The 46902-nt window shown below is 43.1% G+C and carries 41 protein-coding genes; 28 read left to right on the forward strand and 13 right to left on the reverse strand.

The features are described from left to right. Positions 1-107: 107 nt before the first annotated feature. The 8 genes from C7Y69_RS08330 to C7Y69_RS21550 all read left to right on the forward strand — a co-directional run bounded on the left by C7Y69_RS08330 (position 108) and on the right by C7Y69_RS21550 (position 5106). Positions 108-2351 carry a heavy metal translocating P-type ATPase gene (locus tag C7Y69_RS08330; RefSeq protein WP_012516907.1) on the forward strand — a complete coding sequence of 748 codons (2244 nt, stop codon included), beginning with the start codon at positions 108-110 and terminating at the stop codon, positions 2349-2351. Between the two features lie 11 nt (positions 2352-2362). After that, the gene (locus C7Y69_RS08335) at positions 2363-2716 is read left to right on the forward strand and encodes a cupredoxin domain-containing protein (protein ID WP_012516908.1); all 354 of its coding nucleotides are present in this window, start codon (positions 2363-2365) and stop codon (positions 2714-2716) included. Between the two features lie 8 nt (positions 2717-2724). Continuing rightward, a complete protein-coding gene (locus C7Y69_RS08340; protein WP_012516909.1) occupies positions 2725-3063 on the forward strand; it encodes a DUF2933 domain-containing protein in 339 nt (112 codons plus the stop codon). Next, positions 3056-3721: a methyltransferase family protein gene (locus C7Y69_RS08345; RefSeq protein WP_024015555.1), complete on the forward strand. Its 666-nt coding sequence runs from the start codon at positions 3056-3058 to the stop codon at positions 3719-3721. The genes C7Y69_RS08340 and C7Y69_RS08345 overlap by 8 nt, the downstream gene beginning before the upstream one ends. Beyond that, the gene (locus C7Y69_RS08350) at positions 3705-4115 is read left to right on the forward strand and encodes a hypothetical protein (RefSeq protein WP_012516911.1); all 411 of its coding nucleotides are present in this window, start codon (positions 3705-3707) and stop codon (positions 4113-4115) included. The genes C7Y69_RS08345 and C7Y69_RS08350 overlap by 17 nt, the downstream gene beginning before the upstream one ends. A gap of 17 nt (positions 4116-4132) precedes the next feature. Continuing rightward, positions 4133-4504 carry a hypothetical protein gene (locus C7Y69_RS08355; RefSeq protein ID WP_012516912.1) on the forward strand — a complete coding sequence of 124 codons (372 nt, stop codon included), beginning with the start codon at positions 4133-4135 and terminating at the stop codon, positions 4502-4504. Between the two features lie 99 nt (positions 4505-4603). Beyond that, positions 4604-4849, forward strand: a complete 246-nt coding sequence (locus C7Y69_RS08360; protein WP_012516913.1) for a DUF5676 family membrane protein — start codon at positions 4604-4606, stop codon at positions 4847-4849. Between the two features lie 101 nt (positions 4850-4950). Beyond that, the gene (locus C7Y69_RS21550) at positions 4951-5106 is read left to right on the forward strand and encodes a hypothetical protein (RefSeq protein WP_012516914.1); all 156 of its coding nucleotides are present in this window, start codon (positions 4951-4953) and stop codon (positions 5104-5106) included. A gap of 155 nt (positions 5107-5261) precedes the next feature. Here the strand turns inward: C7Y69_RS21550 and C7Y69_RS08365 are convergent, their stop codons facing one another. The 5 genes from C7Y69_RS08365 to C7Y69_RS08385 all read right to left on the reverse strand — a co-directional run bounded on the left by C7Y69_RS08365 (position 5262) and on the right by C7Y69_RS08385 (position 11235). Further along, positions 5262-6587: an APC family permease gene (locus C7Y69_RS08365; protein ID WP_012516915.1), complete on the reverse strand. Its 1326-nt coding sequence runs from the start codon at positions 6585-6587 to the stop codon at positions 5262-5264. A 157-nt stretch (positions 6588-6744) separates the two neighbouring features. Next, positions 6745-7491, reverse strand: coding sequence for a copper resistance protein B (locus tag C7Y69_RS08370; RefSeq protein WP_014978041.1), 747 nt, complete (start codon positions 7489-7491; stop codon positions 6745-6747). A 9-nt stretch (positions 7492-7500) separates the two neighbouring features. After that, complete coding sequence (locus tag C7Y69_RS08375; protein WP_014978042.1) at positions 7501-9315, reverse strand: copper resistance system multicopper oxidase; 1815 nt, start codon at positions 9313-9315, stop codon at positions 7501-7503. Positions 9316-9980: 665 nt separating this feature from the next. Further along, on the reverse strand, positions 9981-10712 hold the full coding sequence (locus C7Y69_RS08380; RefSeq protein ID WP_126872392.1) for a MauE/DoxX family redox-associated membrane protein: 732 nt from the start codon (positions 10710-10712) through the stop codon (positions 9981-9983). Beyond that, on the reverse strand, positions 10705-11235 hold the full coding sequence (locus tag C7Y69_RS08385) for a DUF305 domain-containing protein (RefSeq protein ID WP_012516919.1): 531 nt from the start codon (positions 11233-11235) through the stop codon (positions 10705-10707). Before C7Y69_RS08385 ends, C7Y69_RS08380 begins: the two co-directional genes overlap by 8 nt. Positions 11236-11356: 121 nt before the next feature. Between C7Y69_RS08385 and C7Y69_RS08390 the strand changes: the two genes are divergently transcribed. Then, complete coding sequence (locus tag C7Y69_RS08390; protein ID WP_014978045.1) at positions 11357-11752, forward strand: ion channel; 396 nt, start codon at positions 11357-11359, stop codon at positions 11750-11752. A 623-nt stretch (positions 11753-12375) separates the two neighbouring features. Here C7Y69_RS08390 and C7Y69_RS08395 read toward each other — a convergent pair. Then, entirely contained in the window at positions 12376-13665 is a 1290-nt protein-coding gene (locus tag C7Y69_RS08395; protein ID WP_014978046.1) for a tyrosine-type recombinase/integrase, read from the reverse strand. Positions 13666-14380: 715 nt separating this feature from the next. Between C7Y69_RS08395 and C7Y69_RS08400 the strand changes: the two genes are divergently transcribed. The 3 genes from C7Y69_RS08400 to C7Y69_RS08410 all read left to right on the forward strand — a co-directional run bounded on the left by C7Y69_RS08400 (position 14381) and on the right by C7Y69_RS08410 (position 17996). Then, entirely contained in the window at positions 14381-14554 is a 174-nt protein-coding gene (locus C7Y69_RS08400) for a DUF2986 domain-containing protein (RefSeq protein WP_013785783.1), read from the forward strand. Positions 14555-14684: 130 nt separating this feature from the next. Beyond that, positions 14685-16727, forward strand: a complete 2043-nt coding sequence (locus C7Y69_RS08405; protein ID WP_260563466.1) for a TonB-dependent receptor — start codon at positions 14685-14687, stop codon at positions 16725-16727. Between the two features lie 18 nt (positions 16728-16745). Beyond that, a complete protein-coding gene (locus C7Y69_RS08410; RefSeq protein WP_126872394.1) occupies positions 16746-17996 on the forward strand; it encodes a PepSY-associated TM helix domain-containing protein in 1251 nt (416 codons plus the stop codon). 45 nt (positions 17997-18041) lie between these two features. Here the strand turns inward: C7Y69_RS08410 and C7Y69_RS08415 are convergent, their stop codons facing one another. Both C7Y69_RS08415 and C7Y69_RS08420 read right to left on the reverse strand, forming a co-directional pair. Then, complete coding sequence (locus C7Y69_RS08415) at positions 18042-19436, reverse strand: sensor histidine kinase (RefSeq protein ID WP_126872395.1); 1395 nt, start codon at positions 19434-19436, stop codon at positions 18042-18044. Further along, the gene (locus C7Y69_RS08420; RefSeq protein ID WP_126872396.1) at positions 19433-20122 is read right to left on the reverse strand and encodes a response regulator transcription factor; all 690 of its coding nucleotides are present in this window, start codon (positions 20120-20122) and stop codon (positions 19433-19435) included. The genes C7Y69_RS08415 and C7Y69_RS08420 overlap by 4 nt, the downstream gene beginning before the upstream one ends. 174 nt (positions 20123-20296) lie before the next feature. On the opposite strand from C7Y69_RS08420, the gene C7Y69_RS08425 reads away from it, so the two are divergent. The 10 genes from C7Y69_RS08425 to C7Y69_RS08470 all read left to right on the forward strand — a co-directional run bounded on the left by C7Y69_RS08425 (position 20297) and on the right by C7Y69_RS08470 (position 31386). Beyond that, positions 20297-21034 (forward strand): META domain-containing protein, encoded by a 738-nt coding sequence (locus tag C7Y69_RS08425; RefSeq protein WP_126872397.1) that lies wholly within the window; start codon positions 20297-20299, stop codon positions 21032-21034. 289 nt (positions 21035-21323) lie between these two features. Beyond that, the gene (locus tag C7Y69_RS08430) at positions 21324-22499 is read left to right on the forward strand and encodes a methyl-accepting chemotaxis protein (RefSeq protein ID WP_126872410.1); all 1176 of its coding nucleotides are present in this window, start codon (positions 21324-21326) and stop codon (positions 22497-22499) included. 59 nt (positions 22500-22558) lie between these two features. Then, on the forward strand, positions 22559-22924 hold the full coding sequence (locus C7Y69_RS08435) for a response regulator (protein WP_126872398.1): 366 nt from the start codon (positions 22559-22561) through the stop codon (positions 22922-22924). Positions 22925-22960: 36 nt separating this feature from the next. Further along, the gene (locus C7Y69_RS08440) at positions 22961-25120 is read left to right on the forward strand and encodes a chemotaxis protein CheW (RefSeq protein WP_126872399.1); all 2160 of its coding nucleotides are present in this window, start codon (positions 22961-22963) and stop codon (positions 25118-25120) included. Then, positions 25117-25620, forward strand: coding sequence for a chemotaxis protein CheW (locus C7Y69_RS08445; protein WP_126872400.1), 504 nt, complete (start codon positions 25117-25119; stop codon positions 25618-25620). Before C7Y69_RS08440 ends, C7Y69_RS08445 begins: the two co-directional genes overlap by 4 nt. Positions 25621-25671: 51 nt before the next feature. Next, on the forward strand, positions 25672-28212 hold the full coding sequence (locus C7Y69_RS08450; RefSeq protein WP_126872401.1) for a methyl-accepting chemotaxis protein: 2541 nt from the start codon (positions 25672-25674) through the stop codon (positions 28210-28212). Between the two features lie 3 nt (positions 28213-28215). Beyond that, complete coding sequence (locus tag C7Y69_RS08455; RefSeq protein ID WP_126872402.1) at positions 28216-29046, forward strand: CheR family methyltransferase; 831 nt, start codon at positions 28216-28218, stop codon at positions 29044-29046. Positions 29047-29060: 14 nt separating this feature from the next. Next, positions 29061-29693, forward strand: coding sequence for a chemoreceptor glutamine deamidase CheD (cheD, locus tag C7Y69_RS08460; protein ID WP_126872403.1), 633 nt, complete (start codon positions 29061-29063; stop codon positions 29691-29693). Next, positions 29665-30711 (forward strand): chemotaxis response regulator protein-glutamate methylesterase, encoded by a 1047-nt coding sequence (locus C7Y69_RS08465; RefSeq protein ID WP_126872404.1) that lies wholly within the window; start codon positions 29665-29667, stop codon positions 30709-30711. Before cheD ends, C7Y69_RS08465 begins: the two co-directional genes overlap by 29 nt. Before the next feature lie 411 nt (positions 30712-31122). Beyond that, the gene (locus C7Y69_RS08470) at positions 31123-31386 is read left to right on the forward strand and encodes a hypothetical protein (RefSeq protein WP_013785769.1); all 264 of its coding nucleotides are present in this window, start codon (positions 31123-31125) and stop codon (positions 31384-31386) included. Between the two features lie 31 nt (positions 31387-31417). On the opposite strand, the gene C7Y69_RS08475 is transcribed toward C7Y69_RS08470, so the two are convergent. From C7Y69_RS08475 to C7Y69_RS08485, 3 genes are all read right to left on the reverse strand, one after another. Next, on the reverse strand, positions 31418-32098 hold the full coding sequence (locus tag C7Y69_RS08475) for a haloacid dehalogenase type II (protein WP_013785768.1): 681 nt from the start codon (positions 32096-32098) through the stop codon (positions 31418-31420). Between the two features lie 17 nt (positions 32099-32115). Further along, positions 32116-33000 carry a protease HtpX gene (htpX, locus tag C7Y69_RS08480; RefSeq protein ID WP_013785767.1) on the reverse strand — a complete coding sequence of 295 codons (885 nt, stop codon included), beginning with the start codon at positions 32998-33000 and terminating at the stop codon, positions 32116-32118. A gap of 197 nt (positions 33001-33197) precedes the next feature. Continuing rightward, positions 33198-35459 carry a TonB-dependent receptor gene (locus C7Y69_RS08485; RefSeq protein WP_013785765.1) on the reverse strand — a complete coding sequence of 754 codons (2262 nt, stop codon included), beginning with the start codon at positions 35457-35459 and terminating at the stop codon, positions 33198-33200. A gap of 311 nt (positions 35460-35770) precedes the next feature. Here C7Y69_RS08485 and C7Y69_RS08490 point away from each other — a divergent pair, with 311 nt between their 5' ends. From C7Y69_RS08490 to treF, 3 genes are all read left to right on the forward strand, one after another. Continuing rightward, entirely contained in the window at positions 35771-36793 is a 1023-nt protein-coding gene (locus C7Y69_RS08490; protein ID WP_126872405.1) for a LacI family DNA-binding transcriptional regulator, read from the forward strand. Positions 36794-36904: 111 nt separating this feature from the next. Next, the gene (locus tag C7Y69_RS08495) at positions 36905-38143 is read left to right on the forward strand and encodes an MFS transporter (RefSeq protein ID WP_185864152.1); all 1239 of its coding nucleotides are present in this window, start codon (positions 36905-36907) and stop codon (positions 38141-38143) included. 1 nt (position 38144) lies between these two features. Beyond that, the gene (treF, locus tag C7Y69_RS08500; RefSeq protein WP_126872406.1) at positions 38145-39644 is read left to right on the forward strand and encodes an alpha,alpha-trehalase TreF; all 1500 of its coding nucleotides are present in this window, start codon (positions 38145-38147) and stop codon (positions 39642-39644) included. A 162-nt stretch (positions 39645-39806) separates the two neighbouring features. On the opposite strand, the gene C7Y69_RS08505 is transcribed toward treF, so the two are convergent. Further along, positions 39807-40685: a DMT family transporter gene (locus C7Y69_RS08505; protein ID WP_013785761.1), complete on the reverse strand. Its 879-nt coding sequence runs from the start codon at positions 40683-40685 to the stop codon at positions 39807-39809. Positions 40686-40894: 209 nt separating this feature from the next. Here C7Y69_RS08505 and C7Y69_RS08510 point away from each other — a divergent pair, with 209 nt between their 5' ends. Beyond that, positions 40895-41398 carry an HAD family hydrolase gene (locus C7Y69_RS08510; RefSeq protein WP_126872407.1) on the forward strand — a complete coding sequence of 168 codons (504 nt, stop codon included), beginning with the start codon at positions 40895-40897 and terminating at the stop codon, positions 41396-41398. On the opposite strand, the gene C7Y69_RS08515 is transcribed toward C7Y69_RS08510, so the two are convergent. Beyond that, the gene (locus C7Y69_RS08515) at positions 41357-41551 is read right to left on the reverse strand and encodes a hypothetical protein (protein ID WP_126872408.1); all 195 of its coding nucleotides are present in this window, start codon (positions 41549-41551) and stop codon (positions 41357-41359) included. The two genes, C7Y69_RS08510 and C7Y69_RS08515, sit on opposite strands and share 42 nt — an antisense overlap. 104 nt (positions 41552-41655) lie before the next feature. On the opposite strand from C7Y69_RS08515, the gene C7Y69_RS08520 reads away from it, so the two are divergent. Both C7Y69_RS08520 and C7Y69_RS22065 read left to right on the forward strand, forming a co-directional pair. Then, on the forward strand, positions 41656-45537 hold the full coding sequence (locus tag C7Y69_RS08520) for an ATP-binding protein (protein ID WP_126872409.1): 3882 nt from the start codon (positions 41656-41658) through the stop codon (positions 45535-45537). 817 nt (positions 45538-46354) lie between these two features. Next, positions 46355-46522 carry a helix-turn-helix domain-containing protein gene (locus tag C7Y69_RS22065; RefSeq protein WP_126872412.1) on the forward strand — a complete coding sequence of 56 codons (168 nt, stop codon included), beginning with the start codon at positions 46355-46357 and terminating at the stop codon, positions 46520-46522. Positions 46523-46902 lie beyond the last annotated feature (380 nt).

Here is a 46902-nt window from a genome sequence, read left to right on the forward strand (position 1 = left end):
CTATTGGAGCACGTCAATATGACAGAACTTAATGCAGGTGTTTCTTCAGAAAAATTGTTGTCCGTCAAAAAACAAGTCTTCTAAAAATAGGAAAAAAGGAGAGCACTATGAGTGCAGAAGTAACACAGCGACAATTAGTGATAGAAGGCGCCGGATGTGCCAGTTGCGTTGGAAAAATAGAAGCTGCCTTGAAGCAGACGCCGGGAGTGCAGAATGCCGAAATGAACTTTGCAGACAGAACAGTACTTGTATCGGGTACAGCGGATTCTCAATTATTGGTTCAAGCAGTAGAGTCCGTTGGTTACAACGCAAAGCCTTTCGAAGATAAGCCTGACACTGATGTAGTCGATGAAAAAGAAGCAGCGGATAGGACCTATTACAAAAAGCTGATGCGAGATACTTTCATTGCGCTTTCGCTAGGTATCCCTCTAATGACTTATAGCATTGTTGTCGACGAAATGACGGTCGAGACTAATGTCGAGAGGTTGTTGTGGCTAGCAGTTGGCCTACTGACGCTGGGTGTAATGTTCTTTTCCGGCCGGCATTTTTACATCGGTGCGTGGAAGAGCTTTAAAAATCATTCTGCCAATATGGATACACTCATTGCACTTGGTACAGGCACAGCATGGTTCTATTCGATGTTGGTAGTGTTGGTACCTGAAGCAGTGCCGTTAATGGCAAGGCACGTTTATTTTGAAGCTACAGCTATGATCATTGGTCTAATTGATCTGGGGCTTGCCTTAGAACTAAAAGCCCGCGGAAAAACCTCAGAAGCAATCAAACGTTTAATTGGATTACAAGCGAAAACAGCCACGGTTATTCGCGACAATAAAGAGGTCCAGGTCGCTATCGAGCAAGTGCTTTTTAACGATGTCATCAAAGTCAGGCCTGGAGAAAAAGTGCCTGTTGATGGTGTGGTTGTTGAAGGCCATACGTCAATCGACGAGTCCATGCTAACCGGGGAACCGATGCCAGTTGAAAAATCACATGACGATGAAGTCGTTGCTGGAACTCTCAACAAGTCAGGAATGTTTCTATTTAAAGCAACTCGAGTAGGTAAAGACACGGCACTGGCGCAAATCATTGCAATGGTTAAACGCGCACAAAATTCAAAGCCGCCTATTGGGCGCTTGGCCGACGTGATATCCGCTTACTTTGTTCCTGTGGTCATGATTATATCTGTGCTCAGTGCGCTAGCATGGCTGAACTTTGGGCCTGAGCCCGCACTGGCATTTGCCATAGTTTCGGCCACCACTGTATTGATCATTGCTTGTCCATGTGCATTGGGCCTAGCCACGCCGATGTCAGTTATGGTGGGGGTTGGAAAGGCTGCTGAAGCCGGCGTGCTAATTCGCAACGGCGAAGCGCTACAAACGGCATCAAAAATCAGTGTGATGATACTGGATAAAACCGGAACGATTACGGAAGGTACACCCAAGGTCACTGACATAATTTTAGCCAATTTCAGTGATGAAAAGACAGTGCTGCAATTGGCAGCTAGTCTGGAAAATGGTTCAGAGCACCCATTAGCAATGGCGATAGTAGAAAGTGCCCACGACCAGGGCATTGAGCTGCTGAAAACCGAAGAGTTTAATGCGATTACCGGTATGGGGGTTGAAGGCCGTTGTGAAGGAAAGGCCTTATTGTTTGGTAACAGCAAGCTTATGGCTTCAAAAGGGGTGGGCATAGGTAATTATTCAGAGAAAGCACAAACACTGGCCAAAGACGCCAAAACTCCCATGTATTTCGCTGTAGATGGACAACTTGCTGCCATCATAGCGGTTGCCGACCCGATAAAACCTGACTCTGTTTCTGCCATCAAGCGTCTTCAGGCTAATGATATCCGGGTCATCATGTTAACGGGGGACAACAAAGAAACTGCTGCTGCAGTGGCAAAGAAAGCGGCAATAAGCGAGTTTTTTGCTGAAGTATTGCCCGAAGATAAGGCCAACAAAGTACATGAATTACAGCAGCAGAGAGAAGTAGTGGGTATGACTGGTGATGGAATTAACGATGCTCCGGCTCTTGCCTTGGCTGATGTTGGCTTTGCCATTGGTACAGGAACGGACGTTGCCATTGAAAGCGCCGATATCACCCTGATGCGCGGCTCGTTGCATGGTCTGGCCGATGCTATAGCGGTTAGTAAAGCCACCTTGCGCAACATTAAGCAAAACTTGTTTGGAGCCTTTATCTACAACGTAGCAGGTATACCTTTTGCGGCGGGCGTGCTCTATCCATTTTTCGGAGTATTGCTAAGCCCAGTTATCGCCGGAGCCGCCATGGCATTTTCTTCGTTAACAGTGGTATCAAATGCGAACCGGCTTCGCCTATTCAAGGCAAAGGACCACTAAGGAGTTTTCTTATGATGATAATTAATATTGTAGGACTTACGGGTATTGCACTGATTATTTGGTGGTTTTGGTTATACAAGCCTGATCAGACAGTTACTGAAAGTAACGAAATACTCATAGAAGTAAAAAATGGCGTGTACTCACCAGCGTCTATTCAGGTAAACGCAAACCAATCTGTTACGTTGAAGTTTTTGCGCAAAGATGAGTCTCCCTGTTCCGAAGTACTGCTAATTCCTTCATTAGATATCAGTGAGCAGCTAACGCTTAATGAGGTAACACCAATTCACCTCGAAAACGTCCCACAGGGCGAACATACTTTTCACTGCCAGATGCAGATGTATCGCGGTGTTCTTACGGTGGTATAGGAGGAGTCATGAAAAACAGTCACCCCAGATTTTGGTCAACACCTACAGGGTGGGCAGCATTAGCGATGATCGCTGCCGTTACTTATTTTTTAATTTTCGAACATGGTCATCATGTCCTTCAGTTTCTTCCCTATTTGATTTTATTGCTGTGCCCATTCATGCATATATTCATGCACAGTAGCCACGGTAAACACGGACACGCCCACGAACATTCTCGCGACAGTGACAATAAGCAGAAAAGTTTTCAGGAATTGAGTGATAACAACGCGGCTTATCGTGATGGATACATTCAGGGGTTGGAGGAAGGCCGAAAGGAGTCACTTAAAAAGGACAACCAAGATGAATGATACATATGATTATGGCTTATGGTCAATGGTGATACTGAACTCAGCTATTTTTATCTTTTTTGCATTCAGTTTTGTAAAGCCAAAATCTTCCACCGACTGGCGAAGTTTGGGGGTATTTTCTGCGTTTATTGTAGCCCTGTTTACCGAAATGTATGGCTTCCCACTGACTATTTATTTCTTGTCAGGATGGCTTGCTGAAACCTATCCGGAAGTAAACTTTTTTGCGCACGAAAACGGACATCTGTTGCATACTTTCTTTGGTTTTAAAGGCGACGCCCACTGGGACCCATTTCATATCGCCAGTATGGTATTTATTGTTGCAGGATTCTTTATCTTGTCCTCAGCATGGAATGTGCTGCACCACGCTCAGAAGAACCATCACTTAGCTAAGACTGGATGGTATGCGCGGTGTCGCCACCCTCAATATTTAGCCTTCATACTGATCATGTTCGGTTTTTTGTTGCAATGGCCGACCATTCCCACACTGGTCATGTTTCCAGTTTTAGTTGTTGTGTATGTGAAACTGGCAAAGCGTGAAGAAGCTCTGGCTATTGCTGAATTTGGCGATGAGTATGTGAGCTATATCAACACGACACCTGGCTGGATCCCAAACCTCAACTTTAAATTAAAAGGTGAAAACCATGAAAAAATTCACTAAATCAATCATTTTTTCAACCACATTAGTAATGGCTGCAACATCGCAAGCTCAACAAATGGAAGAGCATGAGCATAAGGGCTCAGACAAGCCAGAGATTCAAACGGGAATGCCTATGCGTGGCCAAGATATGCATATGATGAATGCAAAAATAAAGTCGATGAAGGAAGAAGTTAACGCTATCAAAGAAGAAAAGAATCCCAGCAAGCAGCGTGAAATGATGAAAAAACACATGCAATCCATGATGGGAATGATGCATATAATGCACGAAAAAATGGAAGGGCAACCCATGCAAAACCAAGTTGATATGGCAGAAAGGCATCTTAAGATGATGGAAGTAATGATGTCGAAAATGGATGGAAGCCATTCACCCGAATCTCAGAAACATTCAAATTAACACCCGAGGAGAAAGATATGAGTGATTTAGACCACAGAGTCGGTGTCAGAGAAGCAAATTTAGTCGTTCGGAATTTACGGCTCAGCAATGTCTATGAGGCAAATTGCGAGCCCCTAATTGAAGAGATTGACAAGCTCTTTGGCATTGATGAGGTGAGCTACAACATCAAAGAAGGGGCTATTCACCTGGCATATGATGCGACACATATCGATTTAGACGGTATTGAAGCGATCATTCGAAAACACGGCGCAGATCTTCACAATGACTGGTGGACACACACAAAAGAAGGTTATTACCAGTTTGTAGATCAAAATATAAAAGACAATGCGACGCACAAACCGTGGAGTTGCCACCACTTGCCGCAGGGCGCTCACAGGAAGCGTACATAACCTTATTGTGCTCTACGTTCTCACTCAACAACAATGCTGAGCGATGTCGTTACATTATGATGCTGGCTTTAAGGAGGCGTAAGATGAAAATTCGAGAAAATGTATTTGCGTTCGCGTGCGCCGCATCGTTCAGCTTCGAGAGTGTTGTTAGTTGTTAGTTCTTTGTTCATTATTACAATGCCCGACATGATGTCACCCATGGCTGGTAATATAATGTTTTCAGACTGGCAAGGGATGATATGGAACGTGCCTTTATTGGGTGTAGTGATAGGCGGAGCTTTATGGGCTTTGTTCGCAGGTGTACTGGGTTGGCTTATTGCCAGTATTTACAATAGGCAGCTGTAGTAGTGAGGGCTAAATAAATAGTCAGTATTTGTCCTTTTAGCACAGGTACGATATTTGCTGATATCTACTGCCACATAAATTTAAACTAACGGTGAGATATTATGATAACCAATAATTCAGAATTAGCCTTACAGCAAGCCATGCAACTACCCAGTCAAACCAATACAGAGAAGCAGGGTTGTAGCCAGCCACCTGAGTCAAAAGGACAGGAGTTTGCTGAAATAATGAATACACTGAAGCAGCAAAAAAGCGGTTAAAGTGTGCCACGAGTAAAAATAACCGGCACGCTAATGCCGGTTAATTCCTTTCCTATTCATAACAACTGCGCTTACCTTTTAGGCTGCTACTCTGCCTACGCTGAATATTGTCTTACTCCGTCGATGTAGTTCATGAACAGCTTCAATGATTTGCATCAGTTATAATTTTTATCATCATCATCATACGCATGGAGCTTTAGAAACCATTTCTCAGCCGCGAATACGATAAGAAGTCCAGCCACAGAAATCCCAACAATGAAGATATCTGATTTTGCTTTCACCCACATAAAAGATAGAAGAACAATGATATCGAGAATAATTGCACTGACTAGTACCCAAGCTTTAGCTTGCACATCATCTCGTAAATGCTTGAACACTCCCCAGTGGATGAAGATATCCATTACGATATAAAAAACTACACCGATGGAGGCTATGCGGCTCAAATCGAAGAATATGGTAAGAAATATTGCGATGACTAACGTATAAATTAAGGAATGTCTTCTTATATCTCCCGGTAATGAAAAATGACGGTGAGGCACAAGTTGCATTGATGTAAGCATCGATAGCATTCTTGAAACAGCGAAGATGCTGGCAACGACACCGGAAGACGTGGCAATAATCGCGAAAGCTATAGTAAACCAAGCACCATACTGGCCGAATGCGGGTCGAGATGCTTCAGCAAGCGAATAATCTTTTGCCTGTATTATTTCGCCAATTGATAAATTTGCTCCTACTGCAACTGCGACAAAAACATAAAGTACCACACAAATGGATATAGAAATGACTATGGCCCTTCCTACATTTTTTTCTGGTTGTTTGAGCTCGCCTCCGCTGTTTGTGATTGTAGTGAATCCTTTGTATCCCAAAATACCAAGTGCCACGGCTCCGAGAAAACCGGTTGCGCTGGTATCTTGCGGTTGAGCTGAAACGCTCTCAAACGACAAACCGGTTGCCCACAGCCCACCAATTGCCAAAACTGCAAGTCCTGCTATTTTGATAAAAGCCATAATAAATGAGAGGGTCTGTATGAATTGATTACTCAAAATATTAACAATGAATGCCACAATAAGAAGACTCACGCCAAGCGCTGGTATAAGCCACTCAGCGCCCTGAGAGTCAAACAATTGTAGGACATAAGTGCCAAAAGTGCGGGCTACCAAACTTTCATTGATAACCATGGAAAAAAACATTAGCAATGCACAGGCACCAGTCAGCAGACCTCTACCATAGGCTTTTTTCAGAAACATGGCGATACCACCTGCAGAGGGGTATTTCTGTGCCATTTTGATGTAACTGTATGAGCTAAACCCTGCAATTATCGCTGCAACTAAAAACGCAAAAGGAAACCATGTGCCTGCCAGCTCTGCTATTTGCCCGGTTAAAGCAAATATACCAGCACCTATCATTACACCAGTTCCCATCGATACCGCGCCCCAGAGGCTTAACGAATCTTTCCTGTTTGAATGCTCGTGTTCATTCATATTGGTTACTCCTTTATGTCATGTGAGCCTGAGTAACAACAAAAGCAACCTGCAGCAAATATAAGGACACAGGCCCATTACAAAACAAATTCGAAGACGTGTAGAAAGAAATAACTGGCAATGGCATACCAGTTATTTCATTTTTAGCGTAGGGCGTTTAAAACCAAATCCTTGCACCTAACACTACACCAGTTTCACTGGTTGACTTGCCTTCAGCCTTTAATGCATCAGCTGTATTTCCCAAAGCTTTGCTGTAATAAACACCGACATAAGGTGCTACCTCCCTCACTATTTCATGCCGATATCGCAAACCAATACGAATATTACTCAACCCGCTTTGACGGTCATACTTTTCAGAATCGGTGAGGTTGGCAACAACTTCTAGTCGCGGTTGCAGATAGGAAACTTGACTTAGTTGCCAGTCATATTCGGTTTCATTGATGAACTGCATGTCACCGTCTTCGTTAATACGCAGTGAATTTTCCATTTCAAACCAGTAAGGCGCTAGACCTTGATAACTGACCACCGCATAGTTTTCCATATCCGCATCGGATGACAGCTCTCCCTTTGTGCCCACACCAAATTGTATAGACCAAAAAGAAGAAACGAGATAACCGTACAACAGTTCTGCTCGTTCCAGATCAGTAGGCATTCCATCGTTTTGTGTATTTTCGCCTTCGCTTTTAAAAACAAGACGATGGTAATCTCCGCCATACCACGCCTGCATGTCCCAGACCGCTATATTTTGCTGCTCATCAGTGCGAGTATATTCAAGCCGGTCAAATAGAACTTGGCCAAAATATTCATTAGGAATAGGAGATGGCCAGTCATCTCTTGATTGAGCCAAAGCATTGTCAACGCTCAAAGTTAATGTTATTAGGCCTGCTATTAATATCTGTTTCATTTTAATCTCCTATGCGACCTGTACAACACGAAACATACCTGCTTCCATGTGGTATAGCAGGTGACAATGAAACGCCCACTCACCGGGGGCATCTGCGCTGATTTGTAACGAGACCTTCTCTCCAGGCTTGAGGCTGATCGTGTGTTTACGAGGTCTTGGATATTGGCCGTTTTCAAGTTCCATCCACATACCATGTAAATGAATAGGGTGATCCATCATAGTGTCATTAACCAAGATCAGACGTAGTCTCTCGCCATAATTGAAACGTACATATCCGTCTACTTCACTAAACTTTTTGCCATCGAACGACCACATGTACCTTTCCATATTGCCCGTTAAGTGAAGCTCAATTTGACGTTCCGGCTCTCTTTCGTCAGGCCAAGGACTTTCACCGACTAAATCTGTATAAACAAGGACACGATGTGGGCTGTCTTCCAAACCGATCCCAGGTTCATCCAACCTAGAGCTTGGATTTTTAGCAATCATCGCTGCACCAGCGCCGTGCCCGTCTTCGCTGTGGACAATGTCTATGCTTTCTACTGGGAGCTTTTTGGAGGGGGTCATTTCTCCTTCCATTTGGGTGCCATGCATTGTATGGGCGCTATGCTGCCCCATTCCTTTCATTTCACCTTTTGGAGCAGCCATGCCCGAGCTGTCGACCTTGGACTTATCCATATTCATGCCTTTCATACCAGACATGTCCATCCCCATCGCCGCCATGCCACGCTCTGTGATAACTCGCTGTGGGGGAACCTCTGCAGTAAGGCCAATTGACGGGGTTAGGGTGCCACGCGCATATCCACTTCTATCAAAACTTTCCGCAAAAAAGGTATAAGCTTTTCGCTCTTTTGGCTGAACGATTACGTCATAAGTTTCCGCTACTGCAATTCGAAATTCATCCACATTTACTGGTTTAACAGGCTGACCATCTGCAGCTACAACCGTCATTTCAAGCCCTGGGATGCGAAAGTCGAAATAAGTCATCGCAGAACCATTTATAATCCTCAACCGGATTTTTTCGCCTACTTTAAACAGGGCCTGCCAGTTGTCCTGTGGTGTCCGGCCATTCATTAAGTATGTATATGTACTGCCTGTAACGTCAGCTATATCGCGAGGGCTCATACGCATTGCACCCCACATAGCACGCTCTTCCCATGTATCGGCAAACCCTTTTTTCTTTACGTCTTCTAACGTGTCGAAAATAGTTCGCTTTTGATAATTGTAATAACCTTCCGCTACCTTCAGTTTTCGCATAACTTCATGGGGGTCTGAAAACGTCCAATCGCTTAAAATAATTGTATGTTCCCTATCAGCCCCAATGTCTCCATTTGCAGGGTCGATCACAAGAGGTCCTAAATGGCCCAACTGTTCTTGGAGGCCTGAATGACTGTGGTACCAGTAGGTGCCGTTTTGCTCGACATCGAATGCATATTTAAATGTTTCGCCAGGTTTTATTCCGGCAAAGGAAACTCCCGGAACGCCATCCATATCTGGTGGTAAAATAATCCCGTGCCAGTGTATTGAAGTATCTTGGTTAAGGTGGTTAGTTACATTGAGGTGCGCTCGCTGTCCTTCTTTCAATCTAATCAACGGGCCCGGCATTTGACCGTTGATCGTTATAGGTGAGCCCATATTTGAGCCTATTGGCAATTGCGCTTTTGACACATTGAGATTTTTAATATCACCTGTCAAAACTTGATCTTTAAAATGGCGACCAACAGGTGCTGCCCATAGAGGACTAACGTTGGTTAACGCAGCCGCAGCGCTCGAGGTTAGGGCACCGAGCACAAATCTTCTGCGACCGTTGTCGATAGAATTTTTCATAGTTTTTAGCCTTTGAATTGATACTAACTGGACGAAGGAAGTTCATCCATTTAAAAAGTATTACTAACTAAGTCAGTGCCTTAGGCTATCGGTGGACGAAAAGGTGGAGTGAAAATTTTGAAGGGAACAGCTAGAGCGATAATGTCATACTGCTCAGCAAACGTTGTTTCAAATTGACGAATGGGAACGTAAAAAAGACTTGTAAAGTGGTAGCAATTGGTAGCTATACACATACATCCATCATTGCAGCAACCTGATTTACCCGAATGCGAGGGGTGTCCATCAGTGTGAGCGCTTTGATGCTTAGAACTAGGTGAACTGCTACGTTTCTCCTCATGAGCGTCTGCGAATTTGTGAGAAACCTTAGTTAATGAGCTATGTTCATCCATTTTCATTTCACACGCATCAACTGGCACGGTAAACAGTACCAATAAATATCCAATGCATAGTGTGAAAATAATAGATCTCATAACTTTGTATTTGCTCTCAACCTTTACGCGACGTTATTCCCTTAGACAAGATAAGTCTTAAGGACACTTTAATCAATGACATTTGCTTGTAACTAAGATAAACAACTTCCTATGTAGTTAAACAAGCAGTCTTTTCAATCTTAAAAGCTGATAGAGTTACTTTTATTAAGTTTAGTCGATAAGCAACTCTTGTAACTAAAAAGATAACATGAGAAATGCGCCTGCTATCATAAAAATGTTTTCTGATAGTGAAACAAAACCTAACGGCACGTTACTGTCCCCACCGACACAAGCACATTTGAGCTCCCGTTTATCCACATATACTGCTTTAAAGACAGAAATTGCCCCAACGGTTCCTATAAATAGTGAAAATGGCGCAACAGCTATGGCAGGCAGTTGAGCTACCATTCCTATCCCCGCGTAGGCTTCAAGAAATGGGTAGATGTAACCATATCGAAGCCACCTCATTGCCAACAAATCGTAGGTTATGAACGAATTTGTAAAACTATACAAATCCTTCAATTTTTGAACTGCAAGTAGTGTCATTGAGAAAGCAATAAAGAGAACCAGTGTTCTTATAGAGATGAAGTCTTCAGAAACAAAGAACTGGAATGCTAACGATAGCAGAGCTGCCACAGAAAAAATCGCAATAACAGGTGCATAAGTAGTTCCGTTCTGCCCCGCTTCTCCTTTCCCGAAGTATTTACGAAGCTCATCATATCCACCAATTCGCTTTTCTTCGATGAAGGTTTGAGGCGTCGTTTCTACACCATGCTTTTGCTTGAAATCATCGGTGTCATTACGTGAAGTAAGATGATTGTCTTCTACTAAATAGCCTTCTCGCTCTAGTAAGTCTTTTGACCTTAAACCGTAAGGGCAAATGTGCTCTTTAGTAACCATTCTATATAGGATAGCTTTCTTACTCATTTTCCTTTCCTTTATTCAATTTACCTTCAAATTGAGGAATTGGACGCTGTTCGGCCTGTTCCTGAGTTGTTACCTTGCCATTCTTATTTATATCCTCTATCAACCACTCCATCTCCTTTATTTCCTTTCGCTGAGCTTTAATAATGCCGTTTGCTAATTCTCGTACGCGAACGTCTTCAAGGTTAGAACGCTCACTAGTCAAAATAGCTATAGAGTGATGAGGAATCATTGCTTTCGTGTAAGCGGTATCTGAAATGGTACTTTGTGAACGAACAAGATAGATACACAAGGCGAAAGTAAGTGCCGCTATTATAAAAATGGCTGTATTGAGTTTCTTGTTGCTATACATACCTAACATGAAAGCTAACATTATAATCGCCATGCCTGCCCCCATATAGAGTGCCATATAAGTCCTTGTCTCACTGAACCAGACATGCGAGATAGCGTAGGTATTTAAGTACATCATTAAAAACATCGCTACAGTTGAAGTTATTATCATTGCAGCGAACTTAGAGTATTTCATATGTAATCCTTACTTAAGAAATAGTTAATATTTGTAGATCTTTCTAACAAAAGAAAGCTTGAGAGAGGTTACAAACCAATCAATCTTAACTAGTCAAGTTTTGTACCAACAAGGAAATATTATGTTTTTGTCTATATTAATAGTTTTAGCTGCGCTGTTGAGCTGCGTAGGGCTGCATCTTTTTAATATTTCAGTAGTCGCGGACAATATCAGCGAGAGATTGAAGGGAGCTTGGATAAAAACACTGTCGGTAGTCGTTATTGCCATTTCGAGCCAACTTTTACTAGCAGTCATTTTTACTCTGGCGTATGAAATTGGACTTTATTTCGAGCTCGGCGATTTTAAGCAACCTGCCACTTCCATGGATATTTTTTACTTTTCACTAACTACGATTACTACATTGGGTCTTGGAAGTATCGAGCCGGACGGACATCTACGAATGATAGCAGGAGTTGAATCGGCTACAGGGTTTCTACTAATAAGCTGTTCAGCATCGAAAGTGTTCAAGCATATGTAATGTAAAAACTGTAACCTGAGAAGATGTAAACCTCACCCGTCAGGACTAGTTTTTAATGAAACAATGTTTCGCAAATTATTGTCTTTTTAGATACTAAAAAGCGAACAATAGAGCACTCTTTGCTTCTCTCTTAAAGAAGTTTGAGGGTATAGCTTAGCAAACGTTTCAGAACCAAAAGCACGGTTGAAAGCTGACTTTATTATCTCAAAACTGATTTAAATCTGGGCTATGATCTTGGCGCTTTTATTCGAGTCGCTTATGCAGATATATTTGGGATTACTATAGGAGCATACGCACAACTTCGGTAATTCCTTCATCCCTGATAACTCTAGTTTCCAAAAGCAGTTACAGCTTGAGTTCAAACAGATGAACATACGAGCTGCGCTGTGCTATTTACTTCTCTTACGGACATTTTTGCGGGTTTTGAGGTTCTTCCTGCAGACTTTCGAAGATTATGAATCAATACTAGTAATTGAATTTTTTACTGAGTTATGATTTTCGTTTGGTTTTAGAGCGCATTGATTAAATTTACATATCTTCAATAACTATTCTTTATTTTTAAAAGCAACCGAAGAAGCCACCGTTAAACGACAAAAAAGTAACCTTATCTCCTATATGGTGGACTAAATACACCCACGCCTTTTATACTCTTCTACCCATTCCTTGAAGCGTTTTTCATCGCGCTCTGCGGTCTTTGCGCGTCTATGTAAGGTTTTCTTAGACAATGCTTTTGGTTCTTCTTTATCAAAAGTAACTCCAGATAATGCATCTGCAAACATCTCGGGTTTTACATGACTGTAATGCTGCTCGATCATTTCTGTACTGGTTCCACATTGACGCGTAATTACGTCTATGCTGGTTCCGTTGAGAAGCTGCCACGTAATGTAAGTGTGTCGGAGAGAGTACAGCGTTCGAGGTCCTCTGGGTGACTCTTTTAATCCGGAACTTTGAAGAGCTTTCTCAAATGCCTTACCTAATTGCCTTGTGGGCTCGCCACTTGCTAGCAAAAATAGCTTTTGATTGGGTGTGCGCAATGGAAAGCGTTCTCGTAGGTTCGTTAGGGCTCCTATCACATCACGTTTGCAAACTACTTTACGCGGTCCCGTATATTTTGTTGTTTTACCCTTAGAGACATTGATGAAAAATTGAGCTTTTGAACCTTGAGTTTTAATCTCGATATCTTTCCAAGTTAGGTGTTCCATCTCCGTGCCGGGCCTAATTCCGGTATTAACTGCTATTTCACAGTAATCGTATAGTAACTCACGAATTTGACGGGTCTTTTCACTATGAGCGTTTTGCTCACCTTCATATATTTCGTTGAGGATAACATCATACTCTTCTTCAGAAAAAGCCGCACGACGTGTGCCTGTTCCACCTTTCGAAGAAAGAACAGGTACTTGAGCGGCGATCATCCATTTTTGCTCAATAGCTTCTTTAAAAACGAGCTGAAGAGCAGCATTGTGAGTTAATAATGTAGAGGAGGCTGGAGACTTCTTCATTCGTCCCTTACGCCACTCATCAAACTTAGATATTTCTTCTTGGTCAATTGAGGTGATAAACGTACGCGAAAAGTAGGGGATGTGGTAGTTTTCTAACGCTCGAATATAGTCTTTATAGGTGCGTTTACCGCCCCCGTGTTCTAGTTGCTCTTCAAGCTTTTCGATGACGCGGTCAGCTACGTCTTTGAATCGCTTACTTTGGACTAGTGTGTTATTTTCGTGTCTAATTTGGTGGTCTAAGAAGATTCGATGTGCCATGGCGATAGCTTCGTCTTTATCTTTCTTCTTAGTTGATTTACAGAGCCATTTTTTGTGATTGGTTAGTATAAATCGCGCATACCAGCGCTCACTGTTATCTTGTTTAAAGATATACAGCTCGTCGTTTATGTCGTGTCTTTCAGTCTGTTTTGCCATAGCGCCAGTAAAACAGAAAAGAGCTCTCTTTGCAAAGAATTTGCAAAGAAATTAAAAGTTGCATATTTTCAATGCTTTAGAGTGGTGATTTGCATTGAAAATCCGCGTGTCCCTGGTTCGATCCCGGGTCGAGGCACCATTATTCAAGAAGCCCTGTACGAAAGTTCGGGGCTTTTTTGATCTAGGTTGTTGTATCAAGTTAGCTGAACACGCTGGCGTGTCCCTGCGGTTGCACCGCGCGTTACAATCCCGGGTCGAGGCACCATTATTCGAAGAGCCCTGCATGAAAATGCGGGGCTTTTTTGATCTAGGTTGTTGTATCAAGTTAGCGGAACACGCTGCGTGCCCCTGCGGTTGCACCGCGCGTTACAATCCCGGGTCGAGGCACCATTGTTCAGGAAGCCCTGTACGAAAATACGGGGCTTTTTTGATCTAGGTTGTTGTATTAAGTTAGCGGAACACGCTGGCGTGTCCCTGCGGCTGCACCGCGCGTTACAATCCCGGGTCGAGGCACCATTATTCGAAGAGCCCTTGCAGAAATGCGAGGGCTTTTTTGATCTAGGTTGTTGTATCAACTTAGCGGAACACGCTGGCGTATCCCTCACCGCATCTACATTCCACTCAATATTTGAATTCGATAAATACGCATATGGTAGCTTTACCCTTGAACACTGTATAATAAGTAGAATGAGTGAGGCTGTTGAGGCAATTGGGAATGAACCGTCGAAAAAAAATCATCAAGAAACTTCAGAAGAAAGATAAAAAAGCGAACGCTAAAATTCATAAGAGCAATAAGCCGGCTTATATTTCTAAAGCAGAACGGGAAAAGTTAGCTGAACAAGCTAATAGCGATGAGCAAAGTAAACAGCCTGAAAACAAACAAGAATAACCCTCTAAAAATTCCTATCAGTTCAAAATGTAACAATTGTAAAAACACTACCTTTTTTTCATCAAGTAAATGAGAATGTTTCTTATTAAGAATAACTAAACATTTAATTGGAGCTTTCTTTGAAAAACGAGTGTTCATTGGTGCGGTTTGCACACTATCTAGCGCGTTTTCCTATGCCCAAGTACAAGCAGTTGATGAAACTAAGCCTGTCGAAACGGCCGCTGTTGAAAAAATATCGGTAGTAGGCGCTGCAACAAACCTAAGTATTACTGCTGAAGAAATCGAGCAATACCAAGCTAATGATCTCGCTGATATATTTCGCTACTCGCCTTCAATTAGTGTTGGTGGTTCAGTTGGCGTGGCACAAAAAATATATATTCGCGGCCTAGAAGATGCTTATTTAAATGTCACCGTAGATGGTGCACAGCAAACCTCCACACTTTTCCACCACATTGGTCGTGTCACCATTGACCCAGATTTGTTACAGCAAATTGATGTGCAGGCTGGCGCTGGTGAAGCAACCAGTGGCCCAGGCGCAATTGGTGGTTCAATTCGCTTTAAAACCAAAGATGCGGATGACCTTTTAGCTGAAGGCGAGCAATTTGGTGGCCGTGTTAAAGCAAGCTACTTTTCGAACGATGGTACGCGCTATAGTGGCAGCCTTTACGGCAAGCTAAGTGATACATGGGGTGTGCTAGGTTATTACAGCACTGTCGATCGCGACAATATGGAAGATGGCGACGGTAACGAAATTTACGGTACAGCAGCCGATCAAGACATGTTGTTCCTTAAAGCCAGTGGTGATATTGCTGAAAATCACTATTTGTCGCTAAGTGTTGAGCAACGTGACGAAGAAGGTGAGTTTTCAGCACGTCCGAACTGGGTAGTATTAGAAGGTGCAGCGCTTTACCCAAGTGAAGCCGAGCGTGATACCTATGTAGCAAACTATCGTTTCGCACATAGCGATATGGTTTACCTAGAAGCCACCGCTTATCAAACCGATTCTTCATTTCAAGGTGGCCGTTTTAATTGGTTAGCCGAAATAGACACCTACGGTTTTGATATTCGCAATACCAGCGAAACAGCAAACCACAAGTTTGTATACGGGGTAGATTACCGTAGCGATGAAGTGGAAAGTGGACCAGCTGCAGGAGCGGTAGAGAACGCGGAAGAAAGTAGCGTAATGGGTATTTATGCACAGGGTTACAGTGATATTACCCCTGAGCTATTACTTAGCTACGGTGTACGCTACGACGACTATGATTTTCAGCAACGCATATTGCTTGAAGAGTATTACGGTACACCGGTTACTGACAGCGAAGCTTCACTAGACGACTCTGAACTAAGCTTTAATATTGGTGTTGCATATCAGCTTACTGAAGCATGGACCCTAGGTTTGGGTTATGCCGAAGCGGCTAGAGGAAAAGAAATTGGCGATGGTTTTACTATCGACGGTTACCTTTATGATGGCTCAGATATTCCAGTGGTTGCTGATGATCTTGTACCCGAAACAGTACAAAACATTGAAGCGTCTATTGAATACAGTGCGAATAACTTAAATGCGAAATTAAGCGTTTATAACTCAACCCTAGATGATGTGATTTTTGAAGGTTTTGAAGGAAACTCTGTTTTCAATAATATCGGTAGCGTAGAAAGCAGCGGTATTGAATTCGACCTTGCTTATCGCGTCGATTCATTCGACTTCTTCTTTGGCTTCTCGACCGCCGATACTGAATTAGACCCAAGAGACGGCCTATACAGCGTTGACTATTCATCTATTGATTTAAACGGTTATGAATTTGTGGGCTTAGGTAATAGCCGCGGCGATACCATAGTGGTTGGCGTAGATTACGCCGTTAACGCCGATATAAGTGTGGGGACTAGCATCAGACAGGTTAGGTCTATTGATATTGATACCTTGCACCAAGCAGTTGATTTGGGCTGGACAGACAGCTTGTATAGCTTAAACAAACCAAGCTACACACTTGTTGACTTGTATGGTGAGTGGCAGGCCACAAGCAATATTCTTGTTAACCTAGCGGTATCTAACTTGTTCGATGAGCAATACATCGACCATTCAAGCGTGGGTGACTATAGCGAAGTATTTGGCACTGTTATTGGCCCCCATGAAGCAGGTAGAGATATCAGGCTATCAGTAACCTACGACTTTTAGCACTAGGTCGTTAACCTGATGGTGTCTAAAACGATAAAGAAGTGGGTCTTTTGGACCCACCTTATTGCCGGCTTAATAGCCGGCATATTTGTTTTGTGTATGTCCTTTACGGGTGTATTACTGACTTATGAACGGCAAATTGTAGAGTTCAGTGAAAGGCTGCATGATGTAGAGCCTGCTAAGTTGTCTACACATGCGGGTGAAAAGGCTGTGCGACACGAAGACGAGCACATAGGCGAGTACACTGATACAAAAGCCGTTAGCGCGCGCATTAGCACCGCTAGGGCACGCATTAGCACCGATGAAGTGGTTACAATTCTGCAGGCATTGAAGCCTAACGAACCACATATTTATGTTCGTTGGGTAAACCGCGAAGGCGCAGCTGTCCCTGCTTGGGCGGGGCGACACAGCTTTTTACTACACCCTTATACTGGCGAAATTCTACGAGAAGGCGAGGGCATGGTGGGGGAGTTTTTCCATGTAGTCACCGACTTTCATCGTTATTTATCTCTTGCGGGCGACTATCGCGTGGTGGGTAAAAACATCACAGCGTATGCCAACTTAGTATTCCTCTTTCTAATCGTAAGTGGCCTGTATTTATGGTTGCCTAAGCGTTTAAATTTAAGAGCCCTAAAACAGCAGTTTTTATTACCTAAAACCTACCAGAATTCCCATCATCGAAATCGTCAGTGGCATGTCGTCTTCGGTATCTGGTGTTTAATACCGCTATTTGTTATTGCCTTAACCGCCACTATTTTTCATTTCGATTGGGCCAATAAAGCCATATATGGCGCCTTTGGTGAAAGTGTACCGACGCGGGAGCAGCATGAGGAAATTACCAGTTTAGCGGCTGACGTGGTGCCCTATGAAACGCTGTTTAATTCAGCCCAGCACCACGCCAACGCGAATGGCTACGCAGATTGGTATTCAATGTGGATGGAAATAGGTGAAGATATTCATGAAGCACGTTTTTTCATTGATAAAAGCATAGGGCATAGGCAAGAGCTTGCGTATTCGCTTTTTTTCGATACCCAGACGGGAGAAGTAACCAAGGTGCTAAGAAAGCAAGATTGGTCTGCTGGTGGTCAAGCGTGGGGCACGGCTCGCTTTCTGCATACCGGTGAATACTTTGGGGTTTTCGGCCAAACCGTGGCAGGGCTGGTGTCATTGCTCGCATGCGTGTTGGTGTATACCGGTATTGTATTAGCCTGGCGTAGGTTAGTTAGCAAGCCTAAGCGGTTGCGTGAGAACGCAGGGGCTAATTCTTAAATCAATATCGCTCTTAACGCTAAAATACGCAGGTATGAGTGAATATTAGCGAGCTGTGGTGGATGAGCTAGGCAATTCAATTTGAATTTTTAGCCCACTGCGCTGGCCGGCGACATCAGTATAATTTTGAGCTTTGATAGTACCGCCCACGGCCTCAATTTGTCGGTGGGCTAACGCCAACCCTAAACCAAAGCCAGTGCTTTGCGATGTATCTATTCGTTCGCCTTTGGATACTCTGGCTTTATCTACTCGAAAGAAGGGCTTAAAGATGTCTCCAAGCATATGTTCAGGCACACCGGGGCCATTGTCTTTTACACATAGCCGGTAACCCTTCTCGGTGCTGCTGAGCAGTACCTCTACTTCCGATTTTTCAGGCGTATGGCGCAATGCGTTACGAATAATATTCTCTATTGCTTGGCCTAGTGCTATTTGGCTGCTTTGGGTTAGCGTCGCTTTTTCTGGCAGCGTGCTAACAAGGTTTTTATCGGGGTATTCGAATCGTGCGTCTTCGCAAATAACGTGTATTAATTCCACCAAATCGAAGTCTTCAGCATTTAACTGTGGAGACTCGGTATTTAACCAGGCGAGAGTAAGCGTATCTTCCACTAGGTTGCGCATGGTAGACGCTTCGTAGCGAAGTCGCGCTAATGCTTGTTGCGGGTTAATTTGCTGTTCTACAAAATCAACCGCCATATCTATACGTGTTAAAGGCGTGCGCAATTCATGAGACAAATCTGCTAGCAACTGACGTTGATTATAAATAAGTTTGCTGGTCCTATCGGCCATCTTATCGAAAGTAACGGCTAAGCGGGTAAGCTCGTCATTCCGCTCAAGCAGCGATGCATTGGTTCTTACATCATAATGCCCGGCGCTGAAAGATTTGGTGACGTTTTCCAGCTTTCTTAAAGGCGACATAACGTGGCGGTATAACACTAAACTTAATATGCACAGTAATATTAGCGGCAGTGCAATTTGCAGCATGGCATTGGCATATAGCAGCATGGCACCTGGGCGCATGCGTTGGGGTAGTTCAATTAAAAGGTGGGTATTGGCGTCGGCAAAGGGAATTTCCATTACGGGGTTTTGCTGAAAATATAAGTGTATTTTCCACTCCACACTTCTGCCGTATTGAAAGCGGTCGAAAAAGGGTTTGTAGATAGTAGAGTCGGCCAGAGGAGTAATCTCTGAACTGACTACGCCTACCCACGTTTGCTCTTTTTCTTGAAGCATCTTAAGCCAAACTGACAAGGCTTCTTCGCCTTCATTTGTCCAAATTTCATCGGCTTTTTTTCCGTAATTTAGCAATTGCTGTTGATGTTCTTGTGCAATAAAGCTCATGCTAGATTCGGTATGATTTGTTAACCAGTCAATGGCCCAAAACAGCAGTACAGTACCCACGCCAATAACAGTACACATTCGCCAAAACAGGGTATATTTCATGAAAACCGATAGCCCTTTCCGTGAAGCGTAGAAAGCCTTTCTGGCGGCATACCTGCTTCTACAAGCTTTTTACGTACACGGCTGATGTGCATGTCCAAACTTCTATCGTAACGGCTGAATGGCCTGTTAAGCACGCTTTGATATAAGAAGGCTTTGGTCATCACTTCATGGTGATTTTCTAGCAACACCCATAACAACTTAAATTGAATGGGGGTGAGCTCAACGTCGTGACCTGAAAAGCAAACATCTTGCTTTATTCGGTTAAGTTGAAGCTCATCAATGATTAACTGTGAAGCTTGTTTGGGGGGGATAGCGTCTCGCTGGCTACGACGTAGTAAAGCCTCTATTCTAAGCATCATTTCTGTGAAGTTAAACGGCTTAGGCAAGTAATCATCAGCGCCTTTTCTATAGCCTTCAATACGCTCTTGCTCAGCGCCACTGGCGGTAATCATCATTACCGGAGTATGCTTAACTTTTCGAATTTGATTCAAAACAGCCAAGCCATTCAGCGAAGGTAACAAAATATCGAGTAAAATAAGATCGAAGCTTTCCTGCAGCGCCGCTAACAAGCCTTTCTGGCCATCTAGGCACTGCGTAGTGGTAAACCCTTTTTCTTTTAGCAGCCTAGCTACCTGATCGCTAAGGGTTATATCGTCTTCTATTATTAAAATGCGAGCGGCAGACATAGTATGTACCCAAGTTGAGAGACTACATGCTATTGATAATTGTTCTTATTTGCAAGTTGGTTGAGGTATCGCTTCCAAATAGTGAGCATATTTGCTACTTTCAGGCCACATTACGCAATATTGTACATAAGTACCTTTATCTTTTTCTTCATCTTAAAACGGCTAGGATCAGTCATGCCTTCTTATTTTCATAATTCACTTTTAATTGTATTGAGTCTGCTTTTTATCGTCACTGGTTGTAGTAATAACGCCAGTCAAATGTCCTCAGACGCAGACTCAGTGAGCGAAGATGAATCTGCAACTACCCTAACCGGTACTTGGCAGGTGGAGAGTATCGACATGGGTGGCATTATCGATAGCAGTATGATGACCGTAGAGTTGGTAACAAAAAATAGAATTTCCGGCTTTACTGGCTGTAATCAATTCTCAGGCATACTTAATTTACAAGCGGGCGAATTAGCAGAAGGTGAGTTTGCAACGTCTAAACTGGTAACGACTCGCCGCGCGTGTGTAAGTGCCATGTCAGCGCAAGAACAGCGATTTGTGAAAGCGCTAGAAGCGGCAAGCCGTTACGAAATTCAAAAGGGCACCTGGTTGGTTATTTATGATAACGCCGGTAAGCAAAGACTGAAGTTAATAAGAATGTCGGTACAAGACACGGCGAAGAATGAAAAAATGGATGCTGCTACCACAGGAACGCATCAGTTTAATTGTGCGACAGCAGGAAACATTGTGGTGCGCTTTTTAGGCCCAGATACCATTAAGTTATCTGAAAATGGTAATATTCATATATTACAGCATGCGCGTTCAGCCTCAGGAGCGCGTTATATTGGCATGAATATAGAATTTTGGAATAAGGGAAGTTCAGCCGTTCTTAGCCTTCAAAATCAATCTTATTCATGCAGCAAATAACAAATTAATGACTTTTGAGTTTAAAACCACACTTCCCCGCCTTTCATAGGTTTTTTGCACATATAGCAGTTTTTCGCATCTCGTTACTTGCCAACTTTCCAAATTGGGTACTACGCTTAGTCCATATTGTAATCAACACTGACTAACGCGTTGCCTACTTACTCCCCTTCAATGTACAGAGTAAGTACCTTTATGACATTGAACACACGTCATGCATATTTCGCTCGGTTTAATCGGGCGTGAGGAAGGAGTAGTGGCAAAGTATAAGGAGATCCTTTTGCATTCAAACGTGGAAAGTTCATCTACACATTCAAAAAGTAGCGCTAACCTCTATCTGGTGGGCGTAGTGGTAGGGTTATTAGCGGCTTGGGCTCTGTTCTTTCTAGGCTCAGCGCTGTTCGGCTTTGTTTTGCTTACGGTGGTATTAATCGGCTTTGTCGCTTATTCGTCAAGTAAGAACACCTCGTCTGATGCTAATTCCTCTATGGAAGAAACACAGTCCAGCACCAGTCATGTAGAAGATAATATTGCATTAGCAGGGGGGGAGATTGCTCATTCGCTATCAATATGTGAGGGCAATTTATCTTCTATTAGAACAACCCAAGATGATGCTGTTGTTACCCTTAGCCAAGCCTTTACCAGTTTAAAAGACCTTGTGGCAGAACAGGTTAATTGCATTGATGCCCTGCTAAGCGTTGATACATCAAACAGCACCGCTTACTCAGATAAAATGCGCAATTTTGCTCAAGATACCGACAGCACCCTTGTAAGCTTTATCGATTCCACAGAAAAAATGTCTTCTTCAACGCAGCATTTAATGAGCCAAGTACAAATCATTCAACAAGCAATGCCTACGGTTATCGATGCCCTTAGCGGAATAGACGATATTTCAGCCCAAACTAATTTGCTAGCGTTAAATGCAGCCATTGAAGCGGCGCGAGCCGGTGAAGCGGGAAGGGGCTTTGCCGTGGTGGCCGATGAAGTACGGGCGTTATCTACCCGCTCAACCCAGTTCAGTGATGTTATTAAGAAGCAGGTAGAAAATATTAAAGGTCTGGTAGATAAGCTCACAGAAACTGCCGAGTTCGTTGCTTCTCAAGATATTTCCCATGTGGTTGAAGCCAAAGACCATATCAGTAAAGAGCTAAAAGACATTATTCGCAAAGCAGAATCAGACCAAGTTACCACCAAGCAACTAGAGGGTATTGGCCAACAACTTGACGATGCAATAAATAACGCGATAAGAGGCATGCAGTTTGGCGATATAAATGGCCAGCACATTGATTATACAAAAGATATTGTGAAATTTATTATCGAGCGACTCCAACAATTAGAGCCTGAAAATTTGGAAGCATTTGCTTCTGAATTAAAGGCTTACCAACAAGCGCTTGCCCAACGAGGAAAAACCGATCATAACCCAGTATCTGCAACATCCATGCAGTCGGGAGAGATAGAGTTATTCTAGGGTACAAAGGATTTTGACATCAAAAGTTATTACTTTTAAGCAGTGAGGGAATAGAAAGTATGAGCAAGCATATTTTAGTAGTCGACGATTCTATATCAATTCGTCAAATGGTAGAGATGACCTTAAAAGGTGCTGGCTACACGGTTACTACCGCACAAGATGGTCAAGAAGCATTAGACAAATGTAAGTCTCAACAATTTGGATTTGTATTGACCGACCAAAACATGCCTCGCATGGACGGTTTAACACTCATCAAAAATTTACGTAGTTTAAGCGGTTTCAATCGCACGCCTATTGTCATGCTTACCACGGAAGCGGACCCAGAGATGAAAGCCAAAGGGAAAGCGGCGGGCGCTACCGGTTGGATGGTGAAGCCTTTCGATCCTAATAAGCTGCTAGATGTGACAAAGCGCGTTTTGGGCTAATCCTCTTCACATCATACCGGCCTGGAAGGATTCAGAATGAGCATCGATATTGAGCAATTTCATGGCGTGTTTTTTGACGAGAGCGATGAGCATCTCGACGACATGGAACAACTGCTAATTAGCCTTGATGTAGACTCGCCTGACCCGGAAGAACTCAACAGTATTTTCCGCGCGGCCCATTCTATAAAAGGGGGCAGTGGCATTTTTGGTTTCAATGCCTTAATGAACCTTACCCATGTAATGGAAAACCTGCTAGATAAGGCCCGTAATCAAGAGATATCTGTTACCACCAATATCGTTAACCTGTTACTAGAAACCCTTGATGTATTAAAAGCGACATTAACTGCCTATCGCGATCAGGTCGATGTACCAGAACAAGCCATTGCCGTCAGTATTACCAAGCTGGAAAGAGCGCTATCAGAAACCCAAGGTACAGCCGCGCCTGATACTTCTCACGAGCCTTCCAACCCTAACGATGTCGATAACGCTAACGATGTCGATAACCCTAACAATGTCGATAACCCTAACAATGTCGATAACGCTAACGGCTTTGACAATAGCAACGGCAGTTCAAATGCTGACAGCAGCGACGCCTTTGGCTTTTTTGATGATGAGCCCGACCTCACCACAAACATTAGCCAACAGACCGAGATTAATGACGTTGAGTTGTCCACACAAAGTGATGATGGTTTTGGGTTCTTTGATGATACGCCCAGCGAAGCAGCCGTTAGCGCAGAAGACGACGGCTTCGGCTTTTTTGATGAACCAGAAATGCAGGTCTCTACACCAGCAGCCAGCGATAACAGCTATGGCTTTTTCGATACAACAGAGCTGCCTGAAAACAAGGCAACGCCTGACAATTCTGGAGCTGTAGTTTCACCTAAACTATTTGTGCTAGACCCTATTGCGGCAAAGGGTACAGGTGAAACATCTGCATTAAAGAAAAAATCACCGACAAAAACGAGTGATGCTGCGCCGCCTATTAAGACGAATAAAAAAAGTGTTGGTCGCGATAGCGCTTCCATCCGAGTGGATACCAAAAAAATCGACTCTATGGTTAATTTAGTCGGCGAGCTCGTTATCACTCAATCTATGCTGTCGATGATTGGGCAGGAAGTAGATGGGCAAGTAGGTGAGCGTTTGCAAGTGGCGATAGACGAGCTGCAGCGCAATACTCGTGAAATTCAAGAATCGGTAATGTCAGTCAGAATGTTACCGCTAACAGCTACATTTAACCGCTTCCCTAGGCTAGTTCGTGATTTGGCTGGCAAGCTAGATAAAAAAGTTGATTTAGTTTTACAAGGCGCGAATACAGAAATTGACAAAAGCCTGATTGAAAAGCTTGTCGACCCATTAACGCATTTGGTTAGAAACAGTATCGATCACGGTATTGAGTTGCCTGAAAAGCGACGTGCCGCCGGTAAGCCCGAAATGGGAACCGTCATTCTAGGCGCTGAGCAAAAAGGCGGCAGTATTATTATTAAAATCATTGATGATGGCGGCGGGCTGAATAGGGCGCGTATTTTGGAAAAAGCACGTTCCAATGGTTTAACTGTTAACGATGACATGCCAGATAGCGAAGTGTGGCAGCTTATCTTTCAAGCCGGTTTTTCAACTGCCGAAGCGGTAACCGATGTGTCAGGCCGTGGTGTGGGTATGGATGTAGTAAGGCGGAATATTGAAGCCATTGGTGGGCGAATTGAAATAGAGTCTTCATTAGGAGAGGGCTCGGGCTTTTTCATACATTTACCGCTTACCCTCGCTATTGTTGATGGCATGTGCGCGTCAGTTGGCAATCAGATTTTTGTCATACCTTTGCTCAACATTGTGGAGTCTTTCCAGCCCACTGCCAGTCAACTTAAAACCCTAGGCAACGATACGGTGCTTTATGTACGTGACCAATATTGGCCGCTTGTTCCACTTCACGATTATATGGACGTAGAAAACGCCAACCGTAAACCCACAGAAGCCATTGTTGTATTACTTGAAAGTAGTAAGAAACGCTTCGGAGTACTTGTAGACGCCTTAGTTGGCCAGCAACAAGTGGTAATAAAGAGCCTAGAAGCTCACTATCGAAAAGTGGCTGGACTTGCCGGCGCTACTATTATGGGCGACGGAAAAGTTGCACTGATTATCGATGCCGACTCTATCGCAACTACTTATACGTCAAGTCAATTGGAGGACATGCTCGCATGAGTGATACCGCATTACATCAGGCTGTTATTGGGGGCGATGACAAGGAATATCTAAGTTTTGTACTTGCCGATGAGCACTACGCTTTAGATATCAAAACGGTAAAAGAAATTCGTGGCTACGAGCAAGTCACTAAAATTGCTAATGCGCCAGCGTTTATCAAAGGGGTAATCAATTTGCGAGGGGACATTGTGCCTATTGTAGACTTGCGCCTTAAGTTCAACGTTGGCGAAGCCACTTATACCGAATTTACCATTGTGATTATGCTCAATATACAAGATCGCATTGTGGGCATTGTGGTAGATGGCGTATCGGATGTTATTCGGTTAATGGAAGACCAAATTCTAGCACCACCTGAATTTGGTGTGGCTTTTGATAGCCGATACTTGCACGGGTTAGCAGATGTAGATGGGCAGATGGTTATTCTGGTGAATATTGAAAGCCTTATCACCAGTGAAGAAATGGGCTTAGTTGCTCCCCAAAGCGTTAACGAAGACGCGTAACGGCTAAGACGGCAACGGTAAAAAATTTCGCAAATTTAGGATGAACTGGTTATGGGTGTGTTTAACTTTCTCAACAATGATGAGCTTAAAGCTGCACAGCACGAGGCGCAGCTCAAAACGCAAATTCTCGATGCATGCACCGCAAGCATTATGGTAATTGATGGCGCGGGTAATATTGTATATCACAACCCTGCTTTTTTAGCGCTGGCGAAGCAATGCCCTGATGATTTTACGGTTTCCACTCATGGCGGCCATGCTTCTTTAAAAGGACAAAATTTATCGGCAGTTATTAAAGGTAATACCCAACTGCTGAATCAAATATTGCAGTGCCGAGAAGAAAGTCTTTATGCGCAATTGGCTGAGAGTGTGTTTACCCTCAATATTACCCCGCTTAGTGCGTCAAGCTCAGAGCCCGCTCAGTATGTTGTGCAATGGAGTGATAACGAACAGGAAGATCAACACGCGGGTATGGTTAGTGCCATTAACCAAAGCCAAGCGGTTATTCTTTTTTCTCCCGATGGCAATATTGTTAAAGCGAATGAAAATTTTCTGTCAGCCATGGGCTACTCAGAAAGCGAAATTGAAGGCAAACATCACAGCCTGTTTGTTACTCGAGAATACGCCAGTAGCCAAGAATACAAAGACTTTTGGTCGGTATTACGAAGCGGTGAAGCTCACAGCGGAGAATTTTGCCGCGTAAATAACAAGGGCGAAGACGTTTGGATCCAAGCTTCTTATAACCCTATTTTTGATCACAATGGCAAGGTTACCGCTATTGTGAAATTTGCTATCGATATCACTGCTGAGAAAAAGCAAAACGCCGATTATAAAGGGCAAATTAACGCCATTAGTAAGTCGCAAGCCGTTATCGAATTCGACTTACAAGGCAATATTCTTACCGCGAATGATAACTTTCTTAGTGTAATGGGGTATTCCCTAGAGGAAGTAAAAGGTAAGCATCACAGTACGTTCGTGGAAAGGGAGGTAAAACTAAGCCCTGAATACGCTGCTTTTTGGAAAGATTTGCAAGCGGGGAATTATCGAACAGGTGAATTTAAAAGGTTAGGTAAGGGCGGCAGTGAAATTTGGATCCAAGCTTCTTACAACCCTATTTTAGACAGCAAAGGGCAACCTTTTAAGGTGGTAAAATTCGCCACTGATATTACCGCCGAAAAAGCTAAGAACGCTTACTTTGAAGGGCAACTAACCGCCATAAGCAAATCTCAAGCGGTTATCGAGTTTGATTTAGATGGCGTGATTTTAGATGCCAACAGTAATTTCTTATCGGCGCTTGGTTACACCCTAGATGAAGTGAAAGGAAAGCATCACAGCATATTTGTAGAACCTGCTTTTAAAAACAGCCCAGAATACGCCGCCTTTTGGGAGCAATTGCGCAAAGGGGTTTATGCTAGTGGCGAGTACAAGCGTATTAGTAAACTAGGTAATGCTGTTTATATTCAGGCTTCGTACAATCCCATACTTGATCAAAATGGCAACCCCTTTAGGGTAGTGAAGTACGCTACCGACATTACGGGGCGCACGGTAGCAGTAGACAGTATTAAAACCGTGATGTCTAAGCTTACCGAAGGTGATTTACTGCATAACATTGAAGAACCACTAGATGGCGACTTTAAAGTGCTTGGTGAGTCAATCAACCAATTCGTGGATGAACTACGCGACACCATTATCAAAATTCACGATGCGGTAGAAACCATCGATACAGCTTCTAATGAAATTGCGACAGGAAACGCCGACTTATCCAGTCGAACCGAGCAGCAAGCATCTAGCCTGGAAGAAACTGCATCGGCCATGGAAGAGCTTACCGGTACGGTAAAATTAAATGCGGAAAATGCCGACCAAGCAAAAGGTTTGGCTAGTCAGGCATCTGATGTGGCATCAGAAGGCGGAAAGGTGATTGAACAAGTAGTTCATACCATGGGGGAAATCAACGATTCGGCCCAGCGCATTTCTGACATTATTGGTGTTATTGACGGCATTGCATTTCAAACCAACATATTAGCCCTAAACGCCGCGGTAGAAGCGGCGCGAGCTGGCGAGCAAGGCCGGGGGTTTGCGGTAGTAGCATCGGAAGTACGCACATTAGCCCAGCGCTCAGCAGAAGCGGCTAAAGATATTAAAGGCCTTATTTCAACCTCGGTAGAGAAAATTACCAACGGTAATGTCTTGGTGAATAAATCTGGTGAAACCATGGCGGATATTGTGACGGCAATTAAGCGGGTGAACGACATTATGTCAGAAATTGCCGCAGCAAGTTCTGAGCAAGCCACCGGTATTCAAGAGGTCAACAACGCTGTTGTGCAAATGGATGAAATGACCCAACAAAATGCAGCACTTGTAGAGGAAGCGGCAGCCGCCGCAGACAGTATGAGGCAGCAGTCTGGGCAATTAGCACAGCGGGTAGCTGTATTTAAAGTGGGACAACAGAGCTTTAGTTCAGCCTCAACGTCATCGAATAGCATGGCATCGTTTCCTACATCCTCTCCAAGAGCGATATCGGGGCCGGGGCCTTCTAAGCCAAGAGTATCGTTAAACCCAATGTCGCCGGATGAAGCAGAATGGGAGGCCTTTTAGTGTATGACCGAGTTACACGAAGTAGTGGCGCAAAGGGAATTTGCCTACAGTCGACGAGACTTCGATAGAGTTAGGCGGCTACTATTTGAGCGTGCCGGTATTCGCCTAGCCGACTCTAAAGATGCCATGGTGTATAGCCGCTTAGCGCGGCGCTTGCGCATATTAAAATTAACCCGTTTCAAAGACTACTTGGAAATGGTGGCCCACAACCACCAAGAACAAGAGCATTTTGTTAATGCGCTGACGACTAATTTAACCTCCTTCTTCAGAGAGCCTCATCATTTTGAAGCGCTTTCAACGTACTTAAAGCAGCATCCCAACACAAAACGCATTTGGTGTTCGGCCAGTAGTACAGGGGAAGAGCCTTATTCCATCGCGATGACAGTGGCATCGGTATTTGGCACTTTTACTCCTCCGGTGACTATTGTTGCCACCGATATCGATAGCCGTGTGCTACAAAAAGCCGCCGCAGGAATTTACAGTGCAAATGGCATTGAGCAATTACCTCCTCACTATCGGCAACAGTTTTTCTACAAAGGCAAAGGCGCGCAGTTAGGGAAAGTGCGTGTGGCCGATGAACTGAGGCGTATGGTGCAGTTTGAAACCCTAAACCTGATGTCGCCCACATGGGATATTGATAGCCCAATAGATATTATTTTTTGTCGAAACGTCATGATCTACTTCGATCGAGACACCCAGCGCAAAATTCTATCCCGAATGGTTAAGTTAATGACACCTGAGGGAATGTATGTAGCCGGTCATTCTGAAAACTTCACTATGTACCCTGAGTTGGTACGGCCTATGGGTAAAACTATTTACCGGCCAGTAAATTAAAAGGGGTTAGCAGTATGAGCCAAGATGAACAACCTATCAGTTACTTCGACAACCGATTTCGAAAAGAAGCCGTTAAGTTATTACCAGGGCAGTACGTTGCCACCGCTTCTAATAAGGTGTTAGTCACTATTTTAGGATCTTGTGTTGCCGCATGTATTTACGACCCAGAAAAGAAGATTGGCGGTATGAACCATTTTATGTTGCCTGAATTGAATTTAGCCAGCGAGCTAGACAGCAACCTTGCATCTAAATACGGTGTGCATGCTATGGATATGCTTATTGAAAAACTCATCACACTAGGGGCAAGAAAGGAAAAGCTAGTGGCCAAGGCTTTTGGCGGCGGCAAAGTGCTTGCTGGGTTTGTGCAACAAGATATTGGCAGAATTAACGCTGAGTTTGTTGTTAACTATTTAACTAGGGAAAACATCCCACTATTAAATAGTGACTTAATGTCCGACTACGCCCGCAAAATATACTTTCTGCCGGATGAAGGTAATGTATACATGAAGCGAATTAGAAACTTTAATAATACCAGCTTGTATGAGCGTGAATCTAACCACCGAGTGCTGCTATCTCAGCAAGCCAATCCCGATGATTTCTCGCTAACGGAGCCTGACAATGCCCATCAAAGTTCTCGTGGTAGATGACTCTGCACTTATCAGGCAGTTGTTATCTGAAATTATTAACAATGAAGCTGACATGCTTTTGGTTGGGGCGGCACCCGATGCGTTTGTAGCAAAGAAAATGGTACAAGAGTTTAAGCCTAATGTGATCACTCTAGATATTGAAATGCCTAAAGTGGATGGCTTACGTTTTTTAGAGGTCATGATGAAAGCATGCCCTACACCGGTTGTTATGGTGTCTACGTTAACGGAAAAAGGGGCTGATGCTACACTTCGTTCGTTAGAACTAGGCGCGGTAGATTTTGTCCCAAAACCCAAGCTAGGTGTGGCGCAAGGTATGGAAGAGTATCGCTCGGTAATAACGGAAAAAATTAGAATGGCGGCACACTCCACATTAAGTGCACCTACCCAATCACGCGCATCCCAACATGCTGCTATGCGCTACACGGGTAGCGAAAAAGTGATAGGAATGGGCGCGTCTACTGGCGGTACAGAAGCGATTAAAGATGTACTCATGCATTTCCCTAAAAACGCGCCAGCCACTGTTATTACCCAGCATATGCCGCCGGGCTTTACGACAACCTACGCCCGTAGGCTAAACAGCCTGTGTGAAATAGAGGTAAGTGAAGCGAAAGGCGGTGAGCGTCTGTTACCGGGGCATGCTTATTTAGCGCCGGGTGATAAGCACTTGGTTGTTGAACGCAGTGGCGCAGATTATCGTATTGCCTTATCTGATGCCCCAAGAGAATCGGGCCACAAACCTTCGGTAGACGTGCTTTTTAATTCACTAGCGGCTAATGCTGGGGCAAATGCTGTAGGGGTGTTGCTAACCGGTATGGGACGTGACGGCGCTAACGGTTTATTGCAAATGAAACAACAAGGCGCCACTACGTTCTGCCAGGATGAAAAAAGCTGTGTTGTGTTTGGTATGCCCAAGGTGGCAATAGAATTAAATGCGGCCAGCTACGTTACACCGCTAGCTTCGCTAGCAGATGCTATACTCGATACGTTAGAGTCGATTGGCGTGGGTACACGGCTTTAATTAGATTTTGTTTAATCTATGTTGTCGCTAAGTTTTCCACTTGGCTTGTTAGCTGATTTAATTGATGTTTTAATAAAGCGGATTTGTTGTCACGATAACATTGCTGTTACAGAAAGCTGTTACTGTAACCTCAACTAAGGAAGGGTTCTCGTGAAAGTTTACAACAGGTCGATAACAAGATAAGAAACATTAGCAATACCTCTAAAATCATGAGCAATACGAATACATGATGAGGTAAATAAAAGGCATGGGACGTTACGGTATACCTCAACTTATTATCATTAGGTATAATTCCTAACACCTAAAAATAAGATCATAGTTGCTATAGTTTCAACACAATCAGGGTATCGGATAGCCTTATCTCTATCTAAATAAATGAGCTTGAACTATATCAGGCCGTTGGGGAATCGTATGAAACAGCAAGCTATAATCGCATCAGTCGCATTATTAATTTCTTCTGCAGCCTTAGCAAATGGCGGGTTTCAGCCAACTGCTAAAGCGTGCGTGAATGTGGGTAAAGAAATTTCACGAGTTAGTGGTGAAATGGATGCAGCGAAATCGGGTATTCAAAAGTCTTGGTTAAAGCGTCAGTTGGGTGCGCTAGAAACTAAGCATTCAAACTGTTCGACTAACGGGTTTAAAGGCAGACAATTAGTTGCTAAAACTGATAACTAAAGCCTGCTACACTTTATATACCAAGGGTGCTTTATGCGCCCTTTTTCATTTCTTGCTCAAGCCCAGTTAAACTCTCTACGTTTAAGTCGGGTGCAAGCCCCAACGGATACATCATTTTTCCAGGCCTGTTTACAAATGTGGTTTGCATACCTATGGCCTTTGCACCACTCACATCCCACCCATGTGCCGCTACCATCATGGCATCTTCTGGCTCAACGCCAACTTCTTTGCACGCCCAGCGATACACATCGGGGTAAGGCTTATATGTTTTAATTTTTTCTGTGCTAAGTACATGGGTAAAGCACTCAACGATGTCTGCAAATTCCAGTTGCGCTTTTAGCCCTTCAATAGAGGAGTTGGATAGCGCCACCAACGGCACGTTTAATGACTGAAGCTTTGAAAGTGTCGGCTTCACATCATCATGCGCTGGAAGCTTGGTAATGTGGCTCTTTATGGCGTTAAGGGCTTCATCTTCAGATACGCTAAAACCTTTACTATGCGCCACCATCACCAAGGCAGCTGCCCCAATGTTGATAAAATCATGAAATTGGTTAGAAGCTATATCGACAAGCGAGTGATGCAAAAGGTTGGCGAACCACAAATCGACTAAGTCTTCATTGCCACCGAGTAATGGCGCTAAACCATGCTTCATTTCTGCCATATCAAGCAAGGTTTCGTTAATATCGAAAAAAATCGCTTTAGGTGGTGTCATAGTAGTAACTCCCTTTATTATTGCGCTTTCGCACGACGTCTAAGCACATCTATACGCTTATCTAGGGGCGGGTGGCTCATAAATAATTCTGAAAATGCCGACTTACCCGAAATGCCAAAGGCCATCATGGTGCCATCTAACTGACTTTCACTGTTCGATTTTAAGCGCGTTAACGCCGCTATCATTTTTTGTCTGCCGACTAATTTGGCTGAGCCTGCATCGGCCCGGTATTCACGTTGACGGGAAAACCACATCACAATAATGCTAGCCAAAATACCAAACAGCATTTCAAGTACAAACACAATGCCGTAATAAGCAAAACCGCCTAATGCACTGCTTCCGTTATTACTGCCACGAGCAGCATTAGAGATAGCACCGGCAATTACGCGCGCTAAAAAGATAACGAAGGTATTCACAACTCCTTGAATTAACGTAAGGGTAACCATGTCGCCATTGGCAATGTGTGATACTTCGTGGGCAAGCACCGCTTCCGCTTCATCTTCGCTCATGCCATTTAATAAGCCACTGCTTACGGCAACTAAGGCATTGTTCTTATTCATGCCGGTCGCAAAGGCGTTTATTTCAGGTGAGTCGTAAATAGCCACCTCTGGCATGCCAATACCCGCCTTTTTAGCTTGGGCAGATACCATATTAATTAGCCAGCGTTCAGTGGGTGTCGTGGGGTTATCAATCACCTGGGCACCCGTACTTCGTTTGGCAATCCATTTCGACATGGCTAATGAAATAAGCGCACCGCCAAAACCAAAAACCGCAGAGAAAACCAATAGCCCAGTAATACTGCGGTTATCAATACCAAAAGCAGCAAACACAATATTCAGCACAATACCTAGCACTAACACTACGGCTAAGTTGGTAACAAGGAATAAGAAAACCCGTTTCATATAATGTCTCTATCTTGAGGTAAAAGGTTAAGGTAAAGGGTAAAAGTTATGGCAAAACGTTATGGTAAAGAGCCCAGCAAAAGAACCAGTACAATAACTATATTATGGTGGCGAAATATGGCGCTTCAAAGAGGGGGCAATAAAAAAGCCGATGATAAATATCATCGGCTTTGGTTTAGTAGCTTATAGCCTGTTAATCAAAAGAACAGATAAGATACGCTAAGCTTCATGCTTCTTGGCATGATATAGCGGCCGTTAGGTGAATCAGGGTTTCTAGGATCGCCCTCGGTAATACCTTGCTCATCAGTTAAGTTATCGATAGATAGTTGAACACGAAGCGCATCTGTAGGCTCAAGAGTCATGCCTACATCAACTTTTTCATACCCTTCTAAAATTACCGTATTTTCGTTGTCGCCAAAGCGGTCATCAACTGCTGAAAAGGTACCATATACAGTGGCGTACATATCGCCCACATCGAAACCATAGCTTGGTGTCATACGCACTTGCCAGCCTGGCTGACGTTGGGCTTCGTTGCCTTCGTTGGTAGCGCTAGCGGTAATTTCGGTTTCTTGTAGCGTTGCATTTACGCTAAGTGAGAAACCTGAGTCGTGGTTGTACTTTCCGTCAAACTCAATACCATAAGCTTCGTTTGTTAAAATTTCAGCCGGTGCACCTGGAAGACGTACAAAGGTATCGCCTTTCACTTCGTTGGCAAACGCCGTAGCGAAAAACTGAATGTTGTCATTCATGTATTTATAGCCAAGCTCGCCTTGGGTAACTTCTTTAATCAAGTCGTTGCCGCCAGTATAGGCGCCCCAGTTATCACGAAAGTCATCGAAGTAAGGCATTTTGTAGCCACGGTTCATACGTACGAACACGCCGCTAAAGTCATTAAGCGCGTAGTTAGCCCCTAACGTCCACGAGGTTTTGTTTTCGTCATACTCTAATGCTTTATTTATTACGCCATCTAAGCCTTCATCAACCGAGTAGCTTACTTCATGGTTCTCACGGCGTAGCCCTAAGTCGATGCTTAAGTCTTCAGCGGCGTACCAGGTGCTGGTGGCATAAAGTGCAAATGTACTGGCATCACCAACGGAGTTTATATCGTAGCTCCAGCCACAGCCTTCCGCACTGCTATTACATGCAATTCCGTCTAGCATTTCGCCGCCAGGTACTAGTGCATAATACGCTTGGTTACCAATACTCCACCAATCTTCTGCTTTAGTAGTTGCGCTATAAATACCAAAAGAGGTATCGAAGTTGTCCCACGATTTAGATACGGCTAAGTCGTTAGTGAAAGACTCAACGTCTTTCAGCACTACCCAACGGCCAATTTGTTGAATAGGTGTGTCGCCGTCGTAGGTGTTTCCAGTAACCGCACCCGTAGCGCTTTCTCCGTTATCAGCAACTTCAGCCACGGTTATAGCTGAACCATCTGGCACTAAACCAAAGGTGTTTGCATCACCTTTAGTCAGGTTAAAACGGTCTACTAAATGCCAACCGCCGCCTAATTCAAGCTTTAAGCTACCACCACTAACATGACCATCCCAGCCTCGCCCATCACCAAAGTCAAAAGACTCAGAGGTAGCATTGTCAGGTCCGTAGTTGATGGTAGCTTGACGATTCAAAGGGCCTATTTGGGTATAATTAGCATCAATGCCATCTACGTTTAACGGCGTAGGCAAATACCAAGTGCCATGATCGTCAGTTTGGCGTGTATAAAGGTTTAGCTCACCTTTATCAAAAATTTTGGTTAGATTAACAGTGAATTGGTTGCCCTCTTCAGAGCTAAACCCAGCATCGCGAATACCATCAGAGCTTTTTACGTAACCGCCTACCATGTAGTAAAGGTCGTCGGCTAGTGCACCGCTAAGTACAAGATCAACGCGATTCAAACCATAATCTGATACTGTGTATTTCACACTGGCTTCAGTATCTTCACCGCCGCGTTTTAAGCGAAAGTTGGTGGTTAAACCGGGTTGGCCGTTACTCACTACCGGGTTAGGACCACCCCGTAAGCCTTCAATCATTTCAATGGTGTCATCAATTCTAAACATCTGAGAGTTTTCTAAGAACGATAAGGTTGAAGCGGGATAGATAGGTGATCCTTCTAATGCAATGGTAAGGAAAGGTGCATCACCGCCACCTGGGAACCCTCGAACAAATACATTCGCGCCTGACTCACCGCCAGAGCTTTCTACCCAAACACCTGGTATAGCTTTGAATAAATCTGCAGTAGATTTTGGTGCTAGTTTTTCAATATCGCTGGCATCAATATTCGTAACAGCGAAGCTTGCATCAATTTTTCTTATCCCTGCGCCGCCTGGCGTTCCACTTACTACAATAACTTCAGTATTTTCTGCAGTAGCTTGTTTTGTTTCTTCTTGTGCAAAGGCCGTTTGGGTTAACGCTAAAGAAATTGCAGTGGCTAGCATTCCTTTTGTGAACAACGTTTTCATGGTGTGTGCTCCTGAAAATAATTTTTGGGCGTTGTTAACCGAATGCGTGAAACAGGTTAAAAAATTGTCACTCGCTTCGGGAATGAGCAACAAAATAGATCCGTTTGCAAACGATTGCAAGGGTAAAATACAATCGATTGCAAAATAATTGTATAAGCATGTTAACATTTGTTTGCAAAGTGGTTTGGTGCTGAGTTGGGATGAGTAGAAGTAAATAACCTGAGATTCAGAGACTTATACCATCGCACGCAGAGCATAGGCTTTTTGTGCATTTCTAGGTATAGTTTGAAAAAAAGAGAGAGCTAAATAACTTGAGTTCAGAAACAAAATTAACGTTGGCTAAGCTGGCAAAGCTTGCAGGGGTTTCAACCTCTACAGCATCTAGAGCGCTTAAAGATAACCCGCTGATAAAGCAGGAAACACGAAACAAAGTGCAGGCATTGGCAAAAGAATACAATTACAGTGTAAATGCCGCTGCAAGTAGGCTACGTACGCAGAAAACTCATGTTATTGCGGTAATCCTCAACCTTATCGATCATACCGAGCAAAGCACCACAGACCCCTTTTTACTGAAACTGGTAGGTGAACTGAACCAAGCATTGAATGCCAAGGGTTACGAGTTATTGCTATCAAATTCCTTTATGGCGTCTGACGATTGGGCTAACTACTTCATTCATAGTCAGCGCGCTGATGGAATGATTGTAATTGGGCAGGGGAAGTCGACTAAGAAAATTGACCGCGCCGCAGAAGCTGGTGTACCCCTTGTGGTATGGGGCGATCCAAAAAGCGAGGCTCGCTATCCCATAGTCGGTGGTGATAATTATCAAGGTGGTTTTGAAGCCGCCACCCACTTGCTGCAAAAGGGCGCTAAACGCGTGTTGTTCTTAGGTGATGCAGAGCATGCCGAGATGCAAGAGCGTTATAGAGGCTACTTGCAAGCGCATCAAGACGCTAATATTCCAGTGAGTGAAGACTGCACTTGCACTATCGATATAACCTCAAAAGCGGCATACGAGTATATAAATCAAAGAGTAAAAGCGAACGGCTTAGAATTCGACGGTATCGTGTGTTCAAGCGACATGGTAGCGCTTGGTGCACTTAAAGCGTTGAAAGAGCGCTACGTGGGTATTCCTAGCGATGTAGGCATTGTGGGCTACGATGATATTTCGCTAGCTGAACTTATGCATCCGGCGTTAACAACCGTACGTCAAAACACTCAACAAGCCGCGTCAGCCATGGTAGAACAACTACTTCTCCAATTTGAAGGCAAAGAAACCGCTAGTTATGTGGTAGATACCCAATTGGTGGTTCGTCGTTCAAGTAAACACGATTAACGCGGTCATTAATAAGCACCACTTAACAAATAACAGGCCAATGCAAACGTTTGCATTTTTGTTTTTATCCGTCTACACTCCGGCTTAATTTAGTTAACAGAGTGTTTACACATGTCCAGATTGTTGATTATCGCTGCGATAGCCGTAAGCTATTATGTGTTTGCCATACTGCTAAACAGTGTGGGCACCGTTATTTTGCAATCGATAAACAGTTTCGATGTGTCGAAACCAGAAGCCAGCACCCTAGAAGGGTTTAAAGACTTATCCATTGCGCTGGTATCCTTTCTTGTTGCTAGTTTTATTCCTCGTATCGGCTACAAGGTTTCAATGCTATTCGGCCTTATTCTGGTGGCTACGCTTTGCGCTATTACGCCTAGTATTGGCAGCTTTTGGGTTATAAAACTCTTGTTCGCAGGCATAGGCACAGCCTTTGCGTTAGTGAAAGTGTCGGTGTACGCCATTATTGGCCAACTTTCTTCCAACACCAAAACGCATAGCTCGTTGATGAATACCATTGAAGGTATTTTTATGTTGGGTGTGCTGTCAGGATATTGGGTATTTGCAGCCTTCATCGACCCGACTAATGAAGCGTCTCTTTCATGGCTGAACGTGTATTACCTTATTGCCGCTCTAGTTGCCGTAACGATTTTATTGGTGCTAGCCGCGCCGATTCAAAAACCAGAGGTGAACAAAGAAGTTGGGGTAGGTACGGCGTTTATCGATATGCTTAAACTTGCCTATAAACCCTTAGTGCTCATCTTTATTATTTCCGTGTTTCTGTATGTATTGATTGAACAGGGCATAGGCTCTTGGTTACCTACATTTAACCGAGAAGTGTTAGGTTTGCCTACCCAAGTGAGTATTCAAATTACCAGTATTTTCGCCGTAGCGCTTGCCCTTGGCCGTTTATTGGCTGGTGTAGTGCTAGCAAGAGTAAGTTGGTATCCCTTCATGAACGCCTGTTTAGTAGGCATGGCTGCGGTGATGCTATTGAGCTTACCTTTAGCTGAAAAGGTAGACGAGAACCTTATTGCTAGCTGGGTAGATGCACCAATAGCGGCGTACCTTATTCCGCTCATTGGGTTAATGATGGCGCCTATTTACCCTGTTATTAATTCTGTAATGTTAAGTGCATTGCCCAAAGTGCAACACGCCCCTATGACAGGCCTGATCGTGGTGTTCTCTGCCCTTGGCGGTACCACTGGCTCTATTATTACCGGATATGTATTTGAAGCAATGGGCGGGCAACAAGCCTTTTACTTATCGCTTATTCCCATAGGTGCACTGCTTGTCACTCTGTTCTTTTTTAAACGAGCAACCTCTTCAATAGTGTTAAAGGATACCGCGTAACATGGCATTAACTACGAGTGGTTGGCGTGAGTGCCTGCCATTTTTTGAAAGCAATTTGTTTAAAGATGTGCAAAACGCGGCGTTGTTTGAAGACAGCAAGACCTTTGCCGATGCCATTGTACTAAGTGATTGGCAGAACGTAATAAGCCAATACGAGCAGCAGAAAAATAACGAAGGCTTTAGTTTATCGTCGTTCGTTGAAACATATTTTAACATACCGGACATGGTGGCAAGCAGTACAAATTTTACATTCAGTGCTGTACCAGACTATGTGCAACATATGTGGGATGTACTGACCCGTACACCAGATGCAGAAAATATAGATAGCCTAATTAGCCTATCGCGCCCATACATAGTACCTGGCGGCAGATTTCGAGAAATTTATTACTGGGATAGTTATTTTACCGCATTAGGGTTAATTGATTCTGGAAAAGCTGACATGGTAATTAACATGTTGGAAAATTTCTTAGACATATTAGATGAAGTGGGCTGTATTCCAAATGGAAATCGAGCCTACTATTACACCCGAAGCCAGCCACCCGTGCTGGCGCTAATGTTCTCGTTAGTTGAGGAAAAGTTAAGTGAAACACAGCGTCAAAGGGCTATAGCAGGCATCGAAAAAGAATATGCTTTTTGGATGAATGGTGCGCAAAGCATAAGCGACATGCAAGACGCTAAGCAAGCAAGTGAGCATCTAGTACGCATGCCTAGTGGTGCTTTACTTAATCGGTACTACGATAGCGACGCCTCGCCTCGACCAGAGTCGTACAGAGAAGACATTGAAACGGCCGAGCTGGTTGGCGCAAAATCAGTAGAGTTTTACCGCCATATAAGAGCCGCATGTGAATCAGGTTGGGATTTCAGTTCCCGTTGGCTTGCCGATGAAAACGCCCTGTCTAGTATTCGTACTACTGAAATAGTACCTGTTGACTTGAACGCACTGCTGTATTTTGTTGAAAGTACATTGGCGCGGGTTGGCACCGAAGCTAGCAAATACCGTGAGGCCGCTGTTAACCGAAAGCAGGCAATAAACACCTATTTGTGGAATGAAGATAAAGCCTGTTTTTACGATTACCATTACCCCAGTAATACGCAAACTACCGTGCTTTCAGCGGCGGCAACCGTTCCTTTATTTGTAGAGCTTGCCACCAATGCGCAGGCCGAAGGGGTTAATATTGCCCTTAAAGCTCACTTGTTAGCCCGCGGCGGAATAGTGACCACAGCAAATACCACTACTCAACAATGGGATTCACCCAATGGGTGGGCACCTCTGCAATGGTTTGCGGTGAAAGGGTTGCTAAATTATGGTTTTAGTGATGAAGCTAGCGACATTATTAATCGCTTTACGCAAACCATTGAAGATCATTTTGCGCGAACCGGCGTAATGCTAGAAAAGTATAACGTGTGCGAGCCTGACAAAACGGCAAGTGGCGGGGAGTACGAAGTTCAGCTAGGGTTTGGTTGGACTAACGGTGTTTATACTCGCTTTAAAACCATGTAAGGCTAAACGAAAAGCCGCTAGTTCCGTTATCCTTGATTTGTAAATTTAAGATATAAAACGGGGTTAGCGGCACTAGTCGCAGTTTACATCTAGCGCCGACTGTAAAGGCGCTGGCTCCAAAAAGCATTAGCTATACACTGAATGCGAAAACGCCTTCTTGTACTACAAGGGCGAACCGAAGCTTACCAAAATACCCACACCCACCAACGCAATTACCGACCATATCAGCGTGGCCTTCGTGGCTTTTTCGCCCATAACCCAAGCAACGCCTAGCGACATTAATGCGCTGGTAGCGATTAAGGTTTGCACCACGGCAGCTTTCGCATAGGCAAAAGCAAACATTTGAAGGTAAATAGCGGCGGTAGTGCCTAATAAGGTGGCAAGCATAAACGCAGGCCAAACCCGTTGATTGGTTGCTAATACCGGCAACCATTTACTGCGAGTAATCACAATTAAGGGCACGACAAAAATCATACCGCCAACTAAGCGCAAGAAGGCTGCGCTGGCGGCATCTATATCACCACTGCCTAGAATGTCGCGGCTAACCACAGCGCCTACGGCCTGGCATAATGCCGCCCCCACGCCATACATATAGCCAGAGGTAGCAAATACATGAGTAGTATTGCGCCTGCGCGATTTTATTACCATATCGACCGACAATAGCACCACGGCAATACCCACCCACTGCTGCCAGGTTATCCATTCACCAATAAAGGCCATAGCAAAAAGGGCAGTAAACAAAGGCGCTAGGGTTTCGGCTACTAATACCGCTTGGCTATCACCAATCGATTTTAAGGCTTTAAAAAAGCAGGTGTCGCCAATACCAATGCCAATAAAGCCGCTTAATAACAGCCAAAGTACAGCGTTGGTTCCATAAGCATTTGGCTGCACTACCGCAATAACGACTGCCAAAATAGCAATAGAGATAAGGCCCTTCCAAAAATTCATGGTAAGAGGAGAAAACGCGTTGCCCGTGCCCCTAAACAAACGGGCGGCAATTGCCCAACAAAGTGCCGTTCCTAGTGCTGCGAATACACCCATTAGTAACCTATAAAATATGAAGCTTAGAAAAAAGAGCCGCTATGCTAAATGAAAGTGAATGCGTATGTTAGTAGATATTAAAGATTCCGAGTTCAGAAAATAAGTTAACTAACTAAAAGTTAACGGAAACACAGCCAAGCTTGTGGCAATGTTATAGCACAAGGGCAAATAGCCTTGCCTACCTTAAACGTAATTAAAGAGTATGAAGAATGGATTTGAGCGGTATTAAAGGTGTTATTTTTGATTTAGATGGCACCTTGGTTGAGTCTAGCCTTAACTTTTCGCAAATGAGAGAAGATATAGGCTGCCCGCAAGATGAAGACATTCTTACGTTTATAGACAATATGGTGTGTGAACAAGAAAAAGCGAAAGCCAACCACGCCATATTGCAACACGAACTAACCGACGCACAAAACGCGAAATGGCTACCCCTTGGTAAGCAAATGGTAGATAAGGTTTTAGAGAATAACTTGCCCATAGCTATTGTTACACGCAACTGCCGAGAAGCCAGTGCCATTAAAATAGCCAACAACCGCATACCCATTGAGTTTGTGCTTACCCGAGAAGATGCACCCACCAAGCCCGACCCCACAGCATTATTACACATAGCCCAACACTGGCAGCTACAACCCGAAGACTGCCTGTATGTGGGTGACTTTATTTACGATCAATTAGCCGCCGAAAATGCCGGTATGCGGTGGTTGTTGGTGTAGTGAGTCTAGACCTATGCCTGGTGGGGTTGGATTTTCTGGTTCAATTTTATAACCCAACCCTGGAAAAGCCGCAAAAGAACTAATTCCACCATAGACATTAGTATAATCTTTCTCATCCAACTCTTGAATGTTTGTTTTTTGTTCGATATTCATAGTGTTTTACTCTTATAGTATTAATTATTATCGGTATTGCTAGTTCAGCAATTACAGAATAATAAATAACTATGAGCATTGAATATGAATATAGGGACATATAAATGAAATGGGTCAATCGCTCGTTTTTTGGCTCAATTGTTATTGTTTTGTTACTGGATTTCGATGTTTTTGCATCAGTCGGAAGTGAAAGCTTCCACGGGCGTAGCGTATTTGCGGGGACTCCCGCAGGGGTAATATGGGATATAGAGGTTGTTGATGAAGCTATATACCTTGCCGCAGAAAATGGCGTTTTTCAGATTGTTGGACAAGAGACCCAAAAAGTAAATTATAACCAGTCTAATTTAGAAACAGGCATAATTTCAGATGTGGCTTATGAGCAAGGCTATCTTTGGGTTAGTGAGTTCGGGGTTGGTGTTTTTAAATACAATCTAAAGACAGGAGTATCAGAACAGTTTATTTCTGATTCCTCAGACTTAAAGAGTGTTTGGAATTTAGTTGTAACGCCTGACTATTTAGTAATCTCATTAATTAACGGTATATACGTTGTTAATAGAACAACGAGAGAAATACAACATTGGGCAGATGTAATTTCATCTAGATCTTTAGCTGGTGCCTATTCATTAGTGTCTGCAAATCAAACTAGCGTACACGCGATTTCAGAAACGTACCATATAGAGATAGATCTGACTGGTCAGAGTGTGAAGCTCAACCCTTTGACACAAGATTATCCCAAATTATCAAAGTTTACTGCTATTTCTTATTTTGGTTTCAAGCAATATGTAGGCGGACCTGAAGGTATCTACATAATAGATGAGCAAAAAAATACGAAAAGTTTTTATCCTTTTGATACAGCCTTAACAATAAGAAAGCCATTGAGCAAAATATTTATCGCTGACGAGAAAAATATCTGGATTGCTGCGGGCGGGCTATACAAAGTTATTGGGGATACTATTACAGCGATTGATTGGATGAATCCAATTATCACATCAGATGCGATACACTCGATAGTAGCAATTAATAAGTTAAGAAACGGAGGGTTGATTCTCGCATCAACACAGTTGGGATTGATTGCGTTGTCAGATTCTCAAAAGGCAGTTAACTATCTGAGTTTAAATGAAGTCCTCTACCAAAAAAATATTAGATCAGCAGGTACAACAAGGGAGGGAGTTGGATTTATAAAAGATGCTAGTAATAGCTATTTGTTGCAAACTAAAAATGGCTCGTTAACTCCCCACACTTTCAAAGCCGCGAAATGCCTAGATAGTTACGCAATTAAATTTGAAGAAATTTATTTGAAAGAGAGAGGGGAAATAAATTTCTGCTCAAACCCCTACAATCACATTATCAAGTTAAGTGATAATAAATACTATGCATATGCCCACACGGAAGATGGATGGAAATATTATCTAGCTGATGTAGCTTCAATTTTAGATGAATTTGATGCGCCCCCATTTCTCAAAAACTCTATTGTCTTATCTTCTGGCGAGCTAATGGGATACGACGTGAACAGTTCCATACATATTCAGTTGTCTAAGTTTAATTGGAAGGTGTTGCCTCCCTCAGAGACAGGTTGGAGCAGAATCACTTGTATCATAGAATTCAACGATACTTATTTGGTGTGCTCCTCTGGCAGTGGACTCAGTGAAATAGATAGTACTACTGGTGACATTTCAAAAAGTAAATTACTAGATAATCCCGATATTAGATTTGTTCGAGCGGGGCTTTTAAGTAGCAATGGAAATTTCTGGTTTACTACAAATATTGGACTCTTTCTTTATGATACAAGTGACGACAACTTGTATCAACTAGATAGCGAGAATGGTATTTGGGATGTCGACTTTGATTTCGGAGGAATTCACGAACTAAATGATAATATCGTTATCGAAGGAGATAGATTTGCTTATAGCATCAATGAGAAAGTAATAATCAAAAGTTTGAGTGAGGCAAACGTTGCACCAAAAATTTCTTTCCTCAAAGCCGAATGGCTCAATGAGAAGGGTGAGCTAGAGTCCTCATACCCTATTTTTTCTAACTCTGCGTTTACTATCGGTAGCGGCTATCAGACACTTAATTTCAGTGTCGCATCCAATAGCTACGTTGAAAGCTACAAACATAAACTAGAGTTTAGAATACTCGGGTATATTGAAGATTGGCAAACTCATAACGCATCAAGTATGAATTTGGCTATTTCTGATATTGGCTATGGTAATTTTGAATTGCAAGCTAGGGTACAGTCACCCCATAGTAATGTTGAAAACCCTATTAATTCCCTACATTTCAAAATAAATCCGCCATTCTATTTAAGTCGCTATGCCTACGTTCTGTATGCCATTCTTACGTTTCTCTGTTTATATTTGTACAGAAAAGGCTATCTAAAATTATTGGCTTTAGCGGTTATAAATACCTCGCTAGTACAGAAGGTATTAGGTAAGTACGGTGCTGAGCATAAGAATAAAATAGAAGCATTAGCGCAAAACAAAATTCGGCTTTTCAGCGATGTCTCGCACGAACTTCGCACGCCACTGCAACTCATTATGAGCGAGTTAGGTAATTCGAAGAAAAGTGAATTAGAGGAAGAAACGCTTAATATCTCGGCGTTAGTCCACAATGTTCAAAGAATGGAAAACTTATTAGATCAAGTGAACACGGTAGACAAACTGGGTACTTCAACGCTCGAAAACTTTAGGTTGTACTCTGTAGATGACATTAAAATTATAGCATCAAGTTTAGACTCATTAGTGAAAACAAAGCGCCAAGTACTCGATGTGAATACACGAGGGAGTGGCACTATTTCACTCTTAAAAGGTAGCTTAGAGTCGATTATTGGTAACCTCATTACTAACGCGGTTAAATTTACCGAAAACAATGGAGTAATTAAATTCTCTGCCGTTTTTGATGAAGATAATCTAACACTGAGCGTTAAAGATAATGGGAAAGGTATTGACGAATCTAACCATCAAGAAATTTTTAAACGTTACAAAAGAATAGATCCATCTCCCGAAGCAGCAGGCGAGGGAATTGGTTTGTCTTTAGTTAAAGAGTTGGTGGCTATGAATCAGGGCGAAATATCTGTCGACAGTTCGCTGGGCAAAGGTACCAGGTTTATTGTGACTTTCCCCATAGATGATATACAGCTTTTAAATAGTCAAAACGTAGATGAAAGTATTGATAGTAACTGGGAAGACAAGCCAGCTATCTTGTTAGTGGATGATAGCCGCCAACTTCGTAATCATCTTTTTAAATTATTCTCTTCAACCTATAAATGCCTTGTGGCTAGAGACGGCAAGCAGGCTCTAGATATTTTACAGATTCACCAAGTTAACCTAGTTATAACCGACCTTATGATGCCGGTTATGGGGGGGCTGAACTTTGTGGAAAAATTGCGTGATACTGATGCCTTACAATATTTACCTATTATCGTTTTAACGGCAAAAGTAGATGATGAATCGAAAGAAAGGGCATTGCAGGCGAATGTCGACTGTTTGCTTACTAAGCCTATCGCAGATGAAGAATTAATACTTAGAGTCAGGCATCTTGTAGCATTGAAGCGTACCCCATCAAACAATCTCTCGTCGTCAGACATGAATAAAAGCGAAGACAGCTGTATTTTATTGCCAGAACTTTCGTCAGAAAAAGATATGGCTTTTTACCTTAACTTTATCTCTGTTTTAGAAAAAAATTATCAAGATGAATATTTCACTAGAGATAAAGCTGCTGATTTATTACTAATAAGCCCCAGAAGTTTAAATCGAAAACTTTCAGAGCTATTCGACTACAACTTCAGCGAGTTTCTCTCGCGATTCAGAATCGACAAATCCAAAGCGCTACTAGCAGATGGTGCCTCAGTTATTTCGGTTGCTATAAGCGTAGGCTTTGCTGGGCCATCCTATTTCTCAACCACATTCAAACGTATTATGGGTATACCACCTAAACAGTATTCCAGCACATTAGTACAAGCTCACAGTGCCGAAAAGCAGATCTAACTACCAGCAATTCCTCCTAGGAAAAGTGAGGTTGAAGCGCATACATTAATTTATTTAACTAAATTTGCATTAATTGGTAATGCATTTGGCTGTTTTATATCTTAATTTCTTAGATGGTTTTTGTTGGCAAGTCATGGTCGTGCGAGATAGACTCATTGAATAGTTCTTTTGAGGAAGGTATACCATTGAGTGAAAACGCCCCCCCAATTTATAACGCCCCATTTTCTCTAATTTATATAAGTTTAAGGCCCATCATGAATCGAAAAAACGCATATAGACATTACCCTAAAGTTTTAGGGGCTATGGTGCTATGGGCATTGGTAGTTTCCGTCGTTAAACTTATACCAATAGACTGGCTTAGAACAACATTGGTTGTATTAGCAACTGTTGTGACCTTTATCTATGGTTCTTTTTATATATCCAAAAATGACTAAACATAGATTTCAATCAACAAGTAATCATGGCTAGGGGTAATGTGTGCTAATAAAAGAATCGATTTTAAGTTTGAAAAAGTCGGTGTTATTTTCACTAATGGTCTTGTGGAGCGCGTTCTTCGGAATATCAGTTCTACTCAGTCAAGCTGATGCCACTATTTTTTGGATGAAATTGAACCACTTTATAGTTATCGTACTTTCGTTCATTTATTCAATTTTCTTCATTCTCATTGCAACATCTTCAAGCATACAAAATTTAGTTGTTCAAAATACAAGACGAAATCAATTTGATGAAAAAGTATTTTATTTTACTTCCTTTGTCTCTTTTGCCTTTTCAGCAACGACATTTTTTTTAAGTTTACAAGCAAAGTAGGTCGTTCCAAATTAGTGAGGGCTTAGCAGATGGTGCCTCAGTTATTTCGGCCGCTATAAGCGTAGGCTTTGCTGGGCCATCCTATTTCTCAACCACATTCAAACGTATTATGGGTATACCACCTAAACAGTATTCCAGCACATTAGTACAACCTCACAGTGCCGAAAAGCAGATCTAACTACCAGCAATTCCTCCTAGGAAAAGTGAGATTAAAGCGCATACATTAATTTCTTTAACCAATTCTGCACTTATTGGTAATGTGTTTGGTTGTCATTTTTCATTTTTTTATCTAGTTTTCGCTTTTTTAACGATTTCATTCTGCTTAATTTGTTAATAAATTTATAAATAATTCTCATTTGTATTTTTTATTTGTTAAATCTGGATTTGGTTGCAATATATTGAATTACAGGTGTTTTTGTATTTTCGCTTTTAAATGGTAAGTAGCTTAAAGTCTGTGATCTTACCTTTTGGTAAGCTATTTGTTAAAAGGTTGTGTTGATCTTATTGGTTTTTTGGTCAATCATTTTACATGTGGGTTGGTAACCGTTCACCAAGGCC

The organism is Alteromonas sp. KS69, assembly GCF_003989595.1.
Classification (GTDB): Bacteria; Pseudomonadota; Gammaproteobacteria; order Enterobacterales; family Alteromonadaceae; genus Alteromonas; species Alteromonas naphthalenivorans.

Excerpts from the sequence above, each read along its gene's own strand:
- C7Y69_RS08330 (WP_012516907.1), top strand. The coding sequence starts at position 108 with ATGAGTGCAGAAGTAACACAGCGACAATTAGTGATAGAAGGCGCCGGA.
- C7Y69_RS08335 (WP_012516908.1), top strand. The coding sequence starts at position 2,363 with ATGATGATAATTAATATTGTAGGACTTACGGGTATTGCACTGATTATT.
- C7Y69_RS08340 (WP_012516909.1), top strand. The coding sequence starts at position 2,725 with ATGAAAAACAGTCACCCCAGATTTTGGTCAACACCTACAGGGTGGGCA.
- C7Y69_RS08345 (WP_024015555.1), top strand. The coding sequence starts at position 3,056 with ATGAATGATACATATGATTATGGCTTATGGTCAATGGTGATACTGAAC.
- C7Y69_RS08350 (WP_012516911.1), top strand. The coding sequence starts at position 3,705 with ATGAAAAAATTCACTAAATCAATCATTTTTTCAACCACATTAGTAATG.
- C7Y69_RS08355 (WP_012516912.1), top strand. The coding sequence starts at position 4,133 with ATGAGTGATTTAGACCACAGAGTCGGTGTCAGAGAAGCAAATTTAGTC.
- C7Y69_RS08360 (WP_012516913.1), top strand. The coding sequence starts at position 4,604 with ATGTATTTGCGTTCGCGTGCGCCGCATCGTTCAGCTTCGAGAGTGTTG.
- C7Y69_RS21550 (WP_012516914.1), top strand. The coding sequence starts at position 4,951 with ATGATAACCAATAATTCAGAATTAGCCTTACAGCAAGCCATGCAACTA.
- C7Y69_RS08365 (WP_012516915.1), bottom strand. The coding sequence starts at position 6,587 with ATGAATGAACACGAGCATTCAAACAGGAAAGATTCGTTAAGCCTCTGG.
- C7Y69_RS08370 (WP_014978041.1), bottom strand. The coding sequence starts at position 7,491 with ATGAAACAGATATTAATAGCAGGCCTAATAACATTAACTTTGAGCGTT.
- C7Y69_RS08375 (WP_014978042.1), bottom strand. The coding sequence starts at position 9,315 with ATGAAAAATTCTATCGACAACGGTCGCAGAAGATTTGTGCTCGGTGCC.
- C7Y69_RS08380 (WP_126872392.1), bottom strand. The coding sequence starts at position 10,712 with ATGAGTAAGAAAGCTATCCTATATAGAATGGTTACTAAAGAGCACATT.
- C7Y69_RS08385 (WP_012516919.1), bottom strand. The coding sequence starts at position 11,235 with ATGAAATACTCTAAGTTCGCTGCAATGATAATAACTTCAACTGTAGCG.
- C7Y69_RS08390 (WP_014978045.1), top strand. The coding sequence starts at position 11,357 with ATGTTTTTGTCTATATTAATAGTTTTAGCTGCGCTGTTGAGCTGCGTA.
- C7Y69_RS08395 (WP_014978046.1), bottom strand. The coding sequence starts at position 13,665 with ATGGCAAAACAGACTGAAAGACACGACATAAACGACGAGCTGTATATC.
- C7Y69_RS08400 (WP_013785783.1), top strand. The coding sequence starts at position 14,381 with ATGAACCGTCGAAAAAAAATCATCAAGAAACTTCAGAAGAAAGATAAA.
- C7Y69_RS08410 (WP_126872394.1), top strand. The coding sequence starts at position 16,746 with ATGGTGTCTAAAACGATAAAGAAGTGGGTCTTTTGGACCCACCTTATT.
- C7Y69_RS08415 (WP_126872395.1), bottom strand. The coding sequence starts at position 19,436 with ATGAAATATACCCTGTTTTGGCGAATGTGTACTGTTATTGGCGTGGGT.
- C7Y69_RS08420 (WP_126872396.1), bottom strand. The coding sequence starts at position 20,122 with ATGTCTGCCGCTCGCATTTTAATAATAGAAGACGATATAACCCTTAGC.
- C7Y69_RS08425 (WP_126872397.1), top strand. The coding sequence starts at position 20,297 with ATGCCTTCTTATTTTCATAATTCACTTTTAATTGTATTGAGTCTGCTT.
- C7Y69_RS08435 (WP_126872398.1), top strand. The coding sequence starts at position 22,559 with ATGAGCAAGCATATTTTAGTAGTCGACGATTCTATATCAATTCGTCAA.
- C7Y69_RS08440 (WP_126872399.1), top strand. The coding sequence starts at position 22,961 with ATGAGCATCGATATTGAGCAATTTCATGGCGTGTTTTTTGACGAGAGC.
- C7Y69_RS08445 (WP_126872400.1), top strand. The coding sequence starts at position 25,117 with ATGAGTGATACCGCATTACATCAGGCTGTTATTGGGGGCGATGACAAG.
- C7Y69_RS08450 (WP_126872401.1), top strand. The coding sequence starts at position 25,672 with ATGGGTGTGTTTAACTTTCTCAACAATGATGAGCTTAAAGCTGCACAG.
- C7Y69_RS08455 (WP_126872402.1), top strand. The coding sequence starts at position 28,216 with ATGACCGAGTTACACGAAGTAGTGGCGCAAAGGGAATTTGCCTACAGT.
- cheD (WP_126872403.1), top strand. The coding sequence starts at position 29,061 with ATGAGCCAAGATGAACAACCTATCAGTTACTTCGACAACCGATTTCGA.
- C7Y69_RS08465 (WP_126872404.1), top strand. The coding sequence starts at position 29,665 with ATGCCCATCAAAGTTCTCGTGGTAGATGACTCTGCACTTATCAGGCAG.
- C7Y69_RS08470 (WP_013785769.1), top strand. The coding sequence starts at position 31,123 with ATGAAACAGCAAGCTATAATCGCATCAGTCGCATTATTAATTTCTTCT.
- C7Y69_RS08475 (WP_013785768.1), bottom strand. The coding sequence starts at position 32,098 with ATGACACCACCTAAAGCGATTTTTTTCGATATTAACGAAACCTTGCTT.
- htpX (WP_013785767.1), bottom strand. The coding sequence starts at position 33,000 with ATGAAACGGGTTTTCTTATTCCTTGTTACCAACTTAGCCGTAGTGTTA.
- C7Y69_RS08485 (WP_013785765.1), bottom strand. The coding sequence starts at position 35,459 with ATGAAAACGTTGTTCACAAAAGGAATGCTAGCCACTGCAATTTCTTTA.
- C7Y69_RS08495 (WP_185864152.1), top strand. The coding sequence starts at position 36,905 with ATGTCCAGATTGTTGATTATCGCTGCGATAGCCGTAAGCTATTATGTG.
- treF (WP_126872406.1), top strand. The coding sequence starts at position 38,145 with ATGGCATTAACTACGAGTGGTTGGCGTGAGTGCCTGCCATTTTTTGAA.
- C7Y69_RS08505 (WP_013785761.1), bottom strand. The coding sequence starts at position 40,685 with ATGGGTGTATTCGCAGCACTAGGAACGGCACTTTGTTGGGCAATTGCC.
- C7Y69_RS08510 (WP_126872407.1), top strand. The coding sequence starts at position 40,895 with ATGGATTTGAGCGGTATTAAAGGTGTTATTTTTGATTTAGATGGCACC.
- C7Y69_RS08515 (WP_126872408.1), bottom strand. The coding sequence starts at position 41,551 with ATGAATATCGAACAAAAAACAAACATTCAAGAGTTGGATGAGAAAGAT.
- C7Y69_RS08520 (WP_126872409.1), top strand. The coding sequence starts at position 41,656 with ATGAAATGGGTCAATCGCTCGTTTTTTGGCTCAATTGTTATTGTTTTG.